This is a genomic window from Paenarthrobacter nitroguajacolicus (genome assembly GCF_031455195.1).
GTDB classification, from domain to species: domain Bacteria; phylum Actinomycetota; class Actinomycetes; order Actinomycetales; family Micrococcaceae; genus Arthrobacter; species Arthrobacter nitroguajacolicus_D.
The window spans coordinates 399,264-456,934 of the sequence record NZ_JAVDSH010000001.1; the positions used below are offsets into that span (position 1 = coordinate 399,264).

52 protein-coding genes (2 of these 52 cut by a window edge) are annotated in these 57,671 nt (G+C 63.8%); 23 read left to right on the top strand and 29 right to left on the bottom strand.

Annotated elements, in window-relative coordinates; genetic code table 11:
- Positions 1–1,034, bottom strand: the beginning of a protein-coding gene (gene uvrB, locus J2Y68_RS01875; RefSeq protein WP_309988955.1) for an excinuclease ABC subunit UvrB. Its footprint begins 1,066 nt before the window's first position; only the first 1,034 of its 2,100 coding nucleotides appear in the window; its start codon is at positions 1,032–1,034; the stop codon falls past the left edge of the window.
- Positions 1,035–1,063: 29 nt separating this feature from the next.
- On the bottom strand, positions 1,064–2,302 hold the full coding sequence (coaE, locus tag J2Y68_RS01880) for a dephospho-CoA kinase (RefSeq protein WP_309988958.1): 1,239 nt from the start codon (positions 2,300–2,302) through the stop codon (positions 1,064–1,066).
- 22 nt (positions 2,303–2,324) lie between these two features.
- Between coaE and J2Y68_RS01885 the strand changes: the two genes are divergently transcribed.
- The gene (locus J2Y68_RS01885) at positions 2,325–3,014 is read left to right on the top strand and encodes an IMPACT family protein (protein WP_309988961.1); all 690 of its coding nucleotides are present in this window, start codon (positions 2,325–2,327) and stop codon (positions 3,012–3,014) included.
- Between the two features lie 101 nt (positions 3,015–3,115).
- Here the strand turns inward: J2Y68_RS01885 and rpsA are convergent, their stop codons facing one another.
- The 4 genes from rpsA to polA form a co-directional block, all read right to left on the bottom strand.
- Positions 3,116–4,591, bottom strand: a complete 1,476-nt coding sequence (gene rpsA / locus J2Y68_RS01890) for a 30S ribosomal protein S1 (protein WP_090821282.1) — start codon at positions 4,589–4,591, stop codon at positions 3,116–3,118.
- Between the two features lie 184 nt (positions 4,592–4,775).
- A complete protein-coding gene (locus tag J2Y68_RS01895; RefSeq protein WP_309988963.1) occupies positions 4,776–5,723 on the bottom strand; it encodes a polysaccharide deacetylase family protein in 948 nt (315 codons plus the stop codon).
- Between the two features lie 53 nt (positions 5,724–5,776).
- Positions 5,777–7,090 carry a GNAT family N-acetyltransferase gene (locus J2Y68_RS01900; RefSeq protein ID WP_309988965.1) on the bottom strand — a complete coding sequence of 438 codons (1,314 nt, stop codon included), beginning with the start codon at positions 7,088–7,090 and terminating at the stop codon, positions 5,777–5,779.
- A gap of 84 nt (positions 7,091–7,174) precedes the next feature.
- A complete protein-coding gene (gene polA, locus J2Y68_RS01905; protein ID WP_397334635.1) occupies positions 7,175–9,946 on the bottom strand; it encodes a DNA polymerase I in 2,772 nt (923 codons plus the stop codon).
- Between the two features lie 19 nt (positions 9,947–9,965).
- Between polA and J2Y68_RS01910 the strand changes: the two genes are divergently transcribed.
- Positions 9,966–10,430, top strand: a complete 465-nt coding sequence (locus J2Y68_RS01910) for a hotdog fold thioesterase (protein WP_211712601.1) — start codon at positions 9,966–9,968, stop codon at positions 10,428–10,430.
- On the opposite strand, the gene J2Y68_RS01915 is transcribed toward J2Y68_RS01910, so the two are convergent.
- From J2Y68_RS01915 to J2Y68_RS01940, 6 genes are all read right to left on the bottom strand, one after another.
- Positions 10,427–10,984 carry a dihydrofolate reductase family protein gene (locus J2Y68_RS01915; protein WP_309988968.1) on the bottom strand — a complete coding sequence of 186 codons (558 nt, stop codon included), beginning with the start codon at positions 10,982–10,984 and terminating at the stop codon, positions 10,427–10,429. The two genes, J2Y68_RS01910 and J2Y68_RS01915, sit on opposite strands and share 4 nt — an antisense overlap.
- Positions 10,985–10,997: 13 nt before the next feature.
- Complete coding sequence (locus tag J2Y68_RS01920) at positions 10,998–11,888, bottom strand: hypothetical protein (RefSeq protein ID WP_309988969.1); 891 nt, start codon at positions 11,886–11,888, stop codon at positions 10,998–11,000.
- Positions 11,885–12,880, bottom strand: coding sequence for a hypothetical protein (locus tag J2Y68_RS01925; RefSeq protein WP_309988971.1), 996 nt, complete (start codon positions 12,878–12,880; stop codon positions 11,885–11,887). Before J2Y68_RS01925 ends, J2Y68_RS01920 begins: the two co-directional genes overlap by 4 nt.
- A gap of 96 nt (positions 12,881–12,976) precedes the next feature.
- Positions 12,977–13,198, bottom strand: a complete 222-nt coding sequence (locus tag J2Y68_RS01930) for a hypothetical protein (RefSeq protein WP_211712598.1) — start codon at positions 13,196–13,198, stop codon at positions 12,977–12,979.
- Positions 13,195–14,400, bottom strand: coding sequence for an inorganic phosphate transporter (locus J2Y68_RS01935; protein WP_309988974.1), 1,206 nt, complete (start codon positions 14,398–14,400; stop codon positions 13,195–13,197). Before J2Y68_RS01935 ends, J2Y68_RS01930 begins: the two co-directional genes overlap by 4 nt.
- A 178-nt stretch (positions 14,401–14,578) precedes the next feature.
- Positions 14,579–15,097 (bottom strand): HAD domain-containing protein, encoded by a 519-nt coding sequence (locus J2Y68_RS01940; RefSeq protein WP_309988976.1) that lies wholly within the window; start codon positions 15,095–15,097, stop codon positions 14,579–14,581.
- 117 nt (positions 15,098–15,214) lie between these two features.
- On the opposite strand from J2Y68_RS01940, the gene kynA reads away from it, so the two are divergent.
- The 3 genes from kynA to J2Y68_RS01955 are packed head-to-tail and all read left to right on the top strand — an operon-like array spanning position 15,215 to position 18,238.
- On the top strand, positions 15,215–16,084 hold the full coding sequence (gene kynA / locus J2Y68_RS01945; RefSeq protein ID WP_309988977.1) for a tryptophan 2,3-dioxygenase: 870 nt from the start codon (positions 15,215–15,217) through the stop codon (positions 16,082–16,084).
- A 47-nt stretch (positions 16,085–16,131) separates the two neighbouring features.
- A complete protein-coding gene (gene kynU / locus J2Y68_RS01950) occupies positions 16,132–17,376 on the top strand; it encodes a kynureninase (protein ID WP_309988980.1) in 1,245 nt (414 codons plus the stop codon).
- Between the two features lie 7 nt (positions 17,377–17,383).
- The gene (locus J2Y68_RS01955; protein ID WP_309988982.1) at positions 17,384–18,238 is read left to right on the top strand and encodes a PaaX family transcriptional regulator; all 855 of its coding nucleotides are present in this window, start codon (positions 17,384–17,386) and stop codon (positions 18,236–18,238) included.
- Here J2Y68_RS01955 and J2Y68_RS01960 read toward each other — a convergent pair.
- From J2Y68_RS01960 to J2Y68_RS01985, 6 genes are all read right to left on the bottom strand, one after another.
- Positions 18,225–19,565 carry an MFS transporter gene (locus J2Y68_RS01960; protein ID WP_309988985.1) on the bottom strand — a complete coding sequence of 447 codons (1,341 nt, stop codon included), beginning with the start codon at positions 19,563–19,565 and terminating at the stop codon, positions 18,225–18,227. The genes J2Y68_RS01955 and J2Y68_RS01960 overlap by 14 nt on opposite strands.
- A 35-nt stretch (positions 19,566–19,600) precedes the next feature.
- The gene (locus J2Y68_RS01965) at positions 19,601–19,891 is read right to left on the bottom strand and encodes a Dabb family protein (protein WP_309988986.1); all 291 of its coding nucleotides are present in this window, start codon (positions 19,889–19,891) and stop codon (positions 19,601–19,603) included.
- Complete coding sequence (locus tag J2Y68_RS01970; protein WP_309988989.1) at positions 19,888–21,552, bottom strand: FAD-dependent oxidoreductase; 1,665 nt, start codon at positions 21,550–21,552, stop codon at positions 19,888–19,890. Before J2Y68_RS01970 ends, J2Y68_RS01965 begins: the two co-directional genes overlap by 4 nt.
- Before the next feature lie 45 nt (positions 21,553–21,597).
- Positions 21,598–22,383: an SDR family NAD(P)-dependent oxidoreductase gene (locus J2Y68_RS01975; protein WP_309988992.1), complete on the bottom strand. Its 786-nt coding sequence runs from the start codon at positions 22,381–22,383 to the stop codon at positions 21,598–21,600.
- A gap of 228 nt (positions 22,384–22,611) precedes the next feature.
- On the bottom strand, positions 22,612–23,406 hold the full coding sequence (locus tag J2Y68_RS01980) for an IclR family transcriptional regulator (RefSeq protein WP_309988995.1): 795 nt from the start codon (positions 23,404–23,406) through the stop codon (positions 22,612–22,614).
- 1 nt (position 23,407) lies between these two features.
- A complete protein-coding gene (locus tag J2Y68_RS01985) occupies positions 23,408–24,139 on the bottom strand; it encodes a GntR family transcriptional regulator (protein ID WP_309988998.1) in 732 nt (243 codons plus the stop codon).
- A 112-nt stretch (positions 24,140–24,251) separates the two neighbouring features.
- Here J2Y68_RS01985 and J2Y68_RS01990 point away from each other — a divergent pair, with 112 nt between their 5' ends.
- From J2Y68_RS01990 to J2Y68_RS02015, 6 genes are all read left to right on the top strand, one after another.
- Positions 24,252–24,479, top strand: a complete 228-nt coding sequence (locus tag J2Y68_RS01990; RefSeq protein WP_309989001.1) for a hypothetical protein — start codon at positions 24,252–24,254, stop codon at positions 24,477–24,479.
- Positions 24,476–25,384 (top strand): N-acetylglucosamine kinase, encoded by a 909-nt coding sequence (locus J2Y68_RS01995; RefSeq protein ID WP_309989003.1) that lies wholly within the window; start codon positions 24,476–24,478, stop codon positions 25,382–25,384. The genes J2Y68_RS01990 and J2Y68_RS01995 overlap by 4 nt, the downstream gene beginning before the upstream one ends.
- A gap of 86 nt (positions 25,385–25,470) precedes the next feature.
- Positions 25,471–26,541, top strand: a complete 1,071-nt coding sequence (locus J2Y68_RS02000; protein WP_309989005.1) for a LolA family protein — start codon at positions 25,471–25,473, stop codon at positions 26,539–26,541.
- A complete protein-coding gene (locus tag J2Y68_RS02005; RefSeq protein WP_309989008.1) occupies positions 26,538–27,533 on the top strand; it encodes an ABC transporter ATP-binding protein in 996 nt (331 codons plus the stop codon). Before J2Y68_RS02000 ends, J2Y68_RS02005 begins: the two co-directional genes overlap by 4 nt.
- Positions 27,523–28,386, top strand: a complete 864-nt coding sequence (locus J2Y68_RS02010; protein WP_309989011.1) for an ABC transporter permease — start codon at positions 27,523–27,525, stop codon at positions 28,384–28,386. Before J2Y68_RS02005 ends, J2Y68_RS02010 begins: the two co-directional genes overlap by 11 nt.
- A gap of 20 nt (positions 28,387–28,406) precedes the next feature.
- Complete coding sequence (locus tag J2Y68_RS02015; RefSeq protein WP_309989014.1) at positions 28,407–29,027, top strand: L-threonylcarbamoyladenylate synthase; 621 nt, start codon at positions 28,407–28,409, stop codon at positions 29,025–29,027.
- A 37-nt stretch (positions 29,028–29,064) separates the two neighbouring features.
- Here J2Y68_RS02015 and ligD read toward each other — a convergent pair whose 3' ends face one another.
- Positions 29,065–30,090: a non-homologous end-joining DNA ligase gene (gene ligD / locus J2Y68_RS02020; protein ID WP_309989016.1), complete on the bottom strand. Its 1,026-nt coding sequence runs from the start codon at positions 30,088–30,090 to the stop codon at positions 29,065–29,067.
- A gap of 99 nt (positions 30,091–30,189) precedes the next feature.
- Here ligD and J2Y68_RS02025 point away from each other — a divergent pair, with 99 nt between their 5' ends.
- Positions 30,190–30,855 (top strand): alpha/beta hydrolase family protein, encoded by a 666-nt coding sequence (locus tag J2Y68_RS02025; protein WP_309989019.1) that lies wholly within the window; start codon positions 30,190–30,192, stop codon positions 30,853–30,855.
- 3 nt (positions 30,856–30,858) lie between these two features.
- On the opposite strand, the gene J2Y68_RS02030 is transcribed toward J2Y68_RS02025, so the two are convergent.
- The 3 genes from J2Y68_RS02030 to J2Y68_RS02040 all read right to left on the bottom strand — a co-directional run bounded on the left by J2Y68_RS02030 (position 30,859) and on the right by J2Y68_RS02040 (position 34,476).
- Positions 30,859–32,949 (bottom strand): elongation factor G-like protein EF-G2, encoded by a 2,091-nt coding sequence (locus J2Y68_RS02030; protein ID WP_309989022.1) that lies wholly within the window; start codon positions 32,947–32,949, stop codon positions 30,859–30,861.
- 160 nt (positions 32,950–33,109) lie between these two features.
- Positions 33,110–33,856, bottom strand: coding sequence for a M50 family metallopeptidase (locus J2Y68_RS02035; RefSeq protein WP_309989025.1), 747 nt, complete (start codon positions 33,854–33,856; stop codon positions 33,110–33,112).
- 2 nt (positions 33,857–33,858) lie between these two features.
- Positions 33,859–34,476: a TetR/AcrR family transcriptional regulator C-terminal domain-containing protein gene (locus J2Y68_RS02040; RefSeq protein ID WP_309989027.1), complete on the bottom strand. Its 618-nt coding sequence runs from the start codon at positions 34,474–34,476 to the stop codon at positions 33,859–33,861.
- 161 nt (positions 34,477–34,637) lie between these two features.
- Between J2Y68_RS02040 and J2Y68_RS02045 the strand changes: the two genes are divergently transcribed.
- Together J2Y68_RS02045 and J2Y68_RS02050 are read left to right on the top strand one after the other, a co-directional pair.
- On the top strand, positions 34,638–36,095 hold the full coding sequence (locus tag J2Y68_RS02045; RefSeq protein WP_309989030.1) for an APC family permease: 1,458 nt from the start codon (positions 34,638–34,640) through the stop codon (positions 36,093–36,095).
- Positions 36,085–37,719: an amidohydrolase gene (locus J2Y68_RS02050; protein WP_309989032.1), complete on the top strand. Its 1,635-nt coding sequence runs from the start codon at positions 36,085–36,087 to the stop codon at positions 37,717–37,719. The genes J2Y68_RS02045 and J2Y68_RS02050 overlap by 11 nt, the downstream gene beginning before the upstream one ends.
- Here J2Y68_RS02050 and hrpB read toward each other — a convergent pair.
- Both hrpB and J2Y68_RS02060 read right to left on the bottom strand, forming a co-directional pair.
- The gene (gene hrpB / locus J2Y68_RS02055; RefSeq protein ID WP_309989034.1) at positions 37,716–40,355 is read right to left on the bottom strand and encodes an ATP-dependent helicase HrpB; all 2,640 of its coding nucleotides are present in this window, start codon (positions 40,353–40,355) and stop codon (positions 37,716–37,718) included. The genes J2Y68_RS02050 and hrpB overlap by 4 nt on opposite strands.
- A gap of 105 nt (positions 40,356–40,460) precedes the next feature.
- Complete coding sequence (locus J2Y68_RS02060) at positions 40,461–41,504, bottom strand: NAD(P)-dependent alcohol dehydrogenase (RefSeq protein WP_309989036.1); 1,044 nt, start codon at positions 41,502–41,504, stop codon at positions 40,461–40,463.
- Between the two features lie 130 nt (positions 41,505–41,634).
- On the opposite strand from J2Y68_RS02060, the gene J2Y68_RS02065 reads away from it, so the two are divergent.
- Complete coding sequence (locus tag J2Y68_RS02065) at positions 41,635–42,558, top strand: helix-turn-helix transcriptional regulator (protein WP_309989040.1); 924 nt, start codon at positions 41,635–41,637, stop codon at positions 42,556–42,558.
- Positions 42,559–42,758: 200 nt separating this feature from the next.
- Here J2Y68_RS02065 and J2Y68_RS02070 read toward each other — a convergent pair whose 3' ends face one another.
- The gene (locus tag J2Y68_RS02070) at positions 42,759–44,012 is read right to left on the bottom strand and encodes an RNA polymerase sigma factor (protein WP_309989042.1); all 1,254 of its coding nucleotides are present in this window, start codon (positions 44,010–44,012) and stop codon (positions 42,759–42,761) included.
- Between the two features lie 48 nt (positions 44,013–44,060).
- Positions 44,061–44,480: a YciI family protein gene (locus tag J2Y68_RS02075; protein ID WP_211712572.1), complete on the bottom strand. Its 420-nt coding sequence runs from the start codon at positions 44,478–44,480 to the stop codon at positions 44,061–44,063.
- 184 nt (positions 44,481–44,664) lie between these two features.
- Here J2Y68_RS02075 and J2Y68_RS02080 point away from each other — a divergent pair, with 184 nt between their 5' ends.
- Positions 44,665–45,753 (top strand): fatty acid desaturase family protein, encoded by a 1,089-nt coding sequence (locus tag J2Y68_RS02080; RefSeq protein WP_309989048.1) that lies wholly within the window; start codon positions 44,665–44,667, stop codon positions 45,751–45,753.
- 91 nt (positions 45,754–45,844) lie between these two features.
- Here J2Y68_RS02080 and J2Y68_RS02085 read toward each other — a convergent pair whose 3' ends face one another.
- Positions 45,845–46,405, bottom strand: a complete 561-nt coding sequence (locus J2Y68_RS02085) for a Clp protease N-terminal domain-containing protein (RefSeq protein ID WP_309989052.1) — start codon at positions 46,403–46,405, stop codon at positions 45,845–45,847.
- A 136-nt stretch (positions 46,406–46,541) separates the two neighbouring features.
- Positions 46,542–47,492 carry a 5'-3' exonuclease gene (locus J2Y68_RS02090; protein WP_309989055.1) on the bottom strand — a complete coding sequence of 317 codons (951 nt, stop codon included), beginning with the start codon at positions 47,490–47,492 and terminating at the stop codon, positions 46,542–46,544.
- Positions 47,493–47,658: 166 nt separating this feature from the next.
- Between J2Y68_RS02090 and J2Y68_RS02095 the strand changes: the two genes are divergently transcribed.
- The 7 genes from J2Y68_RS02095 (at position 47,659) to J2Y68_RS02125 (ending at position 57,270) form a co-directional block, all read left to right on the top strand.
- Positions 47,659–49,590 (top strand): FAD-binding monooxygenase, encoded by a 1,932-nt coding sequence (locus tag J2Y68_RS02095; RefSeq protein WP_309989058.1) that lies wholly within the window; start codon positions 47,659–47,661, stop codon positions 49,588–49,590.
- A gap of 227 nt (positions 49,591–49,817) precedes the next feature.
- Positions 49,818–50,657 (top strand): MurR/RpiR family transcriptional regulator, encoded by an 840-nt coding sequence (locus J2Y68_RS02100; protein ID WP_309989897.1) that lies wholly within the window; start codon positions 49,818–49,820, stop codon positions 50,655–50,657.
- A gap of 47 nt (positions 50,658–50,704) precedes the next feature.
- Positions 50,705–51,610 (top strand): NAD(P)-dependent oxidoreductase, encoded by a 906-nt coding sequence (locus J2Y68_RS02105; protein WP_309989061.1) that lies wholly within the window; start codon positions 50,705–50,707, stop codon positions 51,608–51,610.
- Positions 51,611–51,634: 24 nt separating this feature from the next.
- Positions 51,635–53,182, top strand: coding sequence for an aldehyde dehydrogenase family protein (locus J2Y68_RS02110; protein ID WP_309989064.1), 1,548 nt, complete (start codon positions 51,635–51,637; stop codon positions 53,180–53,182).
- Between the two features lie 11 nt (positions 53,183–53,193).
- Positions 53,194–54,420 (top strand): amidohydrolase, encoded by a 1,227-nt coding sequence (locus tag J2Y68_RS02115; protein ID WP_309989067.1) that lies wholly within the window; start codon positions 53,194–53,196, stop codon positions 54,418–54,420.
- Positions 54,417–55,787: a DUF3100 domain-containing protein gene (locus tag J2Y68_RS02120; protein ID WP_309989068.1), complete on the top strand. Its 1,371-nt coding sequence runs from the start codon at positions 54,417–54,419 to the stop codon at positions 55,785–55,787. The genes J2Y68_RS02115 and J2Y68_RS02120 overlap by 4 nt, the downstream gene beginning before the upstream one ends.
- A 193-nt stretch (positions 55,788–55,980) precedes the next feature.
- On the top strand, positions 55,981–57,270 hold the full coding sequence (locus tag J2Y68_RS02125) for an MFS transporter (protein ID WP_309989899.1): 1,290 nt from the start codon (positions 55,981–55,983) through the stop codon (positions 57,268–57,270).
- Here the strand turns inward: J2Y68_RS02125 and ribA are convergent.
- Positions 57,257–57,671 carry the 3' end of a GTP cyclohydrolase II RibA gene (gene ribA / locus J2Y68_RS02130; protein WP_309989071.1) on the bottom strand. The gene runs 1,487 nt beyond the window's last position, so 415 of the gene's 1,902 nt are visible here — the last part of the coding sequence; its start codon lies beyond the right edge, outside the window — the gene reads right to left on this strand; its stop codon occupies positions 57,257–57,259. The genes J2Y68_RS02125 and ribA overlap by 14 nt on opposite strands.

Sequence of the window (57,671 nt, forward strand, 5' to 3'; positions counted from 1 at the left end):
ACGACCAGCAGGAAGTCGTCTGGGAAGTAGTCGAGCAGGCAGTGGGGTGCCGTCCCGGGGGCGCGGCCGTCGATATGCACCGAATAGTTCTCGATGCCGTTGCAGAAGCCCATCTGCTGCATCATTTCGAGGTCATATGTGGTGCGCATCCGTAGGCGTTGCGCTTCAACCAGCTTGTTTTGCCCTTCAAGGACCTTCAGTCGGTCGGCAAGTTCGTCTTCGATCCGCTTGATGGCACGTGCCATCCGTTCCGGCCCGGCCACATAGTGGGACGCCGGGAACACGTACATCTCCTCTTCCTCCCGGAGGACTTCTCCGGTCAGCGGATGAAGGGTTTGGATGTTCTCGATTTCATCGCCAAAGAATTCGATCCTGATGGCCAGTTCTTCGTACATCGGGATGATTTCCACGGTGTCGCCGCGGACCCGGAACGTCCCCCGGTGGAAGTCCATGTCATTGCGGGTGTACTGCATGGAAACGAATCTCCGCAGCAGGTGGTCCCGGTTCATCTCCGCTCCCTTGCGGAGGGTGACCATCCCGGCGATGTATTCTTCGGGCGTTCCCAGGCCGTAGATGCAGGACACCGTGGCCACCACGATGACATCACGTCGGGTGAGGAGGGCGTTGGTGGCGGAGTGGCGCAGCCGTTCGACTTCCTCGTTGATGGAGGAGTCCTTCTCGATGAAGGTATCAGTCTGGGCTACGTAAGCTTCCGGCTGGTAGTAGTCGTAGTAGGAAACGAAGTACTCCACCGCGTTGTTGGGCAGCAGTTCGCGGAATTCATTGGCCAGCTGAGCCGCGAGGGTCTTGTTCTGGACCATCACCAAGGTGGGTCGCTGGACCTGCTCGATGAGCCACGCCGTCGTAGCGCTCTTGCCCGTACCTGTGGCGCCAAGGAGGACAACGTCCTTCTCGCCGTTGTTGATGCGTTCCGTCAGTTCAGCGATGGCGGCCGGCTGGTCACCGGCAGGTTTGAACTCGCTGATCACTTCGAAAGGTGCGACGACGCGGTTGATTTCCTGGGCAAGGCTCATGAATCAAATCTACCCCCGCCCCAGGACAACTACTGTCCGCGTTTGCCATCAGCAGAAGAGGAATACGACGGCGGCTGCCAGCCCGTGCGGTCCGACCACTCATTCATGAGCGGCCAGGCGACATCGGTGAACCAAGGCTCCTTGGCATCCGCGTAGCCTGTGGTGCCGTGGTCTTCAGCGTGCTTGGCTGCGAGTTCCCGTTTGTGCGCCTCGTATATGGCCAGTGCCGATGGTTCGGCCCGCAACCAGTCACGGAACTGCAGGGCGTAACGCCACCCGGGAGACCCTGCCACCCGCACGTGCAGGTTCACTGGGCGGCCAGGGTCCGCGTTGGCGTGGAATCTCTTCTCCCACCGCCGTGGATCCGGATCGGCGGATTTTGGCGTGTCCGCGTTGGCATGTGGCACGGCCGGATAGCCGGCGGCGGTGAGCAATGGCGCAATCCGGTCCGCCGTCCCCAGGTCCGTCACGGCAAGTTGGAGATCGATGACATCCTTGGCGGCCAAGCCGGGCACCGACGTCGAACCTATGTGGTCGACCGCCAGGATCTCCCCCGGTGCGGACGCAGCAATGCGGGCCGCCAGCCGCTCCGCCTGTGTGCTCCAGGTAGCGTCGGCGGGGACCATGACAGCCGCGCCTGGTCTGGAGGCCCGCACGCCACGTCGAAGGTTCTCCACGAACGGCACCAAGCGTTGCTCCCAGAGGGCATCGACCTGGGCCAGGAGTTCCTCCCGCGTGCCTGCGTTGGAAAGCAACACGTCAGCGGCAGCATTGCGCACTTGGCGCGTAGCCTGTGCCGCCATGCGGGAGCGGGCGTCTGCCGGCGTCATTCCGCGGAACTCGACCATGCGCTGCAAGCGGACGTCGTCCGGCGCATCAACCACCAACACCAGATGAAAGTTGCTGACCTGCCCTGTCTCAACCAGCAGCGGAATGTCCTGCACCACAATGTCCCCGGCGCCCGCAGCTGCGGCAATTGCCGCGGCTGCTTCACGGACCAGCGGATGGATGATGCCGTTGAGCACTTCCCGCTGCCTGGCGTCCCGGAACACTATGGAGCCAAGCTGAGGCCGGTCCAGCCGGCCGTCCTGGTCGAGGATGCCCTGACCGAATGCTTCCACCACCCGTTCCAGGCCGGGAGTGCCAGGTTCTACCACCTGCCGTGCAATGGCATCAGCGTCGATAAGGACGGCGCCCAATTCCTGCAGCCTTGATGCAACCAGCGATTTTCCCGAGGCGATGCCGCCCGTCAGCCCAATCTTCAACACCACTCAACACTAGACTGAAGCGGTGGAAATTGAGGACGACAGTCGCGCAACAACGTACACAACGCTCGCCGCGGGGCCCGACGTCCGCCACGAACTGGAGATCCGGCGGTCCCGGTTCATTACCGTCCTACGGCGTTCGCCCGATGAGGAGACCGCCCGTTCGCTGGTTTCGGATTTACGGCGTGAATTCCACGACGCCCGCCACCATTGCTCGGCGTTCGTCATCGGACCGGACCGCATGGTCCAGCGCTCCAGTGATGACGGTGAGCCCTCGGGAACCGCCGGCATTCCCATGCTGGAAGCCCTCATCAAACGCGAGACAGCGCCCCAGGTGACTGACCTGAGTGACGTAAGTGTCGTCGTCGTGCGCTATTTCGGTGGGATCCTGCTGGGCGCGGGAGGGCTGGTGCGTGCCTATTCGGAGTCTGTCTCGTCAGCCTTGGAGTCCGCTCCCCTGGTGATCCGCCGGCGGCTGCGCCTCTGTGCATTGGAGGTTCCACACGCCGAAGCCGGACGCCTCGAGAATGAGCTCCGGGGTGCGGGGTACGTCATGGCCGAAACCGGTTACGAGGCCAAGCACACCATCCTGCGACTGGCACTCGCTGACAACCCCGCTGAGTTTGCCGAGGCCAAGGGCAGGTTGGCATCGCTGACAGCAGGAACCATTGACTTGCGGCCCGAGGGAACCGAATGGATCGACCTCCCGCGCTGAGAAGCCCGCGCCCGGTTCCGATCGAACAACGCAAAAGGACCCCCGCCCGGAGGCAGGGGTCCTTCTTTGGCTATTCAGCACATCCCGTGAGGGAGGCGGAATTAGTTGCCGGTGAGCTTCTCGCGCAGCGCGGCGAGTGCTTCGTCGGACGCCAGGGTACCGGCGTTGGACTCAGCAGCAGCCGGCTCCGAGGAGTAGCTGGTGGTGCCGGAATCGCTCTCACCGGACGTTGCAGCAGCAGCGTCGTCGGCAGCGTGCTGGGCAACCTGCTTCTTGTGGGCTTCCCAGCGGGTCTGGGCGTCAGCGTACTGCTGCTCCCAAGCGGCGCGCTGGTTCTCGTAGCCTTCGAGCCATTCGTTCGACTCGGGGTCGAAGCCCTCAGGGTACTTGTAGTTGCCCTCTTCGTCGTACTCAGCGGCCATGCCGTACAGAGCGGGATCGAACTCGGTGCTGTCAGCGTCAACGCCCTCGTTAGCCTGCTTGAGGGAGAGGGAGATACGGCGACGCTCGAGGTCGATGTCGATGACCTTGACGAACAGTTCGTCACCAACGGAGACAACCTGCTCGGCGAGCTCAACGTGGCGGACAGCCAGCTCGGAGATGTGCACGAGGCCTTCGATGCCGTCTTCGACGCGAACGAACGCACCGAACGGAACCAGCTTGGTGACCTTACCCGGAACAACCTGGCCGAGGGCGTGGGTGCGGGCGAAGGTCTGCCACGGATCTTCCTGCGTAGCCTTGAGCGACAGGGAGACACGCTCGCGGTCCAGATCCACTTCGAGGACCTCGACGGTGACTTCCTGGCCAACCTCGACAACCTCGGAGGGGTGATCGATGTGCTTCCAGGACAGCTCGGAAACGTGAACGAGGCCGTCTACGCCGCCCAGGTCCACGAATGCACCGAAGTTGACGATGGAGGAAACAACGCCCGGACGAACCTGGCCCTTTTCCAGCTTGTTGAGGAACGTGGAGCGAACCTCGGACTGGGTCTGCTCGAGCCATGCACGGCGGGACAGAACAACGTTGTTGCGGTTCTTGTCCAGCTCGATGATCTTGGCTTCGATCTGCTGACCGATGTACGGAGCCAGGTCGCGGACACGACGCATCTCGACGAGGGATGCGGGCAGGAAGCCGCGCAGGCCGATGTCCAGGATGAGGCCACCCTTGACAACCTCGATGACGGTACCGGTAACGACACCGTCTTCTTCCTTGACCTTCTCGATGTCGCCCCAGGCACGCTCGTACTGTGCGCGCTTCTTGGAGAGGATCAGACGGCCTTCTTTGTCTTCCTTGGTGAGAACCAAAGCTTCGACCTGATCGCCAACGGCGACAACGTCGCCGGGGTCAACATCGTGCTTGATGGAAAGCTCGCGGGAAGGGATGACACCTTCGGTCTTGTAACCGATGTCGAGCAGAACTTCGTCGCGGTCGACCTTGACGACGGTACCTTCGACGAGGTCACCGTCGTTGAAGTACTTGATGGTGGCGTCGACAGCTGCGAGGAAGTCCTCAGCGGTACCGATGTCGTTAATGGCGACTACGGGGGTACCGGGCTTCTCGGTGGAGGTGATGGTCATGTAGTAGGGGCTCCGTTGTGGATAGTTAGTCGGTCAGGCAAACCGCTGCCGCCCGGGTCCGGACGGCAGAACACGGCAAATTACCGGGTCATCCTGATTTGTGGATTAATACAAAATGGATGCATGCACGTAGTACACGCCCGTTTATTCTAGTCGCATTGGCAAAGCAGGGTCAAAAGCAGTCCTACGCGGTGAGTACGTCGCTGAGCCGCCCAAACTCCATGCCCTTGTCCAGCAGCCGCGGGAGGACACGTGCATAGCCTTCCGCCGTGCCCGCGGCCGGCCTGTTGAAGTGCGAAATGACGATGTCTCCGGGCGCTACCCGACCCACTTCGGCGGCGACGGTCGCCGCCGGATAGGTGGCTCCGCCGTCGCCGTTCACCGAGAAGTTGACGGGCAGCAGGCCAACCCGGTGCGTCATGGCAGCGGCCACGTCGTCGTAGTAGGCAGTCCCGGGCCGGAAGAAGCCAGGCGTTTTCCCGCTCAGTTCGTGCATGACTTCCTGGTTGCCCATCAGTTCGTCGTAGGCCGCCGAGACGGTAGCAGTTCCGGCAATTCCATAGGCGGACTTGCCGTTCACGGACAAGGGAAGGTGCGCGGTTCCGTGGTTGGCGAGCTCAAACAACGGGTCTGCTGCCAGCTCAGCCGCAAGCCCCGGGTTGGCATGGATCCAACGGCTGTTCATGAAGAGGGTTGCGGGTACTTTGAGCCGCCGCAGCGTTTCCAGCAGCTTCTGGTCGCACGCTGCCCCTCCTGGTCCGCCGCAGGCATCAAAGGTGAGGGCCACGTGCCGGGAGTGCGAGTTGTTCACCACCCCGGTCACGTGGAGCCCCCATTCCTTGGGCCTGCGCCCACCGAACTCCGCCAGGACCTGCTGCTTGTCCGGCACCGCCGGAGGCTTGGGCGCTGGTGCCAGGGCGGCAGCGGCCTGTTCGCGGGACCGGGCTGCGATGGACGGAGGCGGAGTGGCGGGGCCCGACGCCGGCCGTGTTCCCTGTCCCATCCCGGTGGCGTTGGGGCCGGGTGCACTTGCATTGTCCGAGCACGCTGCCAGGGCGGCTGAGGCTAAGCCCGCCATTCCAAGCAGCACTGATCGCCGGCGGGCCAACGGCCGCCGCTTGGAATCCCCCATGGATGTCCCTATCTTTATGTGGCTATGTGATTATGGTCGCTCCGGGCAAGGGCCTAGAAGTGGGTCAGGCAATGCGCGGATCGCTCAACTGCGAAGAGCTGCTGGGCTTCCAGCGCGGCGCCTGGTCGTTTCTCGTTGATGCGCCCCGCGGCGGCCAGGGTCACCGGCGACACGGCCCCCAGGTAGATGGACGCGAGGTCCGCCACGTCCAGGCTGAGGTCGGGCGTTTCGCCCGCAGCGTCCCGCACGACGGCGGCAGCACCGCCGTCGGACTCCAAAACCCAGGTGCCGCCCGCCAGCCCCAACGGATCCGCGACGTCCAGTACCAGCCGTCCGGCCGTGGCGTAGCGGCGGGCCTGCAGGGCGGCCGGAGTATCCAGGATGCGGAGCCAGAGCATGTCCCGGATTTCCGAAGCATCAATGCACCTCGGATCTTCAAGGGCCCATGCCAGCGGGTCGTCGACCGGCGCCTCGGCCCACGTGATCTCGTCAATGAGGTCGATGCTGCCCAGGAATCGCCACAGGTCAAGGTATCCGGCGTTGGTCGCCGCTACGAAGTCAACGATTTCCATGGTGTAGGGCTTGTGCTCCCACCCTTTGAAGCGGTACGAAACGTATCCGTCCAATGCCCCGGAAAGGTCGTAGTGCAGGGCGCAGCGGACACTGGTGTCGGGCTTGCCGTCGTGGCCAATGGAGCCGGACGCGACCAGCCGGTAGTACTCCTGCCGGTCAATTGAACCGGGCGAAAGCCGTTGGACACGTTCAAACACCTTCGGTGCCACGTCCAGGAGGACTGCAGGATCGGCGACCTCGACGGTGCCCTCCGGTTCTCCCCTCAGCCGGAAACGTGGCCCGGCATCAACCTTGATGCTGCGTTCGAAAGTAGCCACCCCGAAGCCAAAGCGGCCATAGATGGAACCTTCGGAAGCCGTGAGGGCCGCCATCGCCAAGCCGTCGTCCTTGGCGGACTCCAGGTCGGCGGTGATCATGCCGCGGAGAATTCCGTTCCGGCGGTGGGTGCCACGGACCGTCACGGCGGTGACCAGGTTGGATTCAAGTTGCCGACCGAAGCCGATGTTCAAGGTCTTTCGCATCGTGGCGTACGTCGCCACGGGAACGTCGGCGCCCAACGAGTGATCAGGCACGCTGCCATTGACATAAACGCCGGTCAGCTGCCGCTGGTCAGTTTGGTAGGCCGCAAGTGTCTTGGCCAGGTATTCGTCGTCGCGCCGTTGCTGGTGGAAGCCGTGCGAGACCGCCTGCACCCACGTGGCGCAGCGGCCGTAACCGGCGTCATCCGGGTTTCCTACGGCAGGAAAACGCTGGACGGAGTATTTTTCAAGGTTTCGTTCATTGGGATCAGCCACGCTCCCGAGCCTAGCCAGACCCCGGAGGGCGCGCCACCATCTCGGCGGCGCGCCCTCCGGCGATCCATTGAATGCCTGCTTGGGCTAGTGTCCGGCCTCATACCAGCTGGAGCCCACGCCGATCTGAACATCCAGCGGGACAGAGAGGTCAGCCGCCGAGCCCATCTGTTCGATGACCAGTTTCTCCACTGCTTCGCGCTCCCCGGGTGCAACCTCAAGGACCAGTTCGTCGTGGACCTGCAGCAGCAAGCGGGACTTCAGGCCCTGGCTGGCCAGCTCCGCTGAGACACCCAACATGGCGCGCTTGATGAGGTCCGCTGCCGAACCCTGGATGGGAGAGTTCAACGCGATGCGTTCTGCTGCCTCACGCGCCTGCCGGTTGGTGCTGGTCAGGTCCGGCAGGTAGCGTCGGCGGCCTTCGATGGTGGCCGTGTAGCCATCCGTGCGGGCCTGGTCCACGACGCCGCGCAGGTAGTCCCGCACGCCGCCGAAACGGTCGAAGTAGTCCTTCATGAGGGTGCGCGCCTCATCGACGGAGATCTCCAACTGCTTGGAAAGGCCAAAGGACGTCAGCCCATACGCCAAGCCGTACGACATCGCCTTGACCTTGGAGCGCATGGCGCTGGTAACTTCGGCCGGCTCTACGTTGAAGATCCGTGAGCCCACGAACCGGTGCAGGTCCTCGCCGTCACGGTAAGCCTGGATGAGGGCTTCATCGCCGGACAGATGCGCCATGATGCGCATCTCGATCTGTGAGTAGTCCGCGGACAGCAGGCACTCGTAGCCCTCGCTGACAACGAAGATACCGCGGACACGGCGTCCTTCCTCGCTGCGGACGGGGATGTTCTGCAGGTTGGGGTTGTTGGACGAGATACGGCCGGTGGCAGCGATATTCTGCGCATAGGTGGTGTGGATACGGCCATCATCGGCGACGGACTTCTTGAGTGTTTCCACCATTTGGGCCAGCTTGGAGGACTCACGGTGCGCCATGAGCTGGACCAGGAACTCGTGGCCGGTCTTCTCCAGCAGCCCCTTCAACGACGCAGCATCCGTCGTGTAGCCGGACTTGATCTTCTTGGTCTTGGGGAGCCCAAGTTCGTCGAAGAGGACGGTCTGCAGCTGCTTCGGGGATCCGAGGTTCACCTCGTGGCCGATCGCGGCGAACGCCTGCTCCTGGGCATTGCCGATCACCTTGGTGAGGTCGGCGAGCTGCTCATCCATGCGGTCCGTGGAGACATAGATACCTGTCAGTTCCATCTGCGCCAGAACGCGCGCCACGGGAAGTTCCAGCGTCGTCAGCAAGGCATCGGCCTTGATGTCGGCAAGCTCGGTTTCGAAGTGCTTGCTGAGGGCATGAACGACGGCGGCATGCTGGACCAGCGCTGTTGCGGCAACTTCGTCCGATTCCCCGGAAAGGTCCAGCTCCAGTTGGCCGGATTGGGCCGCAGCGGCGGTGAGCGAAATTTTCAGATGCACCTGGGCGAGCTCGGCGAGGTCGTAGCTGCGGCGGTCGGGCTGGATCAGGTAACCGGAGATGGATGTGTCATCCACCACGCCCTCGAGCCCAAGGCCCCGGTTGTGCAGGGCCTTGAGTGCCGATTTGAACTCGTGCAACACCTTGGCTTCTTCGGGGTCCTGCAACCAGCGGAGCAACACCGACTCTGCTGCGGCATCCAGGTCCGTGAGCTCAATGTAGGCTGCTCCGTTGTTCCGGACAACAGCCAGTGCACTCGCGTCATCGCCGATCCGCCCGGGAACCAACTGCACCGCGAGGGCCGAGCGCATGCCGGACCCTGCCGCGAAGAACGCCTCCAGTGCGCCGGCATCCTTGAGCCTGGAGAACTGCGGGGCGTCGATGGTGTCGGGTGCGGCTCCTGCGGTGTCGTCGCCGTAAAGGTCAAAGAGGCGGGTGCGGAGCGTCCGGAATTCGAGCTCTTCAAAGAGCTCTTCAATGGCCTGCCGGTCCGGTCGGGGCTCGTGCAGGTCCGCCAGGGTCAGCGGAAGGTCAAGGTCGGACAGCAACTGGTTCAGCCTGCGGTTGCGCTTGACGTTCTCCAGGTTCTCCTTGAGCGCGCCACCCACCTTGCCGCCGATGGAGTCGAGGTTTTCCAGGATGCCTTCGAGGCCTCCGTAAAGGTTGATCCATTTGGCGGCGGTCTTGGGGCCAACGCCGGGAACACCGGGCAGGTTGTCTGCCGATTCGCCCACCAGTGCGGCGAGGTCCGAGTAGAGGCTCGGCTTGACGAAGTACTTCTCCTCGATGGCTGCTGCGTCCATCTTGGGAATGTTGCTGACGCCCTGCTTGGGGTAGAGCACAAAAACGTTGTCGTTGATGAGCTGGAATGCGTCCCTGTCGCCAGAAACGAGGAGGACCTCGAAGCCCGCCGCGTCGCCTTGTGCGGCGAGCGTAGCCAGGACATCGTCCGCTTCATATCCGGGCATGGCGATGGTCCGGATTCCCCAGGCCTCCATAACTTTGGCGATGAGGCCGATCTGGCCCGCGAACTCCGCGGGGGTGGCGTTGCGTCCGCCCTTGTATTCGCTGTACTCGGCCTTGCGGAACGTGGTGTCGTCGGAAACGTCGAAAGCCACCGCGACGTGCGTCGGCTTCTGGTCCTTGATCAGGTTGATCAGCATGGACGTGAAGCCGTGCACTGCGTTGGTGTACTGCCCGCGGGCAGTGGAGAAATTCTCGGCGGGAAGGGCATAGAACGCCCGGAACGCCATGGAGTGGCCATCGAGGACCAGCAACCTGGGCCGGCCCTCCCCCGTGCTGTTGGCGGAAGGTGCGGGTGCTGTAGCGACGGCAGCAGCCTGGGCCGTTGGAACCTGGTCCGGTTTGGTTGTTTCACTCACAGGTGCCAGCCTAGTTGGCATGAAGGACAATTTCACGCCGAACCCGTTTGTCGACGAGCTGAATGAGGCAGGTGTGCCTGAAGAATTCCATGATTGGCTGTCGGCCCACGGAGTTGGCGCCTTGGTGGTGAAACTCGGCATCCGTTTCACCGAGATGGGCGCCGAGCGCATTGTGGCAACCATGCCCGTGGAGGGTAATACCCAGGTGGCCGGAATCCTGCACGGCGGGGCCCACGTGGTCCTCGCCGAGACACTGGGATCCTTCGCCGCCTCCTTGCACGCCGGAAGGGGCAGGCATGCGGTAGGGATCGAAGTAGGCGCCACCCATCACCGCTCGGTTGCCGCTGGTTTGGTGACTGGCACTTGCACGGCCATCCACCTGGGCGGAACACTTGCCACGCACGAGATCGTCATCACCGACGACAAGGGCCGCCGCCTCTCGACCGCCCGGATCACCAACATGATCCGGGACAACCGGCACTAGGAAGCGGTGACCGCCTGCGGCATACGGTAGTGCAGTTCAGCCGCGGCGCCCCCCAGGATGCGGGAAGAGACCAACTCAAGGGGCGCCGTCGGGCCCTTCAGCGGCAAGAGCCGCTTCCCGGCGCCCAACACCACCGGAATGATGGTGACGATGATTTCGTGGAGGAGTCCCGCGTCGGCAAACTGGGCCACCAGGTCTCCGCCGCCGACCAACCACACGTTCTTTTCGCCGGCTGCCTTGAGCAGGTCAGGTGCGAACTCCCTGACGTCGCCGCGGACAAAGGTGATGTCCGATCCCGCTGGTGCCCGGTACTCGTGGTGCGTGAAGACCCAGCAGGGTGTTTCCGGATACGGCCAGTTGTCCGGCTCGTGTTCGATCAGCCACCGGTAGGTATCACCACCCATGGCGACGCAGCCGACTCCTGCCATGAAGGACCCGATGCTTTCGTTAACGCCGTCTACCTGGTCGAACTGCAGGAGCCAGGCCAGATCGTCATCGGGTGAGGCGATGAAGCCGTCAATGGTGGACGCTACGTAGTACTGGAAAAGTGACATGGCCCCAGACTAGTCAGCCGGCGGAAGGGTTCCCATACTCGACCCTGACGCTGCCATCGTCACGCAGCACCACAACACGCCCCCGGGCAAGGCTCCAGCCATCGTTGAGCAGGAAGATCCTGCCACCGCTGACAACCAGCAACCTGAGTCCGGTGTACCGGTACAGCGGGGCTGCATCGGTACCGGCCGATTCCTCATGGACGTTCGGGGCGGTGACGGCCAGGCGCTCCTTGCTGTAGACGACGGCGGTTGGCAACAGGCCGGACCGTTCCTGGTAGTCGACGGCGGCACCGCGCCCCAACGCCTGGGCGTAATCCGATGTACCCCAAAACAAAAGCAGTGTGACGAGGGCGAAGACCAGTGCCCGCTCCAAGGCCCTGGGCCTGGTCGCGCGCAGCCCACTGGAGGGGGTGGCCGCCCGACGCCTCACGCCCAGGCCCCAGGTTCCGATCACAAGTCCGGCCGCAATGAGGAACGGGGCGTACAGGAGAACCTGGCCAGGCCTGGTGACCACAACGATCCACATCACTGCCGCATACGCGAACCCCAGGATGATGACTACCATCGCGATCCGATGGACCAGCGTCCGGTAGGTGGCCCTTTCGATAAGCCGCAACACGGCGCGGTCCAGCATCAGCCACAACAGCCCGATGACCACCAGCCAGGCCAGTGGCTGGAACAGGGACTGGATGCTTCGAAGGATGAAATCCTGGACTGTGTAGCCGAACAGGCTCACGTCGAGTCCCATGGCTTTTGCCTGGGCATCAGTGCGCGCCCACCCAAAATAGACCAGCAGCGCGGTGGCGACCGTCAATGGGGGCCCGATGACTGAGAGGACCTCGAGGGTCCTCTTCCAGCGGGTATTGCTGGTGCTGTTTTCGTCGGCCTCCTGCGGTTCGCTCACGGTGCGGCCGTCGTGGACGGTTCAACGGATGTCACGGGGGCCGTGGGGACGTCCGGCGGCTGTGTCGCGGGCGCGGTCGGGGTGGGTGCCGATGGAGGTTGCGTACTGGTGGACACGCCGGAGTCGTCGTAGAAGAACGTGACCGTTCCTGCGACGTCTACCGTGTCGGTGATCGAGATCCGGACTGAGTCCCGACCATTTGCCGGGGGCATCCGCAGGTAGACCGTTCCGTAGTCCTGCCTGTCGCCAACGAAGTCGACATCCGCTGGTACGCCGTCGAACAGGACCTCAGCTACGCGCACATAGTACCCGTCCAGTCGGACGATGGTGCCGCCAGTGCTGGGACCCGTTGCGCGGGCTGCGCCGGGAACGGGCCTGAGGTCCTTGTCCACCACGGTCAACCCGACCAGTTGCCTTGGGCAGGCCTGGCCTTGCCCTGGCTGAACGTTGAGGCTGGCCTGCGGATTGCTGCGGTGCTGGGCAACCAAGGACGCCGCGGTAACGGCAACCCTGAATTCCAGGCATTTGCTTTGCGGAATCTGCGGAGTTGCTCCCACTGCATTCGATGCCCGTTGCCAGTCCTGCTGGCTTCCGCTTTGCAGCGCCTGGCAGACAGCGGCGCCCGCCTGCCACACCGCGGCGTCCTCCGCGCCTTCGACGCTTTGGGCCAGCGCGTCGCATTGGAATTGCTGAAGCAGGAGATACCGCTGTCCCGAGGTGGGGTCGTTGGGCCCAATGGGGCCGATTGGTAACCACTGCACTACTGGTGCGTTCGCCTGTGGCGCGCCGGGGCCGGCAGGGCCGGCGGGCTGGGCAGCGGTAGGCGCGGCAGCGGTTGGCTGCAGTGGTTGCGAGGTGCCCGGGGAGGCTGGGCTGGAGCCCTGGTCAGGCCGGAGACCTTCTGTGGATGGGGGAAGGCAGGCAGAGAGCCCCAGCATCAGGACCGGCACCAGGGCCAGTCCGATGAGATGGCTCCGGGATTGGCATTTCATGACAGCCCCACATCTGCCGGATCACGATCACGCAGTCATGTGCATAACTACACTGCTGATTATTCTCCCGATGGGACGTGACTACCAGAGAGGCCGTTATTTTCCGAAGTAGGGAACAATCAAGTAGATACCGAACAGGACGGCAACCCCGCACACGCCGAAGCACAGGTAGGCCAGCGAACGCACCAGTGCAGGGGACTTCTGCTGGGCGTCCCCAGCGATGGCCGTCAGGCGCACCCCGAGCGAATACAGGACCACAAGGGTGACCGCCGCCACGAGGGTGACACCTGCAACCTGCAGCAATTCCAACCATTTCATCGCTGCACGTCTCCGCTCGGGGTGGTCTTTCGGTTTTTCTTCTTTTTCCGGAACCGCACAGCGTGACCGGCTTCATCGACTTCGACGGCGTTGTGGTGGCCGACATGCGACTTACGTGAAACAACGAACATGAACACCACGGCTGCCGTTCCAACCACCGCGGCGATGACGACGCCTACGACGCCGGTACTTACCAGGAGGGCCGTCAGGGCACCAACGATCGCCGAGGCCGGGAGGGTGAACAGCCAACCCAACGCAATCTTCCCGGCGGTTCCCCACCGGACCGACGTGCCCTTTCGTCCCAGGCCCGAACCGATAACTGAACCTGAAGCCACCTGCGTGGTGGAGAGGGCGAAACCCAGGTGTGATGACGCCAGGATGGCCGAGGCCGTGCTTGTTTCGGCGGAGAATCCCTGCGCGGGCTTCACCTCGGTCAAGCCGGAGCCCATGGTCCGGATGATGCGCCAGCCGCCCGCATAGGTGCCGATCGCAATGGCCAGGGCGCAGGCGGTGATGACCCAGAACTGGGGCCCGCTGCCGGGGGCCTGGGTACCTCCTGCGATCAGGACCAGGGTGATGATGCCCATGGTCTTCTGGGCGTCGTTGGTGCCGTGGGCAAGGGCCACCAGGCTGGAGGTGAAGATCTGGCCGGTGCGGAACCCGCCGCGTTTCTGCGTGAGTTTGTCGCCGGTCTCGGGATCGTGCCTTGAGGTGAGCGCGTAGGCGAGACGGGTACAAATGTAGGCTACGAGCCCCGCAATCAGGGGCGCGAAGACCGCGGGCAGGATGACCTTCTGCAAGACGGTTTCGAAGTTGATGGAGTGGAAGCCGATGCCAACCACCGCGGCACCGATCAGGCCCCCGAACAGGGCGTGCGAGGAACTGGATGGCAGGCCCTTGAGCCAGGTGACCATGTTCCAGAGAACTGCGCCCATGAGTCCGGCGAAAATAATGTCCGGCGTGATGTGGATGCCGTCCGAACCTTCCCGGATCAGGCCTCCGGAAATGGTTTTGGCCACTTCCGTAGAGAGGAACGCGCCCACAAGGTTGAGGACGGCAGCCAGGGCGACAGCCGTTTTGGGCTTGATCGCCCCCGTAGCGATGGGCGTAGCCATCGCGTTGGCTGTGTCGTGAAACCCGTTGGTGAAGTCAAAAAATAGGGCCAACGCTATTACCAGCGCGACCATGAAGGTGATATCCACCTGTTGCCCAATCTGCAGAGTCGACGTTCAGCAGTTCCACTTCCCCGTACCTGCCATCCACAGCATAGTTCAGCATCTGTTCAACTGACTCGACTTGCGGGATTCACTCTGGCGGGCTTGAAACCTTAAGAATCCTACGTGGCGGGGGCTGAGCGGACAAACGTACCCGGTCCAGGCTTCAACCCAAATATGCCCGGACCGCCGCCAACTCCTTGCGGGTCAGACCCTTCCGCGGATCCGGTGAGATGCACAGCACACGGTCCTGCTGGTACTCAGCCCAGGAGCGGGCGTCCGACTCGGCACTGAGTTGGTCATCCACCCAGATCATCCGATCACTCCCGACCGACGCCAGATCCTTCTGGAGGGCCACCAATTTCCACCATTCAGGCCCCTCGTCCCACCCCTGGCTGGAAAGCACCGGCCAGTCCTGCCCCCTTAAACCGATGGCGGGACACAGGAACTCGGGGGCCAGCCGTTCCCAGGTGGTCAGCCAGACGAAGCGGGCGGCAGGGTGGCTGGCGAGGTTGTTGAGTTCGGCGACGGCCTCAGGGGCAAAGGCGACTTCGAGGATGCCGGCGTCGGCGAAGGTCCACTCATTCCCCCAATCAGTGGCCCCTACGGGACTAAAGGGGTTCACCACGCCGTCGACATCCAGGTAGATCGATACGGGAGCCATCCGGCCATGGGCGGAATCCATGTCCACTCCCCCCTTCCCCAACAGTTCAGCAACAGCCTACGGGATGGTGCAAGAGTCGGTCGATGATTGGTTACATCAATCTCTTGACGTTCGTCATGTAAGTGATATTCTCGAGACATGGAAAAGCCCCCCGTCCATTCCCCCCAGAGTGTCCGTCACATCGAGGACAGTGTCCGTACCGATTTCCGGCATGCGATGTCTTATGGCGGCTACCTGGATCTCGACCAGTTGCTCAGTTCCCAGCATCCGCTCAGCGAGCCGGAACACCATGACGAACTGCTGTTCATCATCCAGCACCAGACCAGTGAGCTGTGGCTCAAGCTTGTCCTGCACGAACTCCTGGAAGCCCGGAGGCTGTTCGACGCCGACAACCTGGGCAAGGCACTCAAGTGCATCGCCCGGGTGAAGGCCATCCAACGCACCATGACCGAGCAATGGTCCGTGCTGGGCACCCTGACGCCGCGCGAGTACTCCCAGTTCCGGGGCTTCCTGGGAAGCTCATCGGGTTTCCAGTCCTACCAATACCGCGGTGTCGAGTTCCTGCTGGGAAACAAGAACCGGGGCATGCTGCGCGTGTTCGAAAGCGAGCCCGAAGCCCACGCACTGCTGGGCAGGTTGTTGGAGGAGCCCACGCTTTACGACGCGTTCCTTGGAGTCCTTTCCCGCGCCGGCTACGACATTCCCGCAGACATCCTTGAGCGGGACACCAGCGAACCATGGACCTTCCGTCAGGACCTCGTCCCCATCTTCCAGAAGATCTACGAGTCGGATGACACACAGTGGGGACTCTACGAAGCGTGCGAGGACCTGGTGGACATCGAAGACAACTTCCAGGCCTGGCGCTTCCGCCACCTCCGGACCGTCCAACGCACCATCGGGTTCAAGGTCGGTACCGGCGGATCCTCCGGCGTGGACTTCCTCAAACGCGCCTTGGACCTGACCTTCTTCCCCGAGCTCTATGCCGTCCGCACCGAGATCGGCAACTAAGCAAACCACCACGGGCAGCGCCGCCCAGAACTTCCGCAGGAGAAGCCATGACCACCCAACAGCAGACCCAAACCCCACTGCCGACGTCGGCCGAACTGGACGCCGCAGATCCCCTCGCCACCCAGCGTGAAGCCTTTTACGCGCCCGACGCCGATCAGCTCACCTCATATTTGGACGGCAACTCGCTCGGACGCCCGCTGAAGGCAACCGCTGCACATCTCGCGTCCTTCGTCCACGACGCCTGGGGCAGCCGCCTCATCCGGGGCTGGGACGAACAATGGATGGACGAACCCACCAAGGTAGGCGACCGCATCGGCGAAGTGACCCTTGGTGCGGCCCCCGGACAGACCACCGTCGGCGATTCCACATCGGTCATGCTGTACAAAATGATCCGGGCCGCAGTCGATTCCCAGCCCGAACGCGACGAGATCATCATAGACCGCGACAACTTCCCCACTGACCGGTTCATCATCGAGGGAATCGCCAAGGAGCGCGGCGCAACCATCAAATGGATCGCTGCCAATCCCGCCAGCGGTGTCCGCGCAGCCGACCTGGACGGACTGCTTGGCGAGCGGACCGCCGTCGTCGTCCTCAGCCATGTCGCCTACCGCTCAGGGTTCCTGGCGGACGCGAAGGGAATCACCGCCAAGGTGCACCAGGCCGGTGCCCTCATGCTCTGGGACCTTTGCCACTCTGTGGGCTCCGTACCCATGGAACTGGATGCGTGGGGCGTGGACCTTGCCGTCGGTTGCACCTATAAGTACCTCAACGGCGGACCCGGCTCCCCTGCCTTCGCTTACGTTAACTCCTCGCAGCAGGATCGCCTGCAGCAACCCATCTGGGGCTGGATGGGCGCCGACAACCCCTTCGGGATGACCGAGGCCTACCGTCCGGCGCAGGGCATCCGCCGCTTCATAACCGGCACACCCCCGGTCCTGGCCATGCAACCCCTCAAGGACATGGTCGAACTGATCGCCACAGTGGGCATGGACGCTGTCCGGGAAAAGTCCATCAAACTCACGGAGTACGCCATCGCGTTGTCCGAGGAACTCCTGGTCCCGCTCGGAGCAGAGATTGTCAGCCCCCGGGACCCGGCAGAACGCGGTTCCCACATCACCGTGGACCACCCACTCTTCGCCGATGTCACAGCCGCGTTGTGGGAGAAGGGTGTCATCCCCGACTTCCGCCCGCCACACGGGCTGCGCATTGGCCTGTCGCCGTTGAGCACCAGCTACGCCGAGGTTGAGCTGGGAGTGACCGCCATCCGGGACGCCCTCGCCGAACTGCTGTGAGCCTGAAGTGAGCGCTGTACTGGACGATATGGACTCCCGGCCCGGGAGTACCACCTCTTTGTTGCGGACCGTCATTGGCCTGTACTTGAGGGAAGCCGGCGGTTGGATGTCGGCGAAGGACATTGTTGCGCTGATGGAGGCCCTCGGCACGTCCGGGACTGTTACGCGGACCGCTTTGGGCCGGCTGCGCAAGAAAGATGTGGTGCTGCAGGAAAGCCGTGACGGACTCCCCGGCTTTACGCTCACCGACGGTGCATCCACGATGCTGGCCCGTGGCGACCGCCGGATCTACAACCCACGCAGCATGGGTGACGCCGATCCGTGGTGCCTGATCTCCTTTTCCATCCCGGAGACTGAACGCGAAAAGCGCCACCAGTTGCGGCGGAGGCTCCATTGGATCGGCTGCGGGACAGTGGCTGCGGGCCTGTGGATCTGCCCTGATTCCCTGCGGGCGGAGGTGGAGGAAATCCTCGCCGACCTGGACTTGCGGGACATGGCAACCGTCTTCGTGACCGAAACGCCCCTGGTCGGTGGCAGCCTCAGGGACGCGGCCTCGAGTTGGTGGGACCTGGAAGCGGTGGCCGGACTTCATAAGGACTTCATCAGGGAACACGGCGCCGCGGCTTCAGGCCAAAGGGTTGGCGTGACGGCGCAGGCCTTCGCCACCTACGTCCAGTGCATCGATCGATGGCGGATCATTCCGTACCTCGACCCCGGGTTGCCGCCGGCGTTCCTGCCTGCCGACTGGCCCGGGGCCGAGGGTGCTGAATTGTTCAAACGGATCGTTGCCGCCTACGCCGAACCCAGCGCGGAGTTCGTTCGACGCTGCCTGCAAGGCACGGTTGCGGCTACGGCTTCCTGACGGCGATTCCCCGCCAGTATGGCTCCCCCAGCTCTTCGATGGGAGTCTTGGCGGTTTCCCGGGAGAAGAAGGCGGAGACTCCGGCTATGGCCATGCACAGCACCGCGAATCCGGCCACGGGAAGCCATCCGTCGTGGCCCTTGCCCAGGAGCAGTCCTGCGATGAGGGGAGCAAAACCAGCCACCACCAAACCCAGCTGGTTCCCCAAAGCCATGCCTGAGTACCGGACCGGGGCTGCGAACAGTTCGGCGAAGTAGGCAGGCCAGATCCCGTTGAAGCAGGAATACAGCAACGTCATGTTGATGAACGCGGCGGCGAAGACCAGGAAGATGTTCCCCGTGGACAACGCCAAGAAGTAGGCAAAGATGGTCACCGAGCAGCCGATTGCTGCCGTCATAAGCAATGGCCTGCGCCCCAACCTGTCGGAGAGTTTGGCAGTCAGCGGCATCACGAACATGGACAGGCCAATGGCTACTGCGTTGACCGTGAGGATGGACGCCTTGTCGAAGCCTGCGGCACCGGTGGCGTAGGACAATCCGAAGACCGTGAAGATTGTCTGCATGACGGACATGATGGACATGCCAACCACCCTCGCCACATCCGCGGATTGGAAACGAAGGACTTCCCGCAGCGGCATGGGTGCTACCGCCTTCCGGTCCTTGGCGTCCTCAAACACCGGCGTCTCATCCAGGTGCGTCCGCACCCAGTAGGCGATGCCCAACACCACGATGGACAACCAGAAAGGGATGCGCCAGCCCCAACTCATCAGCGCCTCGGTGGGCAGCGCGGATACCGGAATAAAGACGAGCGTCGCGAGCACCATGCCCGAGGCGTAGCCGGTCATGACGAAGCTGGTAAAGAAGCCGCGGCGGCCCTCCGGTGAGTGTTCCAGGGTCAAAGTGGACGCGCCTGCCGATTCCGCCCCTGCGGAGAAACCCTGCGCCAGGCGGCCAATGACCAGGAGGACCGGAGCCCAGACGCCGATCTGGCTGTAGCTCGGCAGAAACCCTATGCCGAGGGACGACAGCCCCATCACGCCCAGGGTGATGAGCAGGATCTTCTTCCGGCCCAGTTTGTCACCGAAGTGGCCCATGACCAGTCCGCCAACCGGCCGTGCCACATAGGCCACGCCAAAGGTGGCGAAGGCTCCGATCAGGCCAACCGCGGGGTCGTCGGAGGGAAAGAAAAGCGGACCGAAGACCAGCGCAGCGGCTGAGCCGTAGATGAAGAAGTCGTAGTACTCAAGGGTGCTTCCCAGGAACGAGGCCAATGCCGCTTTCCCTGGGGTCTTGGGCAGCGTCGTTGGCTGCTGGGCAGTGGTTGTCATGGCTGTTCTCCTTTGAACGGCGTCCAGGCGGTGCTTCAGAGGTGGAAATCGACGGCGATGATGTGCTCGCTGTTGGGAAACGAGTACTTCTTGAGGGGCTCGTGGAGCGGGTGGGTGTTATAGACGTCGATATCCTCGGCAGAGGCGAAGTCGGCAACGATCGCATAGTCGAAGGAACGTTCGTGCTGGAAGACGTCGGCGCCGTGGGTCAGTTTCAGGAGGCCTGGAATGTTGCCGTCCATCGCGTCCAAGCCTGCCACCCAAGCGGCCTTGTCCCCCGCGGGAAAGTCCGGCTTGAACTTGAACAGCACTGCATGGCGGATCATGCTCCCACTCCTGTCGGGACGCTTGCTCCCGCATACTCGGCCGGCTGGCCGGCAATGGTCCGGCCCGCAAGGTATCCCATGGTCATGATGGGGCCAAGGGTGGCGCCCGCCCCCGGGTAGCCTGCAGCGTAGGCATTTTCCGTGGTGTTGCCGGCGGCGAAAAGGCCCGGGATAGCTTGGCCGTCCACATCCAGGACGCGTGCCCGGCCGTCCGTCGCTACGCCTCCGTTGCTTCCGAACGCACCATTGACCACCTCCATTGCGTAGAACGGACCGGTCAACAGCGGGCCCAGTGACGGATTGGGCCAAGGGCAGTCGTCATCGCCCCAGTACTTGTCGTAGGCGCTTTCACCCCGGCCGAAGTCCGGGTCCTCACCTTTGACGGCGTATTCGTTGAAGCGGCTGACCGTTGCCTTGAGTTCGTCGGCAGGGACCCCGATCTTTTCGGCCAGCTCTTCCAGCGTGGGTGCTTCGACCAGGTAGTCCGGCGTCGGTTGGCCGGCCCGGTGAGCCAGGACGCCGTAGCGCTCCAAGTAGCCGTGGTCGAAGACCACATGTGCCGGGGTGTTCAGGGTCTGGTTGTTCGGCGAATCCCAGGACTGCAGGCAGCGTGCGAGGTCGTTGTAGTTCTGGGACTCGTTGGCGAAGCGGCGCCCGTGCCGGTTGACCATGAGCGAGCCGGGTCCTTGCCGTTCGAACCTGAGCAAGGTGCCAATGGGTGCCCCGTCGCGGGTGTCTCCCGTAATGGACATGGGGGCCCACCAGGCTTCACGGGTTCCGCGGGTCTGCGCCCCGATCCGCTGTGCCATCTTCAGTCCGTCGCCGGTGTTGGAAGGCGGCGAACACATGATGTACAGGCGGGAGGCCAGCAGCGAATCGGCCCGTGCCTTGTCCCACTCGAAGCCACCGGTCGCGAGGACGACCCCGTCGTTGGCGTGGAAAGTTTCACCCGACTCGAGTTCGACGCCCACTACCCTGCCGCCGTCGAGCAGGAGGCGTTGACCGCGGGCGCCAACCACCAGCGCCGCGCCATCCCGGACCAGGCTCGCGAGCAGCATGGCAACCAGAGCATGGCCTTTGGCCACAAGCCCTTGTTCCTGCCGCTGGTTCAGTTCATTCCACGGGAATTTGGTGAAGGCACCCCAGTTTTCATACTCCTGCATAGTGAACGGTGCCCTGCCATCGGAACGTACGTGGTGGGCAAGGTCTCCGAGTGCCTCGCGGATATTGAACAGCTCAGGTTCAACGGTGCGGCCGCCCTCGACGGAGCCGGGCAGGTCCTGGCGGTAGTCCGGGAAGTTGTCCAGGAAAATGAACCGGACCCCGCATTCGTCCTCGGTAAAACGGAGCATGGTGTCCCCGAAGTCGAGGGCAGCGTCCAGGAGCTCTTCACGGCTGCGGCCGCGCGCTACGGCGCGGATGTACTGCGCCGCGGCTTCCTTGGAGTCGTCCAGGCCGGCTTCGCGGGCGTGGTGGTTGTCGGCCACCCACAGCATGCCGCCCGACACCGCAGAGGTGCCGCCCAGCAGTTCGGCCTTTTCGAGGACGACGACGGATTTGCCCGCCCTTGCGGCGGTGGCCGCCGCGGTCAGGGCGCCTGCGCCCGATCCGACCACTACGACGTCGTAGGTATCGGTCTGTGTGCCGTTCAAAAATTTCACGGAAGAGCCTTTCAGGAAAGGGAATAGCTTGCGGATATCGGTGGGTCAGACGGCGGTGTAGCCGCCGTCGATCACCAGTTCGGATCCCGTGGTGAATCGGGACTCATCGGAGGCGAGGTAGAGCACGCCGTAGGCTATTTCGTCCGGTTCACCCTGCCTGGGGAGCGGGTTGCTGCCCACCAGTTGCCGGTAATAGGCCTCTGGCCCGATCTCGGACTGTTCCGCGGACCGGCGGCTCATCCTGGTGTTCATGGAACCGGGGTGGATGGAGTTCACCCGAACGCCGTGGACTCCGTAGGTGGCGGCGTCGGACTTGCTCAGCAGCCGGACGGCGCCCTTGGTTGCGTGGTACAGCGGCACGTTGCGTCCACCGGTGAGTCCGTGGATGGACGAAAAGTTGATGATGCTCCCGGACTGCTTGGTGATCATCCCGGGAACCACGTACTTGGTCATGAGCCAGACCCCTTTGACGTTGACGTCAAAGATCGCGTTGAAGTCATCCATGGAGGCGGTATGGCTTGCTCCGGCGACACCGATGATGCCGGCCGCGTTGACCAGGATGTCCGGAGTGCCGAGCTCTTCGCTGAGTTTCCCGATGGTCAGCGCCACGCTGGACTCATCAGTGACATCGACGTCGTATTCGGTGATGCCGGGGCGGCTGCCTCCGGCCGGCGCCCCGGCGCGATCCAAGGACGCCACCGTTGCCCCATTCTCAGCCAACAACCGGGCGGTTGCGCTGCCCAGGTCTCCCCTGCCGCCGGTGACCACAGCCACCTTCCCAGCCACGCGCTGGGACGCCTGTGGGGACTTTCCGTGTAGTGCTGACTCCATGACCAAACTCCTCCTGCCGCGGCATTGCGGCGTTCAAACATCACTACGGCGCAGGGCAGCACAGAAGAGGGCCCAAGGGGCCGGTTCGTGTACTGGGGCGAAATGCCTTGAGGGTCAGTGCCCTCGTGGATGGCGCTGGACGGTGGTCCGGTCCGCAGTGCCCTGCTGTGTGCTCAACTTTGCCAGCGGGTCTGTGAATGGGGCCACAGCGTTACCGATGAACGGGAATCAGATGTTGCCATTGCTTTGGCGAAGCGCGCCCTTGAGCTCCCCACGCCAACCCAAGGCACGCGAAATACCACGTGCCGCCGTCATCAACACGGGCACCCGGACGGCCGCGTTTTCTTCATTCCTGGGCACCACTACGCTCAAGGCAGCCACGACCGTGTTCGTGCGGCCAAACACCGGCACGGCGATTCCGCTCGACTCCGGCACGATGATTCCGGGCATGGATGCAAATCCCCGCTGCCGGATGGCTGCCAGATGACGGCGCAGTTCAGCTGGGTTGGTCAGCGTGGCATCGGTGAACTTCTCCAGCGTCCGGGACAGGAAGAGGTCCTGGTAGGCGGCCGGCGAGAATGCCAGCAGGACGAGCCCGGAGGATGTGCCGTGCACGGGGAGCCGGCCGGCCACCTTGGTAATGTCCACCATCGAATCCCTGGAGCCGATCCGCTCGATGTACAGGACCTCGTCGGAGTCCAGGATCCCCAGCGTGGTCGAATGCTGGACCACGGACTGAACGTCTTCCATGAACGGCAGCGCGGCTTCCCGCAGGCCAACCATCCGGGAACTCCTGGAGACGAGTTCCCAGAGCCGTATGCCTACGCGGACCTCGGCATTGGCTTCCCTTTCAAGCAGGCCCTCGGCAAGCATCTCGTCCACCAGGCGGTATGTCGTGGTGACCGGGAGCCCGGAGCGGCGGGCCAGCGTGGCAACGCTCATGGTGCGGTGGGAGTCATCAAAGGCTCCCACCAGCCTCACGACGCGACGGATGACGGACTCGCCCGACGTCGAGTTGGCCATACTACTCGCCTGATTTCACGCGTGAGACGAACCGGAAACGGTCCCCACGAAAAGTGCTGCGGGTCCATTCGACCGGAACGCCGGTGGCGGATCTGGCCAGCCTGTGGACCACCAGCAGCGGAGCGCCCATCTCGATACCGAGCAGCTGGACATCCCCGGGACCGGCCAAGGCGGTCTCCACGGTGTCTTCTACGTCCGCGACCCGGATCCCGTAGACGTCTGCGAGGGCAGCATACAGCGAACCGGCTTTGGTCAGGTTCGACTTGAAGCGTGCCAGCTTGCCTGGCAGCCAGGCGACTTCGTGTGCCAGCGGCTCGCCTTCGATCAGGCGGATCCGCTCCAACCGCGTTACCTGCGCGCCTTCGTCAAGGCCCAAGTGTGCCGAGACTACGTTGTCCGCTTTCATGACGTCGAGGGCGATCAAGGTGGAGGCCGGCCGAAGGCCCTGCGTGCGGGCGTCATCGGAGAAGGACGTCAACTGCCGGACGTGTGTCACTTTGGGGGGCGCAACGAACGTTCCGTGACCTTGGATCCTGCCCAGCCTGCCTTCCGCCACAAGCTCACTGATCGCCTGCCGGACCGTGGTGCGGGAGGTTGAGTACTTTTCTGCCAGAGCCCGCTCGGTGGGGATGAGCGTGCCGGGCTGCAGTCCAGCGATGAGTGCCAAGACCTCGGTTTTGAGGAGGTAGTACTTCGGCGCCGCAGGTGCAGCTTCTGGTGACATGTTGGACATCCTACTTGTAGACACTGCGATTGGTCTATGCCAATCTTAGGACTGCTGGTTTCAACCAACTACCGCGAACCAGGGGCACTCCCTACCTTCGCACAAACCCCTGGGGACAAAGATGCCAATCCTGCACAGCCTGCGGCAAACCCGTGGCGGGTTTCCTTTCGCCGTATCCGGAGTACTGGCTATCCTCGGCATAGTGCTTGTCCGAGAGTCCGCACCCGAACCGAAGGGACGCCAGTTGAAGGAAAACGGGAACTTGTGGACGGACGGTGCGCAGCAGACCGGGCTCTTGGTCCGCGTCACCGCCCCGGTCAGGACCGAAGCATCGGCGGTCCTCCGGTGACGCCGGCAGTCCTGGGCCTCCACATCGGGGGGTCCAAGACCCACGCCGTCCGCTCGGATGAAGCGCAGCAGGTCAGCGGTTCGCCGGGGAGCGTCGCCGACGAAATCACTGAGACCAGCGCAAACTTGTCGTCCGTCGGGCACCAAGGCGCTGACGCGGTCTTGCGGCGGATTGCCGCACGTGTGGGCCGCGGGGTCCAAGCCGTTTGCGCTGGTGCCGCCGGCGCAGACACACCAGCGAGCCGTGCCGTCCTGTCCGCACTCCTCATGGAACACTTCCCCGGCGCCAAGGTCGATGTCGTCCACGACACCCGGATTGTCCTCGCAGCTGCAGGCCTCGACGCCGGCGCCGTGCTGGTCGCGGGCACCGGTTCGGTAGCCTGGGGCCGCAATGCTGACGGACGGGAAGCCCGAAGCGGCGGGTATGGCTACTTGTTGGGCGATGAGGGCAGCGGCTACTCAGTGGTGCGGGACGCCGTCCGGGAAGCACTCCGTGAGCACTATGCCGGATTGGAGCCTGGAATCCTGGTTCGAGCACTGATGGAGGCGACCGCCAGCGCCGACGCCCTGCAGCTCATGGACTTTTTCTACGCGAAACCGGAACCGGACCACTGGGCCAGCCTGGCCCCGCTCGTCTTGGAGTTCGCGTCAGAGGGAGATCCCGCTGCCGTTCGGATCCAGGCTGAGGCCGCACATTCCTTGGCAACGCTGGCCCGCCAGGTACTGGGCGAACTGGGTTTGGACCTGCCGCTCGTCATGGCCGGGGGCCTGCTGGTCAACCAGACCCAGCTTGCTGGCGCCGTGGCCCGGAAAGTTTCACTCGAAGACCCGTCTTCCGTCAGGATCCTGACGCAGGCCCCGGTTCATGGTGCGGTGGAACTGGCACGCCAGCTGATTCGAAGCTAGCTCCCGCTTCTGCCTGACTACTCCGGTTCCGGGGCGGAACCGGAGTAGTCTTAATCCATGCCTTTCACGTGCGGTGGTCGGTAGCGATGACGCGGGCCAAGCGGCGGTGGCTGCCAGCTCTCCTGATCCCCCTTGCCCTGGTCCTTGCAGTACTCACCGGTTCGGTCCAGGCGGGTGCCACCGTGTCGCTCCCGCCGAAGACAGCCGATGAGGTTCTCGCCATGATTGCGCGCACGCAAGTGCGTTCGTTCTCCGGCACACTCGAACAGACTGCGGAGCTGGGGCTTCCGGCACTTCCCTCGTCAGGTCCTGGCGTCACTCCCGGGGCTGCCTCCGCATTGGAATTCCTGACGGGTACCCACACCGCGCGCGTCTTCGTGGGCGACCCAACCAAGGTGCGCCTGCAAATCATGGACACCATGGCTGAGCGCGACCTGATCGTCAATGGCAAGGATGCGTGGTTCTACAACTCAGCGGACAACAGTGCCACCCATCTCCAAGCCCCGGATGTCGGCGGCCCCACGGAAACGCTGCCAAGCAAGCGCGCCATGCCCACGCCCGAGGCACTGGCCAGCCGGTTCCTCGCTGCTGTTGATGCCGGAACAGAGGTAACAGTCGGAGAGGCTTCATCGGTTGCCGGACGCAGTGCGTACCAACTGAACCTGGCCCCGAACGGCTCCGGCACCCTGGTGGCCTCGGTGACCATCGACGTCGACTCCGAAACAGGCTTCCCGCTGGGAGTCCACGTCCGTGCGAAGAACCAAGCCGAACCTGCCTACTCCCTCGCCTTCACTGAACTGAACCTTTCTGCGCCGGATCCCGGGCTGTTCCAGTTCAGTCCTCCAGCGGGTGCCACGGTCACCGGCAAGGTACTCCCCGCGCAGCCCATCCCGGTGCCCAACGCTGCGGCTCAAGCACCATCGCGGCACGGCGCCATGGTTACCGGCGAAGGGTGGGAATCGATCGCCATCCTGCCTGCCGCTGCCGTGCCCGCCGGGCTTACTTCCAACCCCCAGCTCTCCCAGGTGTTGCAAGCCGTTTCCGGGGGCCGGGCGTTGGCCTCGTCACTGGTGAGCGTCCTGATTCTCGACGACGGTCGCGTCCTTGCAGGGCTGGTGCCATTGGAGCGGCTCCAGTCAGCCGCTGCCGCGCAGTGAAGGGGCCCGCACCCGAGCAACACGGGACCGCGGACCCTGCGGGGCTGGCCATTGAGACAAACAGGCTGGTCAAACGCTTCGGGCACCGCTCCGCTGTGGACGGCATAGACCTCGCTGTACCGCGCGGAGCAGTGTTCGGTTTCCTTGGACCCAACGGCTCGGGAAAGACCACCACCATCCGGGTGCTGCTGGGACTGGCCTCCGCCACGAGCGGTGACATCCGGGTCTTGGGCCAGTCCATGCCGGCGGCGCTGGCAGCCGTCCTCCCGGACGTGGGCGCTTTGGTGGAAGGGCCGGGCTTCTACCCATCTCTCTCCGGCTCCGGAAACCTCATGCGCCTCGATTCCGCTGACCGCCACGCCTCGTCGGCGACACGCCGCAAGCGCGTCGCGGATGCCCTTGACCGTGTCGGGCTTAGCCACGCTGCCGGCAAGAAGGTCCGCGCCTATTCGTTGGGCATGAAGCAACGCCTGGGCTTGGCGAACGCGCTGCTCAGGCCGCGGGAACTGCTGGTCCTTGACGAACCCACCAATGGACTGGACCCCCAGGGCACCCGTGAGGTCCGCAATTTGGTGCGTTCCCTGGCTGCGGGCGGGACCACGGTGTTTGTTTCCAGCCATCTGCTGGCCGAGGTGGAACAGATGTGCACCCACGTGGGTGTGATGAGCGCCGGGCGCCTGGTCGCCCAAGGACCGCTGGACGAATTGCGGTCCTCGGGCCAGAGGCAGGTTGTGGTTGAAACGCCCGACGCCGAACTGGCCACGAGCGTCCTGGCGCGCCTCGGGCTCGTCCCCGCCGCCATACCGGGTGCGGCAGGGCCACGCGAGGCGAGGGCAGTGCTGGACGGTGGACTGGACGGACCGGCTCCCGAGGTGATCGTCGCGGCGCTGGTTGCCGACGGCGTCCGGGTTCGGCGTTTCGCCATTGAAGATTCGAGCCTGGAAGACCGGTTCGTGTCCCTGACCGGAGAGGGGTTCGACGTTGTCGGCTGATACCACCACGCATTCAAGCCCGGGAGCGCGGCCCGCGGTTGGCTGGTCCCTGCTTGGCTCCGAGTTGTCGGTGCTTTTCCGCCGCCTCCGCACTTGGGCCATGCTGCTGGCCCTCGCCGCCGTACCCCTTCTCATCGCGTTGGCCGTCAAATTGTCGTCCCGGCCAGTCGCCCCAGGCCGGGGGCCGCTGTTCCTGGACCGCATCACCCAGAACGGGCTGTTCGTGGCAGTGACCGCCTTGGTTGTTTGCGTACCGTTGTTCCTGCCCCTGACCATTGGCGTGGTGGCTGGGGACACCATAGCCGGCGAAGCCAACATGGGGACCCTGCGCTACCTGTTGATTGCACCTGCAGGCCGCATCAGGCTCCTGCTGGTCAAGTATGCAGGGGCTGTCGCTTTCTGTTTCGCCGCGACGGTGACCGTGGCAGCGTCCGGTGCCCTGGCCGGCGTCGTACTTTTTCCTGTGGGACCCGTGACGCTCCTCTCCGGCGACACCATCAGTGTGGGCGAATCGGTCCTGCGGTCCCTTCTGGTCGCGGGCTACATCACAGTGTCGCTGTTAGGGCTGGCCGCGATAGGGCTACTGATTTCCACCTTTACGGACGTGCCGGTGGGCGCCATGGCCGCCACGATTGTCCTCTCTGTCGTCTCACAGGTGCTCGATAACCTACCGCAACTGGACTGGCTGCACCCGTGGCTGTTCAGCCACCACTGGCTGGGGTTCGCGGATCTGCTCCGCCAGCCGATTGACTGGACATCGTTCGGTGCGAACGCCTTGCTGCAGGCTGGGTACATAGCTGTGTGCGGCGCGCTGGCCTACGCAAAATTCTCAAACAAGGACGTCCTGTCCTAGCTTTGTCGTAGGCTCTTCCCATGGCCAGATTCTTTGACGTGCACCCGGAAGATCCCCAACCACGCGCCATCGGCCAGGTGGTCAAAATGCTGCAGGACGGCGGTCTGATCGCCTACCCCACCGACTCCTGCTACGCGTTGGGCGCCCAGATCGGCAACAGGGAAGCGCTGGACCGCATCAGGTCGATCCGGCACCTGGACGACAAACACCATTTCACCCTGGTGTGTAAGGACTTTGCCCAGATGGGCCAGTTCGTAATGCTCGATAATGACGTCTTCAGGAGCATCAAGGCAGTCACCCCCGGCAGCTACACCTTCATCCTGCCGGCCACCCGCGAGGTACCTAAGCGGCTCCTGCACCCCAAGAAGAAGACTGTGGGCGTGCGCATCCCGGACCACCGTGTTGTCCAGGCTCTTTTGGCCGAGCTGGGCGAACCCCTGTTGTCCAGCACACTGCTCCTGCCCGACCAGGAGGAACCCCTGACACAAGGGTGGGAGATCAAAGAACGGCTGGACAACCAGGTGGACGGCGTCATCGACGCCGGTGACACCGGGGCGGAACCGACTACCGTGATCGACTTTTCCAGCGGCGTTGCCGAAGTCGTGCGTCGCGGAACCGGGGATCCTTGGCGGTTCGAATAGCCCCGGAACCCACGGCGCAGGCGAAGGTTCCGGAGGTTTACTCCTCCAGCTTGCGGGCCCGGCTCGGTTGCACCCGCATGGGCTCTCCCGGCATCTTCGGAAATTCCGGCGGGAAGGGCATCTCGCCTTGGCCGTTGCTGACATCGCGTTCCCACCAGTCGAGCAAAACGTCGATCTCTCCCGGTTGCGAGTGCATGGTCGCCCAGGGGTCGCCGACTTTCTTCAGGCGGTCGGGAACTGTGGTGATGGTGTACTTCGCTGGATCAGCGTGATCCAGTTCGTCCCACGTCAGCGGACAGGACACCTGGGCCGTGGGCACCGCGCGTGGGCTGTAGGCACCGGCGATGGTCCTGTCCCGGTTGGCCTGGTTGAAGTCAACGAAGATCCGGTTTCCCCGCTCCTCTTTCCACCAGGCCGTAGTGACCTTGTCCGGCATGCGGCGTTCCAATTCACGGCCAGCGGCGATCACGGCGTGGCGGACGTCCAGGAACTCATGCTTGGGATGGATCGGGGCGTAGACGTGAAGCCCTCGGTTGCCGGACGTCTTGATGAACGCCGTGAGGCCCGCCTCCTCCAGGACTGACCGAAGCTCAAGGGCGGCCGGCTTGGCGTCATCAAAGTCCGTCCCCGGTTGGGGATCGAGGTCGATCCGGAGTTGGTCGGGGTTGTCCGGATCGTCGGCCCGGGAAGCCCACGGATGGAACACCACAGTGTTCATTTGTGCCGCCCACACCGCAGCGGCCGGCTCGTCGATGACCAATTGCGGATGGGACCTTGCGCTCGGATACGTGACGAGCACGGAACGCACATAGTCAGGGGCTCCCTTGGGCGGGTTCTTGGAGAAGAACATCTCACCCTCGATGTTGCCCGAATACCGTTGCAGGCTGACCGGACGGTTCCCGTTGGCAGCGACAAAGGCCTCGCCGACGTCAATGAGGTAGTTGGCCAGGTCCAACTTGGTCAGTCCTGCCTCCGGCCACATGACGCGGCTGGGACTGGAAATTCGAACCTCTCGGGGGCCGTCGGGACCGGGCACGGTGACAGTGGTTGCTTCGCTCGCCATGGCCACAAGCTACCGTGTTTGAACCGCCCGCGTCAGCATTCCGGCCCGATCCGGTGCCCATGTCCATCGCAGGCCGGGCCGCTGCAGGATGATGGATACATGCCTATGCCTGAAACGTCCTTGCGGATCGCCGTCAATGAAGTCGAAATTTCTGCCCTCTCCATCCGGCCGGACCACCCTTCGGCCACCTTGGTGGTTGCCCATGGCGCTGGTGCGGGAATGGAACACCCGTTCCTGCAGGGTTTCGCTGAAGCGATGGCCGACGAAGGTGTCGCGACCCTCCGTTTCAACTTCCCGTACCGCGAAGCCGGGCGGCGTTTCCCGGATCGGCCGCCGCTGGCCGTCGCTGCCTGGCGGGCCGTCATGGACCAGGCCGCAGGGCTAAGCAACGGAGAACCCCTCTGGGCGTCCGGCAAGTCCTTCGGCGGGCGCATGGCATCGATGGCAGTGGCTGAAGGGATGCCCGCCCGGGGACTGGTGTACCTGGGCTACCCGTTGCATGCGCCGGGGAAGCCGGAAAAGCTACGCGACGAGCACCTTTACGGCGTCACTGTGCCCATGCTCTTTCTCCAAGGGACCCGCGACACGTTTGCCACGCCGGAATTGCTGGAAGGCGTGGTGGAGAAGATAGGCCCGACGGCGACCCTCCAGTGGTGTGAGGGCGGTGACCATTCGTTCGCGGTCAAGGGCGTGAAGCGGGGCGCAGCCGAAGTGGGTGCCTCGCTTGTCCCCGCGGTGGCCGCTTTCCTGCGCGCCAACCCATAGTTCCTATTTCGGCAGGGGTTCGTGACGGAGGTAGGAGCGCCGGAAGCGGCCCGTTCCGGCCGTCAGCGCGCGCAGTTCTATCGCATAGCGCAGGAGTTCCTGATCAGGGACCTCGGCACTGATTTCGGTCCCTTCGGCGTCATCGGCCGTGGTTCCGGTGACGCGTCCCCGCCGCCCCGATAAGTCACCCATCACCGTACCCACATACTCATCGGGAACGCTGATGACAACAGCGGATACCGGTTCAAGGAGTTGGATCTTTGCGGCGGCTGCCGCTTCGCGCAAGGCCAGGGCCCCGGCCGCCTGGAAGGCCGCATCCGAGGAATCGACGCTGTGCGTCTTGCCGCCCACCAACGTCACTTTGATGTCCACCACGGGAAAACCGGCCGAAACACCTTTAAGCATCTGTGCCCGGACGCCTTTCTCCACGGAAGCAACGAACGTTCCCGGGATTGCTCCGCCCACGATTTTGTCGGTGAAGACGAATCCTTCGCCGCGGGTGAGCGGCTCGACTTCGATGTCGCAGATGGCGAACTGCCCATGGCCGCCTGACTGCTTGACGTGCCTGCCATGGCCGGTTGCCTTGGTAGCGAAGGTCTCACGGAGAGGCGTGACCACGTCCACTGTCTGGAGCTTGACCCCCTGGCTACGCAGCCGGTCCAGAACTACTTCTGCGTGGGCCTCACCCATGCACCAGAGGATGAGTTGGTGGGTGTCCTGGTTGCGTTCCAGACGCAGCGTGGGGTCGGCGGCCGCCACTTTGCCGATGCTCTTGGCAAGGGCGTCTTCGTCACTCCTGGAGGCACCCTCAATGGCGACCGGCATCAGCGGCTCGGGCATGTTCCAGGTCTCGAGAAGCAGCGGCGCCTCACGGTCTGATATTGAGTCACCTGTCTCGGCGTTGGCGAGTTTGCTGATCGCGCAGATGTCACCGGCAATGCACTGTGGGACTGCTTTCAGTGCCTGACCAACGGGCGAGTAGAGATGGGTGACGCGTTCGTCGGCGTCGTGGTCTTCATGGCCCCTGTCCGCGAGTCCCCTCCCGCCGACGTGGATCGAAGAATCTTCCCTCAGGGTTCCTGAGAAGACCCGGACAAGGCACACTCGGCCAAGGAAGGGATCCACTGTGGTGCGTACCACTTCAGCCGCCAGGCGCCCTGCCGGATCGCACTGCAGGGGCTTCAGCGATGCGCCGTCCAACGTCGTGGCCGGCGGAGGAACCCGTTCCAATGGGGATGGCAGGGCTTCGGTCATGAGGGCCATGAGCTCAGCGAGTCCCAAGCCTGATTCGGCGGCGGTGGGAATGACGGGGAAGAAACTCCCCCTGGCTACCGCGGTTTCGAGGTCTTTGATGAGGTCGCCCAGTGGCAGTTCTTCGCCACCCAAATACCGGTCCATCAGGGTCTCGTCTTCGCTTTCGGCAATGATGCCCTCAACCAATGGGCCCCGGGCCTCCTCCACTGCCACCTCGCTGCTGTTGCCATGGATGATTCCGATGAGGCCGGCATTGTCGTCAGCGGGAAGGTACAGCGGCAGGACAGACTCACCGAACGATTCCCGGCAACGCACGACGGCGGCGCGGAAGTCAGCGCGCGGATGGTCCAGTTTGCTGAGCACTACCGCACGCGGCATCCGGACCTTCCGGCACTCGCCCCACAACGCAATGGTGGCGCTGTCGATGTCCTCCACGGCGGATACAACAAAGAGGGCCGCATCTGCGGCCCTCAAACCAGCCCGAAGTTCCCCGGTGAAGTCGGTGTAGCCGGGGGTGTCGATGAGGTTGACCTTGATCGCTCCGACCCGGATCGGCGCCACCGACATCGTCACGGACCGTTGCTGATGGATCGCCGACGGATCCGAGTCGCTGACCGTGGTCCCGTCGCTGATGGTGCCCATCCTGGGAATGGCGCCAGTGGCTGCAAGCAGGGCTTCCACCAGCATCGACTTACCTGCGCCGGAATGTCCGACGAGTGCCACATTCCGGATGCCGGCAGGATCGCCGGGCGATAAGGACCAGCCGTTGTCGCCGCGCTTGGCCTCGGGGGTACCCGGGGCGGTTGCTTTTGCCGATTCGCGCGTGCCCTTCACGGACATGGGCACCTCCTGGTGTTCTCTCCCGGCGCTCAGTGCAAACGCCCTGCAGTTGGAACGTTAAAGAGGATTGGACACCCTGAGGCGACCATGGGGCAAGGGCTTGCAGAGAGCAAAACCAGCCGCCCGGCGTCGTTCTTCGACCCACCGGTCCAGCGGAGGACTAAACGGTGAGCATGCCCCACAGCAACCAGGCTGCCGCGAGTGAGCACCCAGCTACAACCACGGTGAATCCGGCCAGCCAGACGTAGGCCGGAACACCCGTTGTGCGGCCAAGAATGAACGCATCGGAGGCCGCCAGCCGTTCCCGGCGCTTGGTGTGTACCCCGACCAGTTTGAAGAGATCGCGGACTCCGCCCACGGACAGGGCGACGCCAAGCGCCAACACCACGTAATTGACGGTGGTGGGTGCCGCGAACAGGATCAGCACTTGGGCGAAGGCCGCACTGAACAGGGCCACCAGGATGCCAGTGAGGTTCCTGAGGAAAACCAGCGAAATCAGCAGGATCAGCGCGCCGACGGACATGGCTGCACCAGAACGCCCAGCGGCACAGGCGGCAATCAGGCATAACCCAACAAGGGCCGGTGCCGGGTAGCCCCAGAAGCCTGACCACGCCGCCCCGAAGGAGCTGCGTCCGCTGCTAACCAGTCGGCCCGAATGGTCCAGCCCGATCCGGAGTCCGTGCACGAAGCGGCCGGTCATCAGCGCTGCGTACGCGTGGCCGAGTTCATGGACGAACGTGACGTACAGGCCGAACCAGCGCCACGTGGGCCGCGGGATGCTCAGGACCACGGAGCAGGCGAGAATGCCGAGCAGGGCAGGGAGGGGAACTGCAGTGGTATGGGTGTCGGTGAAACCCCGAAGCACCGCGTCCCACCAGTTGTGGGCCACATTTCCAGCAGCGTCCACGTCTATTGCACCGTCGACTGGAGGCGCGAGTGGAGGCCTGCGATGAGGATTTCCAGACCGAATTCGAAAGCGGCTTCACCGCGTTCAGTGGGAGGGCCCGCATAGGTCAGGGCATGGGTGAGCGTCGGATAGCCGTGCTGCGGCGGAGCCCAGACGACGTCAGGAGCTGCCAGGTCCAGGGCGAAGCCCAGCGCGAAGCTGTCAATGGTGGAGATCGCGGAGACCACGTCCCGGCCGGTGAACCCGGCCGTGCGGAGGGCGACGGCAAGGTTTTCGTAAAGCGCCAGTACTTGGGGGTCCTGGACTGTTTGGAGTACCAGCAGGGGCGCGAGCCTGGGGTGGCGGGCAAAAGCGTCGCGGTAACTGCGGACGATCGCGCGAAGTGATGCTTCCCAATCCTGGTCGTCGCCGAGGACGTAGGGCAATTCTGCGATGATCCGCCCGCGCATGAGCTCAAGTATCTCTTCGCGACCGCTCACGTGGTTGTAGATGGAGGATTGGCTGACGCCGATCCGCTTGGCCAGTTTGGGCAGGCTGAAGTCCCCCGCCTCGTCCACCAGTTCGAGGGCGGCGGTGACGAGTGCGTCGACGGATATCAGCGGGACCAGCGGGCGTGCCATACGGGTGTCTCCATTCAAGGTTGTTGTTACGACTCTAGCCAGAACTTTGCGCCCAAGTATTGTGCCGCTGGTCACAGGGCCTTACGATAAACGAAAGCCTTTCGCTTTATGTTCCGAAACCCTGAAAACTTCCCCTCCCCACATAACCCCAGAGGACCCCCATGTCTGACCTCGAAACCCGACCGCCGGCAGCTGATGCCGGGAACGGGCTCAAACGGAATGCCATTGGCACCGGCGGCATCGCCTTCCTGGTGATCTCCGCAGCAGCCCCCCTCACCGTGATGGCCGGAGTGGCACCAGTAGCCCTTGGCGTTGGGGGCATCGGCGCCCCGATGGGTTACGTCATCGCTGGCGCTGTGCTGCTGGTCTTCGCCATCTCCTTCATGGCCATGACCAAGCACGTCAAAGCCGCCGGCGGCTTCTACACATACATCACGCTGGCCATGGGCAAGACCGTGGGCCTGGCCTCAGCCATCCTGGCAATCGTTTCCTACAACTGCCTGCAAATCGGCGTCTACGGGCTCTTCGCCGTCCAGACCCAGGCAATGCTCCACACGCTCTTCGGCCTCGACGTTCCCTGGCCGGTAGTGGCCTTGGTTGCGATCGCAGCGGTGTGGTTCCTTGGATACCGCGGCATCGACGTCGGAGCAAAGGTCCTGGGGGTCCTGCTCATCGCCGAAACCGCAATCCTTGCCGTCATGGGGGTTGGAATCCTGGCCCGTGGAGGCGCCCAAGGCATCAGCTTCTCCTCCTTCTCCCCCGAGCACGCGTTCACGCCAGGCGTGCTGGCCATCCTCGCCATCTGCTTCGCAGCTTTCATGGGCTTTGAATCCACCGTGCTGTACCGGCGCGAAGCACGCAATCCTGACAAGTCGGTCCCCCGGGCAACCTACATTGCCGTAGGTTTCATGTCCGTGTTCTACGCGTTCATCGTCTGGACCGTCATCCAGGCATATGGGGACGGAAACGTGGTGGAGGCTGCCGGTGAACTGGCCGATGGCATGTTCTTCGCTACCATCAACCAATACGTGGGGCCCTGGGCCGAAGTCGTCATGTACGTGCTGATCGTGACCAGTGTCTACGCATCCCAGCTTGCCTTCCACAACGCCATCAACCGCTACGTGTACATGCTGGCGAAAGACGGCGTCCTGCCCGCATTCCTTGGCAAGACACACCCCAAATACAAGTCGCCGCATCGTGCAGGTCAGATCCAGACTGTCCTGGCCGCCGTCGTCATTATCATCTGTGCGATCGCAGGGGCCGACCCGTACAAGCAACTGCTGATCTGGGTCAACACTCCGGGCATATTCGGGATCGTTGCCCTCCAGGGCTTGGTTTCTGTCGCTGCCTTCATCTACCTGCGCCGTAACCCAGCCGCTGTCACGAACCGCCTGATCATCCCGCTGACCATCGCCTCGGCCGTCCTGCTGTTCGGAGTGGTGGCACTGATCGCCATCAACATCGAGCTCCTCACCTTTGCCGATGCCCTGACCAACACCATCCTGCTGCTGGTGGCACCGCTGGTGTTCCTCGCTGGCCTCCTGATTGCCCGCGGCCTGCGCACCAACCGCCCTGACGTCTTCTCCCGGATTGGAAGCTTCGAAAGCCATGACTCCTGACCTCATCATCCTGGCCGACACCGTTCACACACTGGATGACCGGCCACACCATGAGCCCATACAAGCCGTCGCAGTCAGCGGCGGCGTGGTTGCCGCCGTCGGAAGCCGCTCGGACGCCCAAAGCTGGCGCCAAGCGGGAACACGGGTGGTTGACCTCGGCACGGCTACGCTGACGCCAGGGCTGGTGGACTGCCATATCCACCCCGTATTTGGGCTTGACCTTACGGTCGGTGTGGACCTGTCCGGCGCGGGCACGTTGGAGGAAGTCCGCGCCCTGTTGCGCACGGAAGCAGCGAACGACGGCGAGTGGTTGCGTGGCTGGGGCCTGAACCCGAACGCTTTCGGCACCACCCCCATGCACCGCCATGCCTTGGACGATGTCAGCGGCGGGAAGCCAGCCCTTGTACGGCTGTTCGATGGCCATTCGGCGCTGGCCAACAGCCGGGCGCTTGACCGTGCCGGCGTCCACGGGCCGGAGGAATTCGACCAGGCTTCGGAGGTGGTTTGCGACGGCGATGGCACCCCCACCGGGCTCCTGCTGGAAGCCGCGGCCATGGAACTCGTCCAGCGGCACATGCCGCAGGAGTCCTTCGCCGAGCGTAAGGCGCGGCTGGCCGGGCTGCTGAGGGACTTCGCCCGTTCCGGCCTGACCGGCGGCCACATCATGGACCACAGTGAAGAATCGACCGCCCTGTTGCAGGCACTGGAAGCAGACGGTGAACTGCCCCTCAGGCTCCGGACCGCTCCGTGGTGCATGCCAGGCAGTGGCGAAGCCCAATGGAAGGACATGGCCCGCAGCATCGGAACCGGTGGTCGCCGCTGGTCCATCGAGGCCATCAAGCTTTTCGTGGACGGGACAGTCGATAACGGCACCGCGTGGCTCTACGAACCGGACACCCTTGGCCAATCCACGGCAGCGTTCTGGCCCCGTCCCGAGGACTACACCGCTGCTGTCCGCTACTTCGCCTCCCGGGGAATCCCCACAGCGACGCACGCCATCGGAGACGCGGGCGTGCACCATGTATTGAATGCGTTGGAATCGCTGGCCGAGACTGTTCCAGCCGATGTCCTGCGCCGGACCGTGCACCGGATCGAGCACATCGAATCCGTACCGGACCAACTGGTGGAACGCTTCAAGGACGCGGGAGTGGTGGCCAGCATGCAACCAACGCATTGCACGCACTATTCGCTCGCGGACCACAGCGACAACTGGTCTACCCGCCTGGGCCCCGAACGTGCGGACCGGGCATGGCGGTGCAGGGACCTTCGTGATGCCGGAGTGACCCTGGGCATCGGCTCGGACTGGCCCATCGCACCCTACGAGCCGCTTCCCATCATCGCCGATTCGCAGCTGCGCCGGCGATCCGGACATCCCGAGCAGCAGCCCATCGCCCCAGCCCAGGCCCTCACCGCGCTCCAGGCCCTCGAGGGATACACCTCACACGCGGCCAAGGCTGCAGGGCTGTGGGATGTTTCGGGCTCCATCACCGTTGGCAAGCGCGCAGACTTCACAGCCTTCGAGATGGATCCCCTGACCACCGCGCCTGACGAGTTCGCCGCAAGCAGTGTTTTGGGAACCTTCGTGGACGGCGAGATCCAGTTCATGTTGGAGCGGCTCGGCTAGCCGGCCTGCATCCGGTTCTTGGTTTTGGCCGTGGCCGGCGCCGTCCACGGGTCTTCGGGCCAGGGATGCTTGGGGTAGCGCCCACGCATCTCGGCCCGGACCTGCGCGTAGGGTCCGGACCAGAACGACGTGAGGTCGTCCGTTACCGCCAACGGCCGTCCGGCCGGTGACAGCAGGTGGAAGAGCACCGGAACCTTGCCATCGACCAGGCGTGGCGTACGGTCCCAGCCGAAGCACTCCTGGAGCTTGACCGCCACAACAGGCCTGCCAGAGTCGTTGTCCACGTCCGGATAATCGATCCGCACCCGCGAACCGCTCGGCACCTCCAGGCGCTCGGGCAGCAGGCTGTCCAGCCGCGAGGCCTCCGGCCAGGGCAGCAGGCGCCGCAGGGGCTCCAGGAGGTTGACCGAACCGGCGGGCGAGCCGGAGGCGATGGCCTCCAGCTCGGGGGCCAACCACTCGTCCAGCCTGGAGAGCAAGCCGTCGTCACTGACGTCCGGCCAGGGATCACCGAGCTCCCGACGCAGCAATGCGAGCCGTCTGCGCAGGGCGTCGGCCGGCGCCGACCACCCAATCATGGAGAGCCCAGCTTTCTCCAGAGCCTCCGCCACGGCATGCCGGCCGGCTTCCACGCTGGGTCGCACAGGCGTGGCGGACAAGACGATGGCGCCCAAACGGCGTTCCAGGGTGGCGGTTACGCGCCCTTGGCCGAACTTTGCCGTCGTCTCCGCGACCAGGAGATGCGGCGCGGCCGCTTCTGCAAGCTCCGCCGACAACGGTGCGGCCGACCGGATGACAGCGCCGGTACCGGCAGCGTCACGACCCTGGGCGCGGGACACCTCGGCAACAGCAAGCCACTCATGGGCCGACAACGGGCTCCCCGCAGGGAGACCGGCACGCGTTCCGGACGAGAGCAGGTAGGTGGTGGAACCATCGCCGGGAACGCGCCTGGCGATCCGATCCGGGAACGCCAATGCCACCACAAACCCGGGCGCTTCCCTCGCCGTGACGCCCTTGTTTCCTTGGGAAGGTGCGACGTTTCCGTGGGAAGGTTCGACGGCGGCCGCCTCCCGCCGCGCAATCGACTCCATCCGCCGGGTGTCCTCAGCGAAACGCCGGGCGCCCGGGTGTGACGCAGAACGGAGTGATGAGATCAACGTGGTGAGATCGGCACCGGGAGCCCGCTGGTCCCCCGCCACCAGCGCCACCGTTTCCGCGGCCGCGCGCGGGCCAACAACCGGGGACCCGTCCAGCAAGGCGCGGGCAAGCCGCGGGTCGGCTGGGATCCTGGCCAAGGTCTTGCCCACACTGGTGGCGCTTCCGTCATCCGCCACGGCGCCCAATTCCCGGAGCACCTCCACAGCATCCCTCATGGCGATGGCAGGTGGTTGGTCAGGAAGCGACAAGCCCTCGCCGCCCGGCGCACCCCAACAAGCCAGAACAAGGGCGGCGCCGGTCAGGTCCGCTACGGACATTTCCGGGGTTTGGTGCGCAGGGGCTGCGGCAAACGCCTGCTGGTCATAACAACGCACCACAGTGCCCGGCCCCTGCCGCGCAGCCCGGCCGGCCCGCTGCTCCGCCGAGGCACGGGAACAGGAGACGGTGACCAGGCCGGACATTCCGCGTCCCGCGTCGCGGCGCGGCTCCCTGGAGAGTCCCGAGTCAATGACCAGGCGGACCCCCGGAACGGTGAGCGACGATTCGGCCAGGGACGTGGAGACGATAATCCGGGGCGGGCCTCCGGGCTCACGGCCGGATACTGCGCGGTCCTGGGACTCCGTTCCAATCTGGCCGTGCAACTCCAGCACCTCAATCCCGGCGGTAACCTGCCCCCGAAGGCGGGCAGCGACGTCGGACACTTCCCGGGCTCCCGGAAGGAACACCAAGGCATCCACCTCGGGATTGGTGTCCAGGGCAGCAGCGTGGGCGGTCGCAGCGGTGCGGGCTACGTGGTCAAGGAAGCTGCGGGCCACTCCCCGACCATCCATCCGCTGCTCCCGGGCTGGCATCCACCGAACGTTCAACGGATGCAACGCCGACGGACAGTCGACGACGGGAGCCGGGCCGTCGCCGTCGGGCCCTGCTTTCCCAAGGAGCGCGGCGAAGCGCGGTGCGTCGAGCGTGGCGGACATTGCCACCAACGTCAGGTCGTCCCGGAGCTCGCGGACCTCCGCAAGCATGCCGAGAAGGAGGTCCGTTTCCAGGCCGCGCTCGTGGACCTCGTCCAGGACCACCGCATGGACGGCTTCAAGGCCCGGGTCGGCCAGCAGCCTGCGCAGAAGGATGCCGGGCGTGACGAACTCCACCATGGTGTCGTTGCTGATTTTGCTTTCACCCCGGACGGTGTAGCCAACCCTGCCACCAAGCCGGGTGCCGTCCAGGGCGGCAAGTCGACGGGCGGCGGACCGGGCAGCGACACGCCGGGGCTGGGTAACGACGACGCGCGGCTGGCCGGGGTGCCGTTCGGACACAAGATTGGACAGCAGCGGCGGCACCAAAGTGGTTTTACCCGTACCTGGCGGTGCCTGCACGACTGCGGTGCCGGCGTCGCCCTGGTTGGTGAGGGCCGAGGCGAGGTTTTCGAGGGAATCGGCGAAGACCAGTCCCCTGCCGATGGCGTCCAGTCTGAATGTCACCAGACCATTGTCCCTGTTGGGGGCGCGGGAAAGGCCACGCTTCCGGGAGGAGGCGTGGCCTTTCGTGTTTTTGGTGGCGCCGTGTTTACGGTGTCGCCGGGGGTCCTAGCCGATGGTGGAGGTGTCGATGACGAAGCGGTAGCGGACGTCGGAGGCAAGCACGCGCTCGTACGCCTCGTTGATCTGGCTCGCGGGAATGACCTCGATTTCTGCGCCAAGGCTGTGCTCGGCGCAGAAGTTCAGCATTTCCTGGGTCTCCGGGATGCCGCCGATCATGGAACCGGCGAACCGGCGACGGCCGCCGATGAGGGCGAAGGCGTTCACCGGCAGCGGTTCAGCCGGCGCTCCAACGTTGACCAACGTTCCATCGAGGCTCAACAGCTGCAGGTAGGAGCTGATGTCGATGGAAGCGCTGACAGTGTTAATGATGAGGTCGAAGGTGCCAGCCAGCTCCTCGAAGGTGGCGGGGTCGCTGGTGGCGTAGTAGTGGTCCGCGCCGAGCTTGAGGCCGTCTTCCATCTTTTTCAGCGACTGCGACAGGACGGTCACCTCGGCACCCATTGCGTGGGCGATTTTGACGCCCATGTGGCCCAAACCGCCCAAGCCGACAATGGCGACCTTCTTGCCGGGACCCGCACCCCAGTGGTGCAGCGGGGAGAAGGTGGTGATGCCTGCGCACAACAGCGGTGCGGCAACATCGAGGTCCAGACCTTCCGGAATGGTGACAACAAAGTCTTCGTTCACCACAACGTTGGTTGAGTAGCCACCTTGGGTGATGGTGCCGTCGCGGTCCACTGCGCCATAGGTGCCCACGTTGCCCTTGAGGCAGTACTGCTCTTCGCCGGCCAGGCAGTTCTTGCACTCTTTGCAGGAATTGACCATGCAGCCGACGCCGACGCGGTCGCCCACCTTATGCTTGGTGACCTCGGAGCCGACTTCGGTGACGATACCGGCGATCTCATGACCCGGGACCAGCGGGTACTGCTGGGGGCCCCAGTCACCGCGGACGGTGTGGATGTCCGAGTGGCAGATTCCGGCGAACTTGATGTCGATATGGACGTCGTTCGGCCCCACCTCACGGCGGTCGATGGTGGTCAGGGTCAGGTCGCCCGTGGCCGAGGGTGAAGCAAATGCGGAAGCGGTAGGCATGTTTCTCCTGCGTGTATGTCTTAAGTGGATGTTTCCATCTAACACTCTTTGCCTGAAAGGAAGGGAGACACTGCTGTTAGGGGTACTGGCAGTGACTCCCTTAGCCGGCCAAAAGTCTTACCGTTGAACCATGGACAACCGGACCGAGACGCGCGACTTCCTCTCCACCCGGCGGGCAAAGATCACTCCGGAGCAGGCGGGGCTGCCCGCGTACGGCGGCAACCGACGGGTCCCAGGACTTCGCCGCGGCGAGGTTGCCATGCTCGCCGGGGTCAGCGTGGAGTACTACACCCGGCTGGAACGAGGAAACCTCTCAGGGGCATCTGACAGCGTGCTCGAGTCCCTGGCCAACGCCCTGCAACTCGACGAGGCCGAGCGGGCCCACCTCTACGACCTCGCCCGCGCGGCCAGCGAGGGTGGTCGGCCGCGTCGACGCCCCGCCCGGAAACAGGCCATCCGCGCGGGAGTGCAACTGACGTTGGACGCCATCACCAACTCACCGGCGATCGTGCGCAACGGACGCCTGGACATCCTGGCGAGCAACGCGCTGGGGCGGGCACTGTATTCCGACCTCCACTCCGGTCATAACGGCAATTCGGCCGAGCCGCCAAACCTTGCCCGTTATCTCTTCTTCGACGAACGCAGCCACGCCTTTTACCCGGACTGGGAGCGCGCAGCCAACGACACCGTAGCGATCATGCGCACCGAGGCCGGCATGGACCCCTACGACCGGGGACTGACGGATTTGGTGGGTGAACTGTCCACCCGGAGCGAGGAATTCCGGGTGCGGTGGGCCGCGCACAACGTCCGACAGCACTACACCGGGCAGAAGTTCTTCAGGCATCCGATCGTTGGAGAGCTCCGCATGCTGTACGAGGCCATGGGGTTCGCCGCCGACACCGGGCTGACACTGACTGTCTACAACGCGGAACCCGATACGCCGACGGCGGACGCCTTCCGCCTGCTTGCCAGCTGGGCCGCCACCATGCAGCAGCCCGATGCCTCCCGTGATCGCTTGCAGGACGAGGCGCTACGGAACACTCAGAACCAGTAGTCCCCAGCCAGAACACAAAGGAACCATGCATATCTTTCCTAAGACCACCAGCACCAAGGGGCCGGCGCATCTCTTCACCGGGGGGAAACCGCCGGAGTGACGGACGGCTCCGAAACCACGTGGGGCGAGCTGGTCACCGACGAGGAGTACGTCTGCCCCGCATGATCGAACCGAATCGCTTGCGCCCCCGACGTCGCGTCCTACTGCCCCGGCAGCTCGGCGATCTTGCGTTCCAATGCGGAGCGTTCCGCGGCGTTCGAGCACAAATCCATGGCTAGGCCCAGGGCTTCCTTTGCTTCCCCGAACCGTCCGAGCCTGGTGAGCAGCTCCCCCCGTACGGTGGGCAAGAGGTGCGAACCGTTCAGCGCACCCCGGCTCGCCAGTGCATCTACGAGGTCCAACCCGGCGGCCGGACCCGTGGCCATTGCTACGGCAACCGCGTGATTCAGATCAACCACCGGCGACGGAGCCAGCCGGCCAAGTGCTTCGTAGAGGATCACAATCCGCTGCCAATCGGTCTCGGCTGCTGTCGAAGCCAAGGCATGGCATTCCGCGATGGTTGCCTGGAGTCCGTAGGCACCTAGCCCGCGGCCCAGGGCAACCGACGTCGCCAGCGCCGCCCGGCCACGACGTATCGACGCCTGATCCCACCGTCGTCGATCCTGATCCTCAAGGAGGATGGGGTTGCCTGCCGGGTCGAGCCGAGCGGGAAAGCGGGCTGCCGTCAATTCCATCAGCGCAAGAAGCCCGTAGGCTTCGGGCTCGGGCGCGAGCCGTACCAGAACACGGGCAAGCCGTTGGGCCTCACTGGCCAGTTCCGCCCGCATCCACGAGTCTCCTCCGGAGGCAAAGGCTCCTTCCGTGAAAATGAGGTACACGACGTGAAGCACGGACCCCAGCCGCTCTGGGATGTCAGGTAGTTCGGGGACCATGAAAGGTATGTGGGCTGCGGACAAAGTCTTCTTGGCGCGCGTAATGCGGGCCTGAATGGTTGGCACGGGCACCAGGAACGCTTTGGCGATCTCCTCAGTGCCCATGCCACCCACCACCCGCAGGGTCAAGGCGATGCGTGCTTCCCGGGACAACACCGGGTGGCATGCGATGAACATCAAAGCGAGCACGTCGTCGTCGATCGCCTCCGGGTTAAACAGGGAGTCCGCGCCCGGTTCCTCGTCCGTTAGGTCGTTGGCAAGAAGCGCATACTTCTCGTCGCGGGTGGCCCGCCGACGGAACGCATCAATCGCCCGACGCCTGCCTGCGGTCAGCAGCCAACCCACTGGTTCGGCGGGGATGCCATTAACGGACCACGACACCAAAGCCTCTGCGACGGCCTCCTGTGCCACGTCCTCGGCCAAGCTGAAATCGCCCGTGTACCGGGCCAGGGCACCGACGATGCGGGCAGACTCACTTCTCCACACCGCTTCGACGGCGGCCCTGGCCTCGTTGCTCCTCATCTCAGTTGTCGCTCACTCCAGTTGCGGCCGGCTTCTGTCCGCGACCTCTTAGAGTTGTCCGGTCTGCTCGCGCCATGCCCGTTCCTTTTGGATCCATTCGTTGTCCTGGGGGAACTCGTCGATGCTTGTGACGCGGCGGATTTCGGTCTTGGTTCCAGCGGTCATGGGTGCCCGCCGCGCCCACTCGACAGCCTCCTGTTTGGAAGCAACGTCCAGGATGTAGAAGCCGCCGAAGAGTTCTTTCGTTTCGCCATAGGGGCCATCTGTGACCACCGGAGTTTCGCCAGTGAAGTCCACCACCACGGTTTCCTTGGCATCCTCCAGACCCTCGGCAGCAAGCAGCACCCCGGCACGGATCAGTTCGTCATTGAATTTGCCCATCGCTTCGAGGATCTCGTTGAAGTCGATATTCTCGAACTTGGCGTAGGAATCGTCGTCGGCCCGCATTATCAACATGTATTTCGCCATCTCACTCAATCTCCTGTGTCGTGGAAAGTCCCTTCGACTTTCTCATCCATAGGTCGAGTGGGTCGAGGAAATATCGACATCCTGCCTCGAGATTTTTCGCGGGCTTTGTGTGGGGTTGGGGCGTACTCTGAAGAGACGGTGGAAAACGATGTGTTCAGTCCACCGGTAATTGGCTAGAGGCACCATGGCACCAGAAGTTTCGTCCGAGAAGTACCGTCCGGAGCGAGGTGCCACCGCCCGGGCGGTCAACTCGTACTCCGCACTCCTGAGGTCCGTCCGCGATGCAGGGCTGCTTCAGCGCCGCAGAGGGTTCTACATCACCATCTTCATCGTCCTGATGATCGCATGGGCCGGAACGTGGAGCGGTTTCCTCCTGCTCCGGGATACGTGGTTCCAGCTCTTCATCGCAGCGTTCATGGGCGTGGTACTTACCCAGTTTGCTTTTCTGGCGCACGAAGCCGCTCACCGGCAGGTGTTCAAGTCCAAAGGAATGAACGAGTGGTCCGCTCGACTGATCGGCACAGGACTTGTGGGTATCAGTTACTCCATGTGGGCGCAGAAGCACACAAGGCACCATAACTTTCCCAATGTCATCGATAAGGATCCGGACATCCACACTGGAGCCATTGCGTTCCACCCCGCGGCGGCAAGCGTCCGGCATGGAGTCATGGTGCATGTCACCCACAAACAGGGCTGGTTGCTATTTCCCCTGTTGTTTTTCCTAGGTGTCAGCTTGCACATTGATTCGTTGAAATACCTGTTGCGTCAAGGGAAAGTGGACCACCGATGGGTGGAGATCCCCGTCATTGTGCTGCGGTTGCTGGTTGTACCGGTCTTGGTCTTTTCGCTCCTGCCGTTGGGAATGGCATGTGCTTTCCTTGGCGTACAACTGGGTGTTTTCGGTTTCTACATGGGCGCTTCCTTTGCACCGAACCACAAAGGAATGCCCATACTCCCACCGTCCAGCAGGGCCGACTTCCTGAACCGCCAGGTCCTCACGGCACGCAACATCACCGGCGGCCTGTTGATGGACACCCTGATGGGCGGATTAAACCGCCAAATCGAACATCACCTTTTCCCCGACATGCCGCGGCCGTACCTCCAGCGGGCTTCTGCGATCGTCAGGGGGTGCTGCGATGATCTGGGCATTCCTTACACGGAGACCAGTTTGATTGCTTCCTATGTGATCGTTGTGAAGTATCTGGACGGTGTAGGCCTGTTTGCCGGGGAACCTTTTGAGTGTCCCGTTGCGGAGCAGTTCAGGCCGCATTAAGTGTCTCCCCGAAACAAGACGCGAAGGATCCCCCAAGCCGAAGCCTGAGGGATCCTTTTCAGTTGGCATTCAGCCAGGGAGGTACGGTGGCCTAGCGCCCACCGCCTCCGATGACCCCGGCTTCGACAGCCTTGCTCACGGCGTCGGCTTCGGCTTGCGTTAGCTTTCCGTCGGTAACAGCCTTATCGAGTCTGGTCTTCAGCGCAGCTGCACGCTCAGCCTGGCCTGCAGTACGGATCTCCTCCAGCGCACTGGTCACCTTGGCTTCGTCCACGCCCAGTGCCGCAGCCAGGGACTTGGCCAGCGCGGCCTCTTGCGCCGTCCGGTCCGGCTTGGTGCCTTCCGTTCCTTCACTGGGTGGAGTGGTCGGCTTGTTGGCCTGGCGGAACGCCTTCAGTGCCTCGGTGACCTTGGCTTCGTCAACACCCAGCTTGGTTGCGAGCTGGGAGGCAATCTGACCGCCGTCCCTTCCGTGGCCGTGTCCGCCGGGCTTGCCGCCCGGATCCGCCGGTCTGGTGCCCGCATCCGTAGAGGATGTGGCGCTCGGCGAAGGGGTGGTGGCTGCTGTAGCCATTCCCGTCACTCCCATCCCCGCGCCAAGGGCCAGGGCTCCGGCCGCGATGCCTAGCGTGATTCTCTTCGTTTTCGACATATACCTCTCCTCAATGGACCGTGTTGCCTCGGTCCGTGCCTGAGGGACGGTCAGGTGTGCCGTCCTCTTAACACGATGGAGGGGCTACCCCAGTCCGCGCTGTTGTGAACCTGTTATTCCGCTGTGAATTCGAGGTTCAGCCGAGCTTGTCCAACGCATCCAGGAGCCTCTTCACTGCGCCACCCAGGTTCCACTCGGTAGCGAGCCGCTCAAGTTCAGCGCGCGAATCTCCCGTCACCGGCCGCAGTTCGGCGCCTGCTTGTTCGAGCGTCGGCACTTTCAGGTCCCGGACCACGTTGACGACGGCGGGTGCCACCTTCAGGTAGTCCGCTGCGGCGGACAGTTTGGCCCGCACGGTAGCGGACAAACCGCCGTCGGGCGCTTCGGCCGCCTCCAGCAGGCCTCCCAGCGAGCCATGCTCGCCCAACAAGGACGCTGCCGTTTTTTCGCCGATTCCGGCCACGCCGGGCAGTCCGTCGGAGGCGTCGCCGCGCAGCGTCGCAAAGTCGGCGTACTGCTGGGGCAGCACCCGGTACTTACCCACTACTACGACGTCGGTAACCACCTCAAGGTTCTTCATGCCGCGAGCGGTGTAAATGACCCTAACGCCGCGGTCGTCGTCGACGAGTTGAAAAAGGTCGCGATCTCCGGTGACCACATCGGCGGCGAACGGCGCCTGACTGGCGTAGGTACCAACGACATCGTCGGCTTCGTGGTGGTCCACGCCAACGACGGCGATGCCGGCGAGCTCCAAAACACGCCGGATCAGGGGGATCTGCGCCTCCAGCGGGTCGGGGACCACCTCGACGTCGGGCCCGTCCGCAACCGCCTCCGCCACCCGGTGCGATTTGTAGCTGGGAATGAGGTCTACCCGCCATTTCGGGCGCCAGTTGTTGTCCCAGCAGGCCACCAGGTGGGTCGCTTCATAGTCGGTGATGAGGCGGGCAATCATGTCCATCAGGCCACGGACCGCATTGACCGGTGTCCCGTCTGCGCGACGGATCGAATCCGGCACGCCGTAGAAGGCGCGGAAGTAAAGCGAGGCAGTGTCCAGGAGCATCAGTCGAGGCATACCTGATCCTGACATGACCAACCGATATTTCGAAGGAACTGGCGTGCATCTGCGGGCAATCCTGAAAGGACTTGAACGCGCATGTGAGCCGCATTACGATGGTATGAGCGATAATAGAACAGGCTGTTCTATTATCGAACAAGCGAATGTCAACCAGCCCACGAAGAAGTGAGGAAAGCCCGTGCAGTTCCACCACCACGGTTACGTATCCGGTGACCCCCGAGTCGAGCCGGCGGCCGGCGTCGGCCTCGATCGACCAGCCGGGCTTCCCGATGAAGTAGATGTCCTCATTGTGGGCACCGGCCCGGCAGGAATGTTGACGGCGGCGCAGCTGTCCCAGTTCCCGGGAGTCACCACCCGCATCGTTGAGCGTCGCCCGGGCCGGCTCGCAATTGGACAGGCCGATGGGATCCAGGCGCGCAGCGTCGAGACGTTCCAGGCGTTTGGTTTCGCGGAGCGGATCATTGCCGAGGCCTACCGGATCACCGAGATGGCGTTCTGGAAGCCGGACCCGGCCGACCACTCGCGCATCGTCCGTGCTGCCCGCGCGGTGGATGACCCCGCGGGGATCAGCGAGTTCCCGCACCTGATCGTGAACCAGGCGCGGGTGCTGGACTACTTTGCCGAGTTCATGGCCAACTCCCCGGCCCGGATGCGGCCCGACTACGGCTACGAGTTCGTCGGCCTGAAGGTCACCGGCCAGGGCGAGTACCCCATCGAGGTGACGCTGGGCCACACCTCCGGTCCGAACGAAGGCCAAGAGCGCATCATCCGAGCCAAATACGTCGTGGGTGCCGACGGCGCGCGCAGCAAGGTTCGCGAATCCATTGGCTGCCATCTTGCCGGGGACCAGGCCAACCATGCCTGGGGCGTCATGGATGTCCTCGCGGTGACGGACTTCCCCGATATCCGCACCAAGTGCGCCATCCAGTCCGGCTCTGGTGGGAGCATCCTGCTGATCCCGCGCGAGGGCGGGCATCTGTTCCGGATGTACGTGGACCTGGGCGAGGTCGCCGCGGATGATCATGGCGCGGTGCGGAAGACCACCATCGAGCAAATCATCGCCAAGGCCAATGACATCCTGCACCCCTACACCCTGGATGTCCGCAACGTCGCATGGCACAGCGTCTACGAGGTTGGCCACCGGCTGACGGACAGGTTCGACGACGTTCTGCCGGAGGAGCGCGGTACCCGCACCCCGCGGGTGTTCATCACCGGAGATGCTTGCCACACCCACTCCGCTAAAGCCGGCCAGGGCATGAATGTGTCCATGCAGGACGGCTTCAATATCGGCTGGAAGCTCGGGCACGTCCTGGAAGGCCGTAGCCCGGAGTCCTTGCTGGATACCTACTCGGCCGAGCGTCAGGTGGTGGCGAAGAACCTCATCGACTTCGACAAGCAATGGTCCACCCTCATGGCCAAGAAACCCGAAGAGTTCGAGGACCCGGCAGAACTGGAAACCTTCTACACCAGCACCGCGGAGTTCCCTGCCGGGTTCATGACGCAGTACGCGCCCTCCCTGCTCGTTGCCGAGGCAAAGCACCAGGAACTCGCCACAGGCTTCCCGGTAGGCAAGCGCTTCAAGTCCGCCCCCGTCCAGCGCGTCTGCGACACAAACCCCATGCACCTCGGCCACCACGCCAAAGCGGACGGCCGTTGGCGGATCTACGTCTTCGCCGACGCCGCCCAAGCGGGTACCGAGGGCCCGGTCGCGGAGTTTGCCGAGTGGCTCGCGACCGCAAGCGACTCGCCGCTGGCCGCGACGCCGTCGAACCTTGACCGCGACGCATGGTTCGACGTGAAGGTGATCTACCAGCAGGACCACACCGGCGTTGACATCAACGCCGTCCCGGTCGCGTTCAAACCCACCGTCGGCCCTTTCGAGCTCACCTACCTTGAGAAGGTCTTCGGAACCGACCCGGCAAACGACATCTTCGAACAGCGCGGACTCAGCCGCGACGGCGTCGTAGTGGTGGTCCGCCCCGACCAATACGTCGCCAACGTCCTGCCCCTGACTGCAACTGCGGAACTCGGCGAGTTCTTCAGGCCCCTGCTTTCGGCGCACCACACGGTAAGTGCCGCCGCACATGGCCTGGTGAGCAACCAAGCCTAACGATGTACCCCCAAGTGCCGGGGAACCCACGCAGGGTTCCCCGGCACTTGGTACTTAACGGTGTCCCGAAGATTTACATCCCCGTAACGCAAACCCCTAGTCGCAAACCAAATTGCAGAGTATGTTAAATGCAAATCAGTTTGCAGCGTGATGTGGGTTACAAGGAGTAAAAGACCGTGACAACCAAGCAAGACGAGGCTGGCTCCTCCCCCGCAGCGCGGGAACCCATGGATCATGCGTGGCTCGGGGACGCCCTTCCAGAGGTTGCGCTGTCCAAGTCCCAGGCGCGTGTTGTGGAGGTCATCGCCCGTAATCCGCAACTCTCTTCGTACGCGGACATCGCCGAAATTGCACAGCGCTCGGACGTGAACAACTCCACCGTCGTCCGCACGGCCCAGCGGCTGGGCTACCGGGGCTGGCCGGACCTGCAACGCGAACTGCGGTCCCGGTACCTGGTGATGATTTCAACCGAAGACACCCTCCTCGAACACGGCGAACATCGCAGCCCCCTCCACGACGCACTGAACCACGACATCGAGAACCTGCGGCTCACGCTGGACTCAAACACCGCCGAAGACGTCGAGGCAGCCATCGCTGCCCTTGCCTCAGCTCGGTCCATCACCGCCATCGGCATCGGGTCTTTCGCTGGACCGGCCAGCGTCATGGCACACCTGGGGTCCACCATGGGTTACCCCATCACGCTGGAAAACCGCGGCGGAGTCCATCTTGCATCAGCAGCGAACAGCCTCGGCGCCGGTGACGTCCTGGTGGTGGTGAACATGTGGCGGTCCGTCCAACAGATCATCCTTACGGCCGAAGCCGCCAAGCAAGCGGGGGCCACGGTAATCGCCATCAGCGACATGCGTCGAGGCCGGCTGGCCGCCGCTGCGGACCATCTGCTGATTGTTGCCTCGGAAGGCATCTCCTTTTTCCAGTCCGTGACTGCAGCGAACTCCATGGTCTACGGCCTGCTGGCCGGCATGGAAGCGGCCCACCCGGAACGCAGCCGCGCTGCCATCCGCCGCACGCAGCAACTCTGGAAAGACCTGGACATCTACCTGGACTGAGGCCACCCGTCGGCCGCCACACCTCAACACCCCTCTAGGAGTACCTCATGAGCAACAACCGCCGCGTCGCCGTCATCGGCCTGGGATCCATGGGTGGCACCATGGCCACCACCCTGCACAGCGCGGGTTGGGAAGTCACCGGGTTCGACCCTTCGGAAGCTGCACGCGATGCAGCTGCGCAGGCTGGAATATCCACCACCGCAGAACTCAAGGACCTTGCAGGCACACCCTTCGTCGTGCTTTCCCTCCCCTCGGCTGCGATTGTCGAGGCAACAGTGCCGGTACTCCTCTCCGCACCCGGGACCATCGCAATTGTGGACACCACCACCTCCGAGCCCGCCACCAGCAAATCCATGGATATCTTGGCTGAATCCAAAGGTGCCGCCTTCATTGACGCCCCGGTTTCCGGCGGACGCGAGGGAGCCGCGACCGGCACCCTGAGCGCCTTCGTCGGAGCAAGCCGTACCGCCGCGGAGGCCGCGCGGCCCGTCCTTGAAGCCCTCACGGGCGGCAGCTACGCCCACATCGGCGGCCCCGGGAGTGGCAACGTCGTCAAACTCTTGAACAACGTCCTGGCCGCAGCCAACCTGGTTTCCGTCGGAGAAGCACTCGGCGTGGCGAAGGCCTACGGCATCGACCCGGCCGTGGCGGCTTCAAGCATCAGCAATGCCTCCGGCGGCAGCAAAGTCTCCGCCAACATGTACCCCAACTGGGTGTTGTCCGGCACCCACGATTCCGGCTTTTCCCTGGGACTGATGGCCAGGGACGCCGCCCTCGCCATCGATGTCGCCCGGCAGATCGGCGAACAGCCTGAGCTCCTGGCGGCAGCGGCCAGCCAGTGGCAGGAAGCCCTGGCCGCCCTTGGACCGGCAGCAGATTTCACCGAAATCGCCAGGACGGTAGCACCCGCAATAACTCCCGCCGGCGCCCCCCACAAGACCACCGTGGCCTAGCCTCTCCCAACGAAGGACAGTACTTTGAGCATCACCACAGCACCCGCTGCATCCTCCACCGCCACCGCCCGCGACGTCCTGGAATCAGCCTTTCCCGGCGGTCTGGGCGCGTTCCTCGACGGGCACGTGGTTTTGGGATCCGGCGACACCATCACCCTGACGTCGGCAGCTACGGGTGAACCCTTTGCCGCCTACTCCGATCCTGGAGCCGACGGTGCCGACGCCATCCTGGACAGCTCCGTCCGGGGCGCGGCAACATGGGGCGCCTTGAACGGGTTCGAGCGCGCCGCCATCCTCCGGAACGTCAGCAGGGTTGTCGAAGCCCATGGTGAAGAGCTGGCGATCCTCGAATCAGCCACCACCGGCAAGCCCATCCGGGACGCCCGCGTTGAGGCCGCAAAGGTCGCTGAAATGTTCGGCTATTACGCAGGCTGGGCGGACAAACTGACCGGCCAAACAATCCCCGTGCCGGGACCCTGGCATACCTACACCGAACGCGTGCCGTGGGGCGTCGTCGTCGCCATTACACCCTGGAACGCTCCGCTGTTCACGGCCGGCTGGAACTCAGCCGCCCCGCTCGCCGCTGGCAACGCAGTGATCATCAAGCCGAGCGAATTCACGCCGGCCACAACTGTCCGGCTCGCCCAATTGGCCCACGAAGCCGGACTCCCCGAAGGCGTCTTCAACGTCGCGGCTGGGCTGGGACAGACTGTTGGAGCCCGGCTCACTTCAGACCCAAGGGTAGGGAAAGTCAGCTTTATCGGTTCGGTCCCGACAGGGCGCCGCGTCGCTGTTTCAGCTGCGCAGGCCGGCATACCCGCATTACTCGAACTTGGCGGTAAGAGCGCCAACATCGTTTTCGCCGACGCCGACCTGGAGCGGGCCGCCGATGGAGCGATCTCCGCGATCTTCTCCGGTGCCGGCCAATCCTGCGTCGCCGGCTCGCGACTGCTCGTAGAGCGCAGGGTGCACGCCCGCTTCGTCGAAATGGTGGCTGAACGCGCCGCCCGGCTGCGGGTCGGCGACCCGATGCACGCCGAAACGGAAGTGGGTCCGATTATCACGGCACCTCAGTTCGCCACTGTCACCTCGTTGATTAAGGCCGGAATGCACGACGGCGGCCGTCGCCTTACCGGAGGAGCGTTGCCTGAGTCGCTGACCGGCTCGAACCTGTCGGGCGGACACTGGGTCATGCCCACGCTGTTGGATGGCGTGACACCCGCGAACCGCCTGGAAACCACGGAAGTCTTTGGTCCCGTGGTGGGTGCGGATGCCTTCGACTCCGAGGGTGAGGCCATCGCCCGGGCAAACAACACCAACTTCGGCCTGGCCGGCGCCGTGTGGACCTCGGACATCTCCCGCGCCCATCACATTGCCCGCGAAGTGAAGGCTGGGACCTTCTGGATCAACTCCTACAAAACCATCCACGTCGCTGTTCCCTTCGGTGGTTTCGGCGATTCCGGCCACGGCCGCTCCTCCGGACCGGGCGTCCTGGACGAATACACGCAGACGAAGGCTGTCTGGGTTCCCACCCGTGCGGCCGGATCCCCTTTCCCGTCACTGTCCTACTAGCAGGAAGAACCATGGAAACGACTAACACAGCATCTTCGGACGAGACGCTTCGCGCAGCGCTGGCAGATGGCGTAGCGACCTGGAAGCCGCAAGTGCAGGCGTTGTCGGAGGACCTGCACGCAAATCCAGAGCTCTCCTTCGAGGAAGTCCGGGCAGCCGGGGCAATTGCCGCTCTCCTGTCCGAAGGCGGCTTCGACGTCACAGCGGGAACTGCGGATCTGCCCACGGCCTTCACCGCGAGCGCCGGGACCGGAGACCTGACCGTTGCCCTGTGCGTGGAATACGATGCCCTGCCATCTGTGGGCCATGCCTGCGGACATAACCTCATCGCGGGTGCTTCCGTGGCTGCGGCCCTGGCTCTCCTTCCCCACGTGGACGAGCTTGGCATCACCCTCAAAGCGATTGGTACCCCGGCGGAGGAGCACGGGGGCGGCAAAGTGCTGATGCTCCAGCGGGGAGCCTTTGACGGTGTCGGGTTGGCACTGATGGTCCACCCGGTTCAGGACGGGGTGACCTATAACCCGGCAGGGACCACTGCCCAGGCTGTTGGTCGCTACGAGGCTGTTTTCACTGGTAAGGCGGCCCACGCTGCGGCCGCCCCGCATATGGGTGTCAACGCCGGGGACGCGGCCGTGCTCAGTCAGGTAGCCATCGGTTTGCTTCGTCAGCAGATTCCCGGTGATCACCGGGTTGCCTGCTATGTGGCTGAGGCCGGGCATGTCACCAACATCATCCCGGATCACGCCGTGGTTCCGTTCGAGTGCCGCGCTTTTACTCTTCCGGAGTATGAAGCGTTGCTCGTGCGGGTCAGGCGGTGTTTTGAAGGCGCAGCAATTGCCACAGGAACCACTTTGGAAATCACTGCTGCGGAACCGCTTTACGAGCCGCTGATCCAGGATGCGGAACTTGCCGCCCACTGGACAGAAGCCATGGACGCGTTCGGTAAGGACACTTCTCCAGCGGCGGGTATGGGAGGCGGCTCTACGGACATGGGAAATATCTCCCAAGTGATTCCATCGCTGCATCCATGGCTGAGTATTCCCGGCGCGAACGTTCCCATCCATTCGCATGGCTTCGCGGCGCTTGCGAACACCCCCGAGGCGTACGCCGTGATGTTCGAGGCAGCCACCGCGCTGGCTTGGACAGTGGCGGGCGCCGCAACCAATCCCCAACAGAGAGATCGCTTCGTTAAGGCGGCCTACCGTCGCGAAGCCACGATTCAGGAAGCATCATCATGAGCACCAGCACCGAAACCACGCGGACGGACAAGGCCGGCACACGGCTGACGCTTCCTGTTGCCGCACTGGCTTTTGTCATTGCCCTTGCGGTCCAGTTCATCGGCCAGGCCAAGATTGATCTCGGCATTGGTGCGATCATCATTTTCCCCATGGTCTGGGGCTTGATCCTTGGCTTGCTGGTTTCCATCCAGAAGTTCAAGCCGCTGGGCCTGGACCTCCAGCGTGTGGCCGCCGCCCTTGTTGGTGTGGCAGTCCTGCTCCTGGTGGCCAGGCTCGCCTTCAATATCGGCCCAAGCCTGCCGAGCCTGATCAAGGCCGGCCCCGCGCTGCTCCTGCAGGAAGTTGGACACCTGCTCGGAACTGTAGTGTTGGCGCTGCCCCTCGCAGTCCTGTTGCGCATGGGCAAGGCAACCGTGGGGGCAACGTTCTCCTTGGATCGTGAACCGTCCTTCGCCATGGTCTCGGAAAAGTATGGCCCCGATTCGGACCAGTACCGCGGTGTCCTGGCCATGTACGTTTTCGGGACCCTGTTCGGCGCCATCTTCATCACGCTGCTGACCTCCTTGGTAGCCAACTGGAAGATTTTTGATCCGTTGGCCCTGGCCATGGGTGCCGGTGTCGGTTCGGGCTCCATGATGGCTGCCTCGGCTGCGAGCATCATTGCGGCCTATCCGGGTGACCAGGAGGCCATTCTGGGGATGGCTGCAATTTCCAACCTCATCACCACCATCCTTGGCGTGTACGTAGGCATCTACATTGCCTTGCCTGTGGCTGACCGGTTCTACAAGGTACTGACCCGCACCAAGGAAACCGCAAAGGTGGCTGCTGGCGCTGCTCCCCTGGAGCGTTCGGCAGCTGAGCTGGAGCAGGATGGCATCCAGGCTGAGGAGAACCGCCGCTTCCGTGAAGAGGTGGCGAAGTCCTCGGCGGCCATGAAGCTGCCGCTGTGGCTTTCCCTGTCTGTCCTGACGGTCCTGGGTGTTGGCACTGCAGCGGTAGCTGCCAAGGGCTTGAGCCTGTCCATCCTTGCCGGCTACGGCATCATGTTGGCTTTGGTCCTCGTCAGCCTGTTGCTGGCCAGGATCACCAGGAAAGTCTCTGCCATCGTTTTTATCACCACCATTGGTGCGTACATCTCAAGTCCGTGGTTCTTCGGGTCAGGGGTCTTGAACGAAGCCGTCAAGGCGGTGGATTTCCTTTCCATCGCCACGGTGATGTTGACGCTGGCCGGGCTGTCCCTTGGCAAGGACATCCCCTTGCTGCGGAACATCGGGTGGAAGATCATTCCCGTGGGCCTTGTTGCCATCACTGCGTCCTTCCTTCTATCCACCGTGATTGCCGAATTCGCCCTGGGACTCTGGCACTAGCCGGTACCAGCTGACTTGTTGGGTCGGTCCAAACCGCCGCAACACGTACAGCCCGGATGCGCTCACTCACGTGCGGGCATCCGGGCTGTTGCGTTGGTTCACGAACCTTCCCCGCCCCGATCTGGCGAACAGGGGCGATCAGCGCGAGAATGGGCGTGTGGTCCTTCCCCGCCCTGGCGGAAGCGGCGACACCATGAATCCCGCCGCACGAACGATCCAACGTGTGTACCTCACACTGACGCTGGGTAATACCGTGGCGGCGTCCTTCATCTGGGGTATCAACACCCTGTTCCTGCTTGATGCGGGCCTCAGCAACTTGGAAGCCTTCGCCGCGAATGCCTTCTTCACAGCTGGCATGGTCCTCTTCGAAGTTCCCACCGGGGTGGTCGCCGACGGTTGGGGCCGCCGCGTATCGTTCCTGCTCGGTACCGTGACACTGGCCGTGTCCACCTACCTGTATTACCTGCTCTGGCAGCTCTCAGCCCCGTTTTGGATGTGGGCCGTGATTTCGGTCCTGCTGGGACTTGGCTTCACGTTCTTTTCCGGAGCCGTCGAAGCGTGGCTCGTGGACGCACTGCGATTCTCCGGTTACGAAGGCGGGCTCGAATCCGTGCTTGGCCGCGGGCAAATGGTCCAGGGCCTCGCAATGCTGTTTGGGTCCGTCGCGGGCGGCGTGATTGCCCAAGCCACCAACCTGGGCGTGCCTTTCCTTTTGCGCGTGGGGGTGCTGCTTGCCATGTTTGCAGTGGCCTTCGGTCTCATGCACGACGTCGGTTTCTCGCCTGAGCGTTCAACCAGCCCCATGCGGGCTGTCCATACCGTACTGACGGCCTCGATAGACAACGGCCTGAAAAACCGACCCGTTCGGTACATGATGCTGGCCGCTCCCTTTAGCGCCGGCGTCGGAATCTACGTCTTTTACGCTCTGCAGCCGTACCTCCTCGACCTTTTTGGCGACCCGAAAGCTTATTCCATCGCGGGCCTGGCCGCCGCGATTGTCGCAGGCTCGCAGATCCTGGGCGGCTGGCTGGCCCCGCACGCCCGGGGACTGTTCCACAAACGCACGTCAGTGATGATCCTGGCCGCCCTGGTGGGTGCCGTGATTCTCCTGGTGCTGGGATCCACGCGCGTGTTCTGGGTAGCCCTGGTGCTGCTGGCGTTGTGGGCCGTGGTGGGTTCTGCGGCTACTCCGGTCCGACAGGCGTATGTGAATGACATGATCCCGTCGAAACAGCGGGCCACCGTCCTCAGTTTCGATTCGCTGATGGGTTCCAGCGGAGGAGTGGTGATCCAACCACTCCTGGGCCGCGGCGCGGACCTTTACGGTTATCCGGCCTCATTGGCCATGGCCGGCGTTATCGAGCTTATTGCGGTGCCGTTCCTGCTGGCGAGCAGGAAGCAAGGGGCTGCGGCGGACCGGGCCAGCACCTTGGCTGCGGAACCGACCCGGGAGGGCCCAGCAGAAACGCCTAGAACGACCTGACCGTGAACCCCAGGCCCAGCAGTCCCCGGCCTGCTTGCTCAACAATGGGGTCGAAGCTGAGCGTGGGGTGGTTGAGGAGGACATTGACGTCCCTCTGGATGCGCTGCAAGGGATGCGACAAGCGGTGTGCGCTGCCGCCCGAACCCGCGACGATGAGCCTGACCGCGGCCTCCGACGCCTGGCCGCTGAGGGCAAGCGATAGCCGGTACCGCGACCGCTCCGTATCTGTCGGCTCGGTGCCTGTTGGCTCCGTGTCCGTTGGCGCCGTACCGGAGCGCGCGATGGATGCCGCCAGAATCCGGACCGCCTCCTCCCAATGCAGCCGGGCAGTGGCAACGAGTCCGAAGGCCTCGGCGAAACGTGCTTGGGCCAGTACAGAGTCCGCTTGGCGCACCTCGGTA

Coding starts and splice junctions, on each gene's coding strand:
- J2Y68_RS01925 (WP_309988971.1), bottom strand. CDS start 12,880: ATGAAATGCCAATCCCGGAGCCATCTCATCGGACTGGCCCTGGTGCCG.
- J2Y68_RS01940 (WP_309988976.1), bottom strand. CDS start 15,097: ATGGATTCCGCCCATGGCCGGATGGCTCCCGTATCGATCTACCTGGAT.
- J2Y68_RS02000 (WP_309989005.1), top strand. CDS start 25,471: ATGACGCGGGCCAAGCGGCGGTGGCTGCCAGCTCTCCTGATCCCCCTT.
- J2Y68_RS01965 (WP_309988986.1), bottom strand. CDS start 19,891: ATGATCCGCCATGCAGTGCTGTTCAAGTTCAAGCCGGACTTTCCCGCG.
- J2Y68_RS02050 (WP_309989032.1), top strand. CDS start 36,085: ATGACTCCTGACCTCATCATCCTGGCCGACACCGTTCACACACTGGAT.
- J2Y68_RS01980 (WP_309988995.1), bottom strand. CDS start 23,406: ATGGCCAACTCGACGTCGGGCGAGTCCGTCATCCGTCGCGTCGTGAGG.
- J2Y68_RS02120 (WP_309989068.1), top strand. CDS start 54,417: ATGAGCACCAGCACCGAAACCACGCGGACGGACAAGGCCGGCACACGG.
- J2Y68_RS02040 (WP_309989027.1), bottom strand. CDS start 34,476: ATGGCACGCCCGCTGGTCCCGCTGATATCCGTCGACGCACTCGTCACC.
- J2Y68_RS02030 (WP_309989022.1), bottom strand. CDS start 32,949: ATGTCCGTGAAGGGCACGCGCGAATCGGCAAAAGCAACCGCCCCGGGT.
- J2Y68_RS02085 (WP_309989052.1), bottom strand. CDS start 46,405: ATGTCGAAAACGAAGAGAATCACGCTAGGCATCGCGGCCGGAGCCCTG.
- J2Y68_RS02105 (WP_309989061.1), top strand. CDS start 50,705: ATGAGCAACAACCGCCGCGTCGCCGTCATCGGCCTGGGATCCATGGGT.
- J2Y68_RS02115 (WP_309989067.1), top strand. CDS start 53,194: ATGGAAACGACTAACACAGCATCTTCGGACGAGACGCTTCGCGCAGCG.
- ligD (WP_309989016.1), bottom strand. CDS start 30,090: ATGGCGAGCGAAGCAACCACTGTCACCGTGCCCGGTCCCGACGGCCCC.
- J2Y68_RS02090 (WP_309989055.1), bottom strand. CDS start 47,492: ATGTCAGGATCAGGTATGCCTCGACTGATGCTCCTGGACACTGCCTCG.
- kynU (WP_309988980.1), top strand. CDS start 16,132: ATGACCACCCAACAGCAGACCCAAACCCCACTGCCGACGTCGGCCGAA.
- J2Y68_RS02025 (WP_309989019.1), top strand. CDS start 30,190: ATGCCTATGCCTGAAACGTCCTTGCGGATCGCCGTCAATGAAGTCGAA.
- J2Y68_RS01975 (WP_309988992.1), bottom strand. CDS start 22,383: ATGGAGTCAGCACTACACGGAAAGTCCCCACAGGCGTCCCAGCGCGTG.
- J2Y68_RS02100 (WP_309989897.1), top strand. CDS start 49,818: ATGGATCATGCGTGGCTCGGGGACGCCCTTCCAGAGGTTGCGCTGTCC.
- J2Y68_RS02070 (WP_309989042.1), bottom strand. CDS start 44,012: ATGAGGAGCAACGAGGCCAGGGCCGCCGTCGAAGCGGTGTGGAGAAGT.
- rpsA (WP_090821282.1), bottom strand. CDS start 4,591: ATGACCATCACCTCCACCGAGAAGCCCGGTACCCCCGTAGTCGCCATT.
- kynA (WP_309988977.1), top strand. CDS start 15,215: ATGGAAAAGCCCCCCGTCCATTCCCCCCAGAGTGTCCGTCACATCGAG.
- J2Y68_RS02060 (WP_309989036.1), bottom strand. CDS start 41,504: ATGCCTACCGCTTCCGCATTTGCTTCACCCTCGGCCACGGGCGACCTG.
- J2Y68_RS02045 (WP_309989030.1), top strand. CDS start 34,638: ATGTCTGACCTCGAAACCCGACCGCCGGCAGCTGATGCCGGGAACGGG.
- J2Y68_RS01895 (WP_309988963.1), bottom strand. CDS start 5,723: ATGGGGGATTCCAAGCGGCGGCCGTTGGCCCGCCGGCGATCAGTGCTG.
- J2Y68_RS01990 (WP_309989001.1), top strand. CDS start 24,252: ATGCCAATCCTGCACAGCCTGCGGCAAACCCGTGGCGGGTTTCCTTTC.
- J2Y68_RS02065 (WP_309989040.1), top strand. CDS start 41,635: ATGGACAACCGGACCGAGACGCGCGACTTCCTCTCCACCCGGCGGGCA.
- J2Y68_RS01930 (WP_211712598.1), bottom strand. CDS start 13,198: ATGAAATGGTTGGAATTGCTGCAGGTTGCAGGTGTCACCCTCGTGGCG.
- J2Y68_RS01915 (WP_309988968.1), bottom strand. CDS start 10,984: ATGTCACTTTTCCAGTACTACGTAGCGTCCACCATTGACGGCTTCATC.
- J2Y68_RS02080 (WP_309989048.1), top strand. CDS start 44,665: ATGGCACCAGAAGTTTCGTCCGAGAAGTACCGTCCGGAGCGAGGTGCC.
- J2Y68_RS02125 (WP_309989899.1), top strand. CDS start 55,981: ATGAATCCCGCCGCACGAACGATCCAACGTGTGTACCTCACACTGACG.
- J2Y68_RS01960 (WP_309988985.1), bottom strand. CDS start 19,565: ATGACAACCACTGCCCAGCAGCCAACGACGCTGCCCAAGACCCCAGGG.
- J2Y68_RS01910 (WP_211712601.1), top strand. CDS start 9,966: ATGAAGGACAATTTCACGCCGAACCCGTTTGTCGACGAGCTGAATGAG.
- J2Y68_RS02015 (WP_309989014.1), top strand. CDS start 28,407: ATGGCCAGATTCTTTGACGTGCACCCGGAAGATCCCCAACCACGCGCC.
- J2Y68_RS01985 (WP_309988998.1), bottom strand. CDS start 24,139: ATGTCCAACATGTCACCAGAAGCTGCACCTGCGGCGCCGAAGTACTAC.
- J2Y68_RS02075 (WP_211712572.1), bottom strand. CDS start 44,480: ATGGCGAAATACATGTTGATAATGCGGGCCGACGACGATTCCTACGCC.